The following is a 57,091-nucleotide window of genomic DNA, read 5'->3' as shown; positions in this document are numbered from 1 at the left end:
GCCGGAGCCGACGACAGCGCCGGCACCGGCTCCGGCACCGGCGCTCAGCGCTTCCGCGCGCAGGGCCGCCGCCCGGCGCAGGGCCGCCACCGTCGGGTCGGCGGGGTCGCCGCTCTCGCCGCGCGCCGCCGCCAGCACCTCCTCGACGGTGGCCAGCCCGCCCAGCTCGGCGCGGGCCGCGCGGCCCAGCGCGGTGACCTCGCCGGCCGCGCGGGAACGCTGCCGGCAGTGGAAGGCCAGTTCGCAGGCGGACAGGCACTCGGGCGCGTAGGCGGCGGGGACGGCGTCCACGGCCGCCGTGAGCTGCTCCGCCGGCAGGTCCGGGGCGAAACAGGTGCCCTCGGGCAGGGCGTCGGCGATCTCCTGGATGCGGGTGAGCCGGGTCAGCTGGCGGGCGGTGACCGCGCGCTGCTTGCGGACGTCCACGGCGGCGGCGGTGGGCAGGTTGGCGAAGTCCTTGGGGCAGACGAGGAGCACGTCGTGGCGGACCCGCGGGGGCGGGGTGAGCCGGGCCGCGACCTGCTCCAGGGCCAGCACGTACACCGCGGCCTGCCGGGCGGCCGCGCCCACCTTCGCCGGGTCGGCGGAGCCGTCCAGCATCGGGAAGGACTTGATCTCCACCACCGTCCAGCTGCCGTCCGGGTGCACGACCACCGCGTCCGGCTCCAGGAACGCGGGCGAGCCGGCCACCTCAAGGGCCAGCATGGGATGGTCGAACAGCGCCCAGCCGCCCGCCTCGACGGCCTCGCGCAGCGCCAGCGCCGTACGGGCCGTACGCCCCTCGGGCCCGCTCGCGGACAGGTCGGGCACGGCGGCCCGCTCGGCCGGCTCGGCGCCCGGGTCGAGGTGGGCGCGGACCAGGCGCAGCAGCTCGGCCCCGCCGTCGCCCTTCACCTTCGCCTCGAAGGCGTTGCCCCGGGTCAGCGCGAACTGCGACTGGCCGAACGCGGACGGCGAGCCGAGGGCGCCCGCCAGCGCGGTCTTGTCCACCCCGGCGCCGTCCAGGATCGCCCGCCGCCTGCACCCCGGGTTGGCGGCGAGCGCCGCGAGGGCGCGCGCGTCCAGGGCCTTGGCCGGGACGGCGGGGCCGCGCAGCTCAGCGAGCCGGTGCCGGAGCGCCGTCCCCCGCGTCTGTGGGGGAAGCGTCCGGTTCGGCTGCGGGGGCGAGCCGGGGCTCGCGCTGCGCTGGAATTCGCTCACCCGCCGAAGTCTGGCATCCGGCACTGACAATCGGGGAACCTGCGCCGCCCGAGCGCGCTGCGACCAGGGAGCCGCCCGGGGTGATCCGCGCCCTGACGAGATCCGCGACCCGCAGCACCTGCGGCGCCAGCAGGTAGCCCACGCCCATCACGAACACGCCCGCGACGGCGTCCAGGAAGTAGTGGTTGGCGGTGCCCATCACGACGATCGCGGTCAGCAGCGGGTAGGCCACGCCGACCACCTTGGTCAGGCGGTTGCCGCCGTGGCGCCACAGCATCACCCCGCACCACAGGGCCCAGCCGCAGTGCAGGCTCGGCATCGCCGCGTACTGGTTGGTCATCCCGCCGAGGCCGCGCGGGGCGCTGGCGTCGCCGCCCCACCAGCCGTACGAGCTGTACTGGGCCATCGTGTCGACGAACCCGTACTTCACGTCCAGCAGCCGGGGCGGGCAGGTGGGCAGCAGGGTGAAGCCGATCAGGCCGATGAACGTGGACGTCATCAGCCAGGTGCGGGCTCGCCGGTACGCCTCGGCGCGCTTGCGGAACAGGAAGACCAGGATGGCCGGGGTGACCAGGTAGTGCAGCGAGGCGTACCAGAAGTCGGCCGGTATGCCGAGCCAGGGCTCGCGCGTGAACAGGCGGTTGAGCGGGTGCTCGGCGTTGAGACGCAGGTCCTTCTCGATGCGCAGGATCGCCAGTCCGTGGTCCACGGCGGCGGAGGTGTTCCCGCGCGCGAGCAGGCGGCCGGCCGTGTAGCAGCCGTACACCAGCAGGATCAGCGGCAGCTCGGTCCACCAGCGCAGCCGGGTTCGTGCAGCCACCTCGGCGCCTGGTTTCTCGGTCTGCGGCATCCGACTGCCTCCCCCTTCTCGTCCCCGTCCGCGCGGCACCCGGCGGGCCGACCGTGACACTTTACGTTGCGCGCTCTCCCGCCCATGCGGGGCGCTCAGCACTCAAAGACGCGGAGAGCGCGCGCCGGGTTGCCCGCCTCCCGCCCCGTTCCCGGCGCCTTCCCAGCCTGGGTGATGATGGAGGTGTCCCGCTTCCGAATTTCTCCCGAAAGGTTCTCCTTCGATGGCACCGCGCATCCTGCTGGCCCGGCACGGACAGACGGAGTGGTCACTGTCCGGCAAGCACACCGGCAGGACCGACGTGCCGCTGCTGGAGGAGGGCCGGCGGGGGGCCAAGCTGCTCGGCGAGCGCCTGCACCGGCCGCCGTTCGACGGCCTCGCGGACGCGGAGGTGCGCACCAGCCCGCTGGCACGCGCACGTGAGACCTGCGAACTCGCCGGTTTCGGCGACCGTGCCGCCTCGTGGGACACGCTGATGGAGTGGGACTACGGGGCGTACGAGGGGCTGACCCCGGCGCAGATCCAGGCGTTCCGGCCGGGGTGGCTGATCTGGCGGGACGGGGTGCCCGGGGGCGAGTCCCTGGCGGAGGTGACCGCGCGGGCCGACGAGGTCGTCGCCTGGGCGCGTGCCGCCGACCGCGATGTGCTGGTCTTCGCCCACGGGCACGTTCTGCGGTCGATCGGGGCGCGGTGGCTGGGCCTCCCGCTGGACTTCGCGGCGCGGATCCGACTGAACCCGACGTCGCTGTCGGTACTGGGCTGGGCCTACGGCGAGCCCGCGATCGAGAGCTGGAACGACCTGGGTCACCTGGCCGGCTGACGGGGGCAGGATCCCCAGCGCCGACCCGTGCCGCCCTGGGGGGATCCCCAGGCCCTTGAGGCACTGGGGGAGGCACGACTGACCGCAGCCAGGACGTGCGCCGTCAGGGGCGCTGGGGGCACCCCCGGCCGAAGGCTGGGGGAGGAACTGCGCGGCCAGCCCCCACCCACCCGCAGCCGGACGACTACCGGTGCCGCCCCTGTCGGCCCTACACGCCCCTCGGCGTGGACGCGTGGCGGTCCAGGAACTCCTGGACCCCGCTCGCGCGGCGGTGCGGGAGGAGGACCCGGGCCGTGCCTGCCAGCATGCCCTGGATCCGGGACGACTGGACCTGGTCCAGCAGGTCCAGGACCCGCATGCCCGCCGTCGCCGCCTCGTCCGGCCGCCCCCCGCGCGCGAGGTCGTCCGCGAGCTCCGCCGTGTACAGCGCGATGTTCCGCGTGAAGTGCGGATCCTGCAGCTCGGCGGCCCGGTGCGCGTGGCGGGCGGCCCGACGCCAGTCGCCCAGCATGGACCAGCACTGCGCCTCCAGGCCCTCCAGCTCGGCCTCCCCGTAGAAGCTCATCCACTCGGGATCGGCGTCCGAGTGGCCCCGCTCGAAGAGGGCCTGGGCGCGGGCCAGCGCCTGTTCCGCGCCGGTGCGGTCGGCGAGCCCCGCCCAGCCGCCCGCCTCCCGCAGGGCCAGCAGGGACATCAGACGGGCCGAGCCGAGCGGCCGGCCCACCCGCTGCGCGGCCTGTGCCGCGCGGACCGCCTCCCGGGGGCGCCCGGCGTCGCGGGCGAGGAACGCCGTGTTGCAGAAGGCGTGCGCCTCCAGCCCCGGGTCCCCGGTCATCCGGGCCGTCGCCAGCGCCTCCGCGTAGTGCGAGCGGGCGTCGTCGAAGCGGCCGGAGTCATGGGCCAGCCAGCCCACCGAGATGGCCAGTTCACCGGCGCCCGCGTGCAACCGCTCGACGGTCGTCTGCCGGGTCGCGCCCGCGTCCAGGAGCGCGTACGCCGCGCGCAGCGGAGCCGCCGCGCGCCGGTACAGGCCGTCCGCGCCGTGCCGGTCGTCCAGCAGCCGGATCCGGCGTACGGCCTCCTCCAGGGCGGCCGCGTGCGCGGACCCGGCGCGGCGCACCGGCCGGTCCGCCGCCACGGCGTCGATGGTGAACCCCAGGGGGCCCAGCGTGGCGGCGGCCACGGTGGCGCCCCCGCCGGTCATGAATAGGCGACGCAGCACGTCGCTCTCCTCGTAGTTGTCGTGCGTCTCGTACGGGTCCTGCGGGTTCCGCGTCTCGTGCGGGTCATGCGAGAGGTACGCGTCCTCCGGGTCATACGGCTCGATGGCCACCGGCGTCTCACTTCCGGTGAGGGCCGAGGGCCCGTCCTCCGGCGGCCGCGCCGCGCGTCCGCGGACGGACGAGCGGGGCGCGAAGCCGAGGTCGGTGAGCGTGCGACCGGGGAACATGTGCAGGAACACCCGTTCGTACGCGTAGTTCGGGCAGCGGATCTCACCCGCCTCGACCCGGCCGATGTAGCGCGCGTCACAGCTCACCCGCTCGCCGATCTCGCGGGCGGCACGCCGTACCAGCGCGGCGAACTCGGCCGGCGAGTGCCGGCCGCGCACCTGCCGGAAGGCGAGGTTCGGCCGTACCGGCCGATCGGGCTGCGGTGAGCCCGTGGTTGACGACGCCATGGCCGGGTCCTCTCGTGCGAACCGTCGAACCATGCCGGACTCATGGTGACTTGTCCGAGTGGACCCTTGATTCCGGCGGGCAAGAACGTACCTGCTGTGTCGGACCCGTGACGCTGTGTTTGGCTACAAACCGGATATCTCATGCACGATCTGCCATGAACTGCCATCCTTTGCGGCTGACTTCCGCCGTAGCCGTTGACGCGCTGACGCGTTGGACGTCATGGACGGCAAAAGGGCTGCGTGGTGGAGGCCGGGATGGAGACCAGCCAGAGAAACGATCCGGACGGCGCGGGATGCGACCTGGTGACGGTGCCGGCCCGGCAGGGCCTGGAGGCCGTCGACATCCTGCGCCGGGGGACCGGGGACGCGGTGGGGCCCGTGCTCCACGACGACGGGGGCTGCACCCTCGGCTTCGTGGTGCCGGCCGGTACCGCGGCGGGCTGGGACGTCCCCGGCTCCACCTGCACCGGGACCGACGGGCACGGGCTGCGGCTCAGCCCCGCGCCACCGGTCGAGGGCTCCGACTGGCTGCTGCCGCCCGGCGAGGCCGACCTCGCCACCGACCCGGCGGTGCTGCGCCGGGCGCTCGGAGAGGCGGCCCGGACGATCGCGGCGGCGGACAGCTGCAGCTGAATTCCCCCGGACGGCCGCCGCCTGCGAAGATGGCGGAATGGGCAGGTCCAGAATCTCGCGGCGTGGGTCGGCTGCCGCCGAGGCGGTGGTCGAGGCCGTCGACGGCGGGCTGGCCCAGCTCATCCCCGACCCCGACCGCGGCCGGGCCTGGACGCTGCTCCTCGACGGCGCGCCGCAGTCGCACGTCGACCTGGACGACCCGGCGTACCTCTCCTTCGAGTACCAGCGCCGGCTCGGCCACGTGATCGATCTGGTCGCACCGCCGGGCAGGCCCGTGCAGGTCGTGCACCTGGGGGGCGGGGCCTGCACGCTGGCACGGTACGTCGCCGCGACCCGGCCCCGTTCCACGCAGCAGGTGGTCGAGCGGGACGCGGCCCTGGTCCGACTGGTGCGGCGGGAGCTGCCGTTGGACCCCGGCGCGCGGATACGGGTGCGCTCCGTGGACGCCCGGGAGGGGCTGGGCAAGGTCCCGGAGGCGTGGGCGGACCTGGTCATAGCGGACGTGTTCAGCGGGGCGCGCACTCCGGCGCACCTGACGTCCACGGAGTTCCTGGACGAGGTGCGCAGGGTGCTGCGGCCAGGGGGGTTCTACGCGGCGAACCTCGCGGACGGGCCGCCGCTGGCCCACCTGAAGGGGCAGATCGCCACGGTGGGGGCGCGGTTCGCGGAGCTCGCGGTGGTGGCCGACCCTGCGGTCTGGCGGGGCAAACGGTTCGGCAACGCGGTGCTGGTGGCGGCCGACGTCCAGCTGCCGGTGCCCGAGCTGACCCGGCGCTGCGCATCCGACCCGCACCCCGGGCGGGTCGAACACGGGCGCGCGCTACGGGACTTCACCGGCGGTGCGACCGCCGTGACCGACGCGGTGGCCGTGGCTTCCCCTTCCCCGCCGCCTTCGGTGTTCCGGTGAGCCCGCGGCGTGCCTCAAGGGCCTGGGAGGTGCCCCCCGGGGCGGCACGGGTGGGCGCGGGCGGTGACCGGTGAGCGCCGGGAGCGTGCGCACCCCCGGGTCGGCTGTCAGTACGTCTCCACCTGGACCTGCGGTGGGCCGTCGTGCCACGTGCAGAAGACCGTCACCCGGTCCGTGCTCCTGCTGAACTCGACGCGGATCCAGGTCTCCGTCTTCCACACCTGCATCGACCAGCCCGTCCCCGGCGTCGCCGACACCAGGGTCGCGCTGGTGTCCCCCAGGTCGAAGACCGCTCGCCCGCCGTTCGTGTCGTACGCCTTGACCTGGCCCGAAGCGGATGCGGAGGCGGAGGTGGAGGTGGCGCTCGGGGCCGGGGTGGTGACCGGAGTGCGGGAGGGCGTCGGGGCGGGAGCCGCCGACGGGCGGGCGGCCGTGCGGGACGGACTCGGGGCGCGGGACGCCGGCGACGCCTTCGCCGTGGCGCCCTGCGCCGCCGGTGCGTCGTCCGCCGCCGTGACGGGCAGCGCACGGGGCGGGTCGTAGGCCGTGGCCGCCACCACCGTGTGGACACCCCACCAGGACAGGGTGACCGCCGCGCCCGTCGCGAGCAGCCAGGCCATCACGTGTACGAGTCCTCTGCGCATCGCGGGCCATACTGCCTCAGGGGGACCGCCGTGCGCACCCGGCCGGAGTTGTCCACAGGCCCCGGCCGACGCCCGCCGCATGGCGTACGGTGCGGCGCATGGCAAGTGTGCTCGTGGTCGAGGACGACCAGTTCGTACGCTCGGCGCTCATCCGGCAGTTGACCGACGCCTCGCACACCGTGCGCAGCGTCGGCACGGCACTGGAGGCGCTGCGCGAGGTCGCCCATTTCCGCTTCGACGTGGTGGTGCTGGACCTCGGACTGCCGGACCTGGACGGCTCCGAGGCGCTGAAGATGCTGCGCGGCATCACCGACGTGCCGGTCATCATCGCCACCGCCCGGGACGACGAGACGGAGATCGTCCGGCTGCTCAACGCGGGCGCGGACGACTATCTGACCAAGCCGTTCTCCGTCGAGCACCTGTCGGCGCGGATGGCCGCCGTGCTGCGCCGGGCGCGGTCCGGCGGGGGTGAGCCGGCCCCGTCCAGCGTGCTCCGGGTCGGCGGCCTGGCGGTGGATCCGCTGCGCCGTCAGGCGGAGTTGGACGGGGTCCGGCTCGACCTCACCCGCCGCGAGTTCGATCTGCTGGCCTTCCTCGCCGGCCGGCCCGGGGTCGTCGTCCCGCGCAAGGAACTGCTGGCGGAGGTGTGGCAGCAGGCGTACGGGGACGACCAGACCATCGACGTGCACCTGTCGTGGCTGCGCCGGAAGCTGGGGGAGACGGCGGCCCGGCCGCGCTATCTGCACACGCTGCGCGGGGTCGGCGTGAAGCTGGAGCCGCCCGGCGGGGAAGCGAGGCCGGTCGGATGAGATGGGCTCTGGTCAAGGTCTGCCTGGCGGTCACCGCGATGGTCGTGGTCGCCTTCGCCGTCCCGCTCGGCCTGGTCGTCAAGGAACTGGCCCGCGACCGCGCGTTCTCCAACGCCGAGCGGCAGGCCGCCGCCGTCGCCCCGGCGCTGTCCATCACCACCGACCGGGACAAGCTGGAGCGGGTGGTGGCCTCGGCCGGCGCGGACCGGGGCATGGCCGTGCACATACCGGCGGCCGGTGGCCAAGCCGCCGTCGACATCGGCCGGCAGCGCGCCGCCGACCGGGACATCGCGGCCGTCCGGAAGCTGGGGCGGGCCTCCACGACCGGCGTCGACGGCGGGTCGACCCTGCTGCAACCGGTCGCGCTCGGCTCCGGCGCCATCGCGGTCGTCGAGGTGTACGTGCCCGAGTCCGAGGTGACCAACGGGGTCGGCACGGCCTGGGCGGTGCTGGCCGGCGTCGGCCTGGCGCTGATCGTCGGCTCGGTCGCGGTCGCCGACCGGCTGGGCGTACGGATGGTGCGGCCCGCCCAGCGGCTGGTGGAGGGAGCGCACGAACTGGGGGAGGGCAAGCTGGGGGCGCGGGTGCCGGAGGAGGGTCCGAACGAACTGCGGCTGGCGGCGGTCGCGTTCAACTCGATGGCCGACCAGGTCGTGCAACTGCTCGCGAACGAGCGTGAGCTGGCCGCCGATCTGTCGCACCGGCTGCGTACCCCGCTCACCGTGCTGCGGCTGAACGCGGCCTCGCTGGGCGACGGGGCCGCCGCCGAGCAGACCCGGGCCGCGGTCGCCCAGTTGGAGCGCGAGGTCGACACCATCATCCGGACCGCCCGGGAGGCCAAGCCGCAGACGGCGGCCGCCGGGCCGGGCGCCGGGTGTGACGCGGCCGAGGTGGTGCGGGAGCGGATGGGGTTCTGGTCGGCGCTCGCGGAGGACGAGGGCCGCAAGTGGCGGGTGGCCGGTGTGGACCGGCCGGTGCGCATACCCGTGGCCCGCGCCGACCTGGCCGCCGCGCTCGACGCGCTGCTCGGCAACGTCTTCCGGCACACCACCGAGGGCACCGCCTTCGCGGTCGACGTGCACCACGCGGAGGACGCGGTGATCGTGCTGGTCTCGGACGCGGGACACGGCATCCGGGACCCCGAGGCGGCGATGGCCCGCGGACGGGGTTCCGGGGCGGCCGGGTCGACCGGGCTCGGCCTGGACATCGTGCGCAGGCTCGCCGAGTCCACCGGCGGTGACGTGCGGATCGGGTCGTCGGTGCTGGGTGGGACCGAGGTGCGGATCTGGATCCAGCTGGACGGCGGGAAGCCGGAGCGCAGGGGGCACCGGGAAGCGGTGCGCCGACGTCGTTCGCGCAGGCGGCCGGGGGACGCCGGCCGGAGGGGAACCGGCAGAATTGGTCTCGACCTTTAATCCGTCCCGATGACTTCCTTAAGCGCGCCCTAAGATCCCCAACGGCCGTCCACATCAAGCCGTTTGTCCGATTCCCGGTCGCTAGCGTGCTGCCGCACCCCACCCCGTTCGGCAGGCGAAGGCAGGCACGGCATGAGCACGCACCGGCGCAGAATCAGCAGCAGGAACAAGGTCATCGGCGGTCTGGTCGCCGCGGCCGTGGTCGGAGGCGGGGCCGTCGCGTTCACCGGGATCGCGCAGGCGGCCGGGGTCGGCGCCGCGTACACGAAGACCAGCGACTGGTCGACCGGGTACACCGCCCAGTACGTCGTCACGAACAACAGCGGTGCCAGGGAGCACGACTGGACGCTGGAGTTCGACCTGCCGGCCGGCGCGAAGCTCAGCTCGCTGTGGAACGCCGAGTACACCGTGAGCGGGCAGCACGTCACCGTGAAGCCGCCGAAGTGGGACACGGACGGCCTCGCCGCCGGCGAGTCGGACACCGTCGGCTTCGTGGTCAACGGCACCGCGGACCCGACCGGCTGCCGCATCGACGGCGCGAGCTGCTCGGCGGACGGCACGGCGACCCCGGAGCCCAGCGGCCGCCCGACACAGCCCACCACCCCGACCGCGACCCCGACAGCCACCACCCCCGCCGCCCCCACCCCCACCGCGACGGCCACCCCCACCGCGTCCCCCACCCAGACCACCGGCTCGGGCACCACCACGTCCGCCGGCTTCGCCCCGTACGTCGACACCTCCCTCTACCCGGCGTTCGACCTGCTCGCCGCGGTGAACGCGACCGGCGTGAAGACCTACAACCTCGCCTTCGTCACCGACGGCGGCGGCTGCACGCCCAAGTGGGGCGGGGTGACGGACCTGGCGAGCGACGGCGTGGCCTCCCAGATCGGTGCCCTGCGGGCCAAGGGCGGCGACGTCCGGGTCTCCTTCGGCGGCGCCTCCGGCTCCGAACTCGCCACCACCTGCTCCTCGGCGGACGCGCTGGCGACGGCGTACGGCAAGGTCGTGGACGCGTACAGACTGACCAAGGTCGACTTCGACGTGGAGGGCGGGGCGCTGCCCGACACCACGGCGAACACCAACCGCGCCAGGGCCATCGCCAAGCTCCAGGCGAGCCACCCCGGCCTGGACGTCTCCTTCACCCTCCCGGTGATGCCCGAGGGCCTCACCCAGGACGGCGTCAACCTGCTCTCCGACGCCAAGGCGAACGGCGTGAAGATCAGCACGGTCAACATCATGGCGATGGACTACGGCGCCTCCTACAACGGCGACATGGGCACCTACGCCATCCAGGCCGCCACCGCCACCCAGGCCCAGATCAAGAGCGTCCTCGGCCTCTCCGACTCCGCCGCCTGGAAGTCGGTGGCCGTCACTCCGATGATCGGTGTCAACGACGTCTCCTCCGAGGTCTTCAAGGTGGACGACGCCACCCAGCTCGTCGACTTCGCCAAGTCCAAGGGCCTCGGCGGACTCTCCATGTGGTCCGCCACGCGCGACCAGCAGTGCCCCGGCGGCCCCAAGCCCACCGCCGACGCCACCTGCAGCTCGATCACCCAGTCCGCGTTCGCCTTCGCCAAGGCGTTCGCAACGATCGGCTGACCGCACGGAAGCGCACCAAAGGGGCGCGGGGAACTGCGCGACCGGCCACGACGGCGCGGCAGCCGGACGACGTCGTCAGACGGCTGCCCCCGTCGCCGGCAACGTGCCCGTGCGGGCCGCCTCCCCGTACCAGCGGGCGCTCGACTTCGGCGTCCGGGTGAGCGTCGCGTAGTCGACGTACACCGCGCCGAACCGCTTCCCGTACCCGTACGCCCACTCGAAGTTGTCCATGAGGGACCACAGGTAGTAGCCGCGCACGTCCGCGCCGTCGGCGATCGCGCGCCGCACAGCCGACAGGTGGCCGTGCAGGTAGGCGATGCGCTCCGGGTCGTGGACCGTGCCGTCCGGCTCGGGCTTGTCGTCGTAGGCCGCGCCGTTCTCGGTGACGTAGAGCGGCAGGCCCGGCGCCTCACGGGTGTAGCGCATGATCAGCTCGTGCAGGCCCGTCGGGTCGATCGTCCAGCCCATCTCCGTGCGCTCGCCCGGCGGCTGGTGGAAGGCCACGTCGTCGGCGCCGGGCCACGGGGAGTGGCTGCTCGTGCCGTGGCCGTCCGCACGCGGACCGCTCGCCCCGCCGGACGCCGCGGACACCAGCGCGGGTGTGTAGTAGTTCAGCCCGAGGGCGTCCAGCGGCTGGTTGATCGCGGCCAGGTCGCCGTCGAGGACGTACGACCAGTCCGTCACCGACGCCGTCGCCTCGAACAGCGAGGGCGGATAGGAGCCGTGCAGGATCGGGCCGTGGAAGACGCCGTTGGCCAGGTCGTCGATCGTCCGGACCGCCGCCAGATCGGCCGGGTCCGGCGACAGCGGCCGTACCACCGAGGAGTTGAGGCTGATCGCGACCTGGTTGGCGGCCGGCATCACCGCGCGCAGCGCCGACGTGCCCAGGCCGTGCGCGAGGTTGAGGTGGTGCGCGGCGCGCAGCGCGGCCGCCGGGTCGGTACGGCCGGGGGCGTGCACGCCGGAGCCGTAGCCCAGGAAGGCGCTGCACCAGGGCTCGTTGAGGGTGATCCACTGCTCGACCCGGTCGCCGAGCGCCTCGCCGACGATCCGCGCGAACTCGGCGAACCGGTACGCCGTCTCCCGCTCAGGCCAGCCGCCCGCGTCCTCCAGCTCCTGGGGCAGGTCCCAGTGGTAGAGGGTGAGCGCGGGCCTGATGCCCTTCGCCAGCAGTTCGTCGACCAGCCGGCGGTAGAAGTCCAGGCCCGCCTGGGCCGCCGGGCCGCGGCCGGTCGGCTGGACGCGCGGCCAGGAGACCGAGAACCGGTAGGCGTTCAGACCGAGGTCCGCCAGCAGCGCCACGTCGTCGCGGTAGCGGTGGTAGTGGTCGACAGCGAGGTCACCGGTGTCGCCGCCGGCCGTCCTGCCCGGCGTGTGGCTGAAGGTGTCCCAGATGGAGGGGGTGCGGCCGTCCTCCCGTACCGCCCCCTCGATCTGGTAGGCGGAGGTCGCGGCGCCCCAGAGGAAGGCGGGAGGGAAGCTCTCGGTCGGCGAATCGGGCATGGAAGCGCTCCCATGGTCGGCTTGGGCGCCATTATGCATGGGAGCGCTCCCATGGCCAAGAGGGGTGGCCGGGCTCCCGTGGTCGCGGCGGGGGTGCGGTGCGTCCCGATCCCCCAAGGTGCCCCAGGGGGCCCATCGTTCACCTCTCGGCGGCCCCTCCGCGCGTGCCGCGTCCCGGCCCCGAAAAGCCCGAGCGGGCGGCGGTGCGCGGCGCAACTCCCGGGACGTCGACCGTCGTCGCGTCTGTGACCTGCGTGATTCCTGGATGAGGCGGGCTGATGTCGGGCCGGTGAAACCCCCCTGCGCGACACGTTCCCGTGACGTCCGGAACACGCTTAGGCAACAACGCCGTTTTCAAGTCTTGACAGTCGGCCCGACAGGAACCAGTCTTCCGGCATGCCGCGTGGGAGCGGTTCCACGGGTAGCCGGGGGACTTCTCCCGAGTGGCCCGAACCACCCCATGGCCTTTCCCTCTGTCGTCACCGCACCTCGTTGACCAGCACCGTTTCACCGCACGTCGAGTGCTGTGGGCTGGCCGCTGCTCGCACCGAGAGGGCAGGTCCGGATCGCCGGTCCCCGGCGGTCTGTTTCCTGAGATCCCGTTCCCCACTGGAACAAGGAGTAGTGGAATGCGCATCACCCGTACCGGTCGTCGCGGCCGCAGAGCGGCGGCCCTGACCACGACGGTCCTGACCGCCTCGGCGCTGCTGCTGACCGGCTGCAGCAGCGACAGCGACTCGGACGCCTCGGACTCCAACGGGAACATCACTCTCACGGTCGCGGACTTCGGGCAGTTCGGCTACAAGGAGGCCGACCTGTTCGCGAAGTACCACAAGCTGCACCCGAAGATCACGGTGAAGGAAGAGACCACCGCCAACGAGCAGGACTACTACCCCAAGCTCCTTCAGCAGCTGAACACGGGCAGCGGCCTGGCGGACGTCACCGGCATCGAGGTGGGCCGCATCAAGGAGGTCGTCGACACCCAGGCGGCCAAGTTCACCGACCTGAGCAAGACGATCAACGTGAGCGACTGGGTCTCCTGGAAGGAGAAGCAGGCCACCGCCTCGGACGGCACGGTCATCGGCGCGGGCACCGACATCGGCCCGATGTCCCTGTGCTACCGCCGGGACCTCTTCCAGAAGGCGGGCCTGCCCACCGACCGCGACGCCGTCGCCAAGGCCGTCGCCGGCGGCTGGGAGGACTACCTCAAGCTCGGCGAGCAGTACAAGAAGAAGGCGCCGTCCGGCACCTACTTCATGGACTCCGCGAGCGCCATGTACAACGCGGTCGTCAGCTCCTCGGCGCAGCAGTACTACGACGCCTCCGGCAAGCCGATCTACAAGGACAGCCCCTCCGTGCAGCAGGGCTGGAACCTGGCCGCCGAGGCCGCGTCGAAGAAGCTGACCCAGGGTCTGCCGCAGTTCACCGACGCCTGGACGGCGGCGCTGCGCAAGGGCAGCGTGGCGACCGTGGCCTGCCCCGCCTGGATGGCCGGCCAGATCTCCACCAACTCCGGTGACGCCTTCAAGGGCAAGTGGGACATCGCCAAGGCCCCCGGCACGACCGCGGCCAACTGGGGCGGCTCCTTCCTCGCCGTGCCCAAGAGCGGCAAGCACACCAAGGAGGCCGCCGAGCTCGTCAAGTGGCTGACCGCCCCGGAGCAGCAGGCCGAGGTGTTCAAGGCGATCGGCGTCTTCCCGTCGAACAAGGGCGCCTACGACCTGCCCGGCGTGAAGAACGCGACGCTCCCGTACTTCAACAACGCGCCGATCGGCCAGATCTACGCCGACGAGGCCAAGACCATCCCCGAGGCGGTGCTCGGCCCGAAGGACGCGACGATCAAGGACACCATCTCCACGCAGATCAACAACATGGAGCAGCGGGGCACCAAGCCCGCCGACGCCTGGAAGGCCGCGACCGACGCGATCGACAAGGTGATCGGCTGACGACCCGCGGTGCGGGCGGCCCCGCCGGCCGCCCGCACCGCGCGCTGTGCCGTACGAGGTTCCGGTGCCCGGCGCGTGGGTAGGGCGCGCCGGACACCGGCGCGCCGCGTCCCCCGGCCGGGCCCGGTGCGATGGGCGACCCCGACGTCGCCGTCCCGTCCCGCCCCGTCCCGCCCCCGGCCGAATCCCCCAGGAAGGAAATCCCCCGTGGCAACGACGACACCCACACGGGGTGCCCCCACCCCGCCCGCCGGCGGCTCAGATGCCGTGCCGAACGGACGCGGCACCTGGCGCAGCCGGCTGTGGCGCCTCGACGACCTCGCGTCCCCGTACGCGTACATCGCTCCGTTCTTCCTCATCTTCGGTGCCTTCGGGCTCTACCCGCTGCTCTACACGGGCTGGATCGCCCTGCACCGGGTGGAGATGACGAGCCTCAGCACCTCGGAGTGGGTCGGCTTCGACAACTTCACCAAGATCCTCCAGGACTCGGAGTTCTGGACGGCCGTCACCAACACCTTCCTGATCGGCGTCATCTCGACCGTCCCGCAGCTGCTCGTGGCCCTCGGCCTCGCCCACCTGCTCAACTACAAGCTGCGCGCCAGCACGTTCTGGCGGACGGTCGTGCTCACCCCCTACGCCACCTCGGTGGCGACCGCGGCCCTGGTCTTCGCCCTGGTCTTCCGGGCCGACGGCGGCATCCTCAACTGGGTGCTGCACTTCGTCGGCATCGGCAACACCGACTGGGGCAACGGGGAATGGACCTCGAAGATCGCCATCTCGGTGATCGTGATCTGGCGCTGGACCGGCTACAACGCGCTGATCTACCTGGCGGCCATGCAGGCCGTGCCGACCGACCTGTACGAGGCCGCCTCCATCGACGGGGCGACCCGCTGGCAGCAGTTCCGCAAGGTGACCATCCCCTCGCTGCGGCCGACGATCCTGTTCACCATCGTCATCTCGACGATCGGTTCCATGCAGCTGTTCGGTGAGCCGCTGCTGCTCCAGGGCGGCACGCTCGGCTCCACCGGCGGCAGCGAGCACCAGTACGAAACCCTCAGCATCTACCTCTACAACTACGGCTGGAAGCTGGGGCATCTCGGTCCGGCCGCGGCAGTCGCCTGGGCCATGCTCGCCCTGCTGCTGCTCATCGCCCTGATCAACCTGATCGTCGGCCGGTTCCTGCGCAAGAGCGCGGCCTGACGGGAGCGATATCGATGACCACGACCAGCCCCACCAACACCGCGCCGGGTCTCGACCCGGTGCCGCCGGTCGCCTCCCCGGCCAGGAACCGCGTCCGTCTCAAGCTCGGCGCCGGGCAGCAGCTCAAGGGCGGCCCGCTCACCTACCTCGCCCTGGTCGTCGTCGGCCTGGGCTCGGTCTTCCCGCTGTACTGGACGCTGGTGGCCGCCTCGCACGACCAGCAGCGCGTCCTCGACAGCCCGCCGCCGCTGCTGCCGGGCGGCAGGCTGTGGAGCAACCTCCAGACCGCCTGGGACCAGGCCCACCTCGGCAAGGCCATCGTCAACAGCGTGATCGTGTCGGGCTGCATCACCGCGGCCACCCTGTTCTTCTGCACGCTGGCCGGCTACGCCTTCGCCAAGATGCGGTTCCGCGGCCGGGGCGCCCTGATGACCGCGGTCATCGCCACCCTCACGATCCCGCCGCAGCTCAGCGTGGTCCCGCTGTTCATGATGATGGCGGACATCGGCTGGGGCGGGAAGCTGGAGTCGGTGATCTTCCCGACCCTGGTCGGCGCCTTCGGCGTCTTCTTCATGCGCCAGTACCTGCTGGAGGCCCTGCCCTACGAACTCATCGAGGCGGCCAAGGTGGACGGCGCGACCAACATCCGCATCGTGTGGAACGTGGTCCTGCCCGCGGCCCGGCCCGCGATGATGGTGCTCGGCATGCTCACCTTCGTCCAGGCGTGGAACGACTTCTTCTGGCCCTTCCTCGCCCTGAACCAGGACAACCCCACCCTCCAGGTGGCGCTCGGCCAGCTCAGCGCCTCCTACACCCCCGACCAGAGCATCGTGATGGCCGGCGCGCTGATCAGCACCCTGCCGCTGCTGCTCGTCTTCGTGATCTTCGGTAAGCAGATCGTCGGAGGCATCATGGCGGGCGCCGTGAAGGGCTGACGCCGGGCGGTCCGCCCGGCCTGTCCTGCCGACTCGTCTCCGGCAGGCCGTCCGTCCGGATCCGGGTCCGTCCCGCCGCTTCCGGGGTGGGGTCCGTCCCCGCCGCGTTCCGGCGGTCCGCCCCGGACCTGGGGCGTCCCGCACAGCCCGCCGCCGGTTCGGGGCCGGCGCCGGTACGGTCCGCCTCCGGCGCGGGCCCGGCCCGGTCGGTGCCCGTGTGCGGCCCGGCCGCCCCCGCGGCAGGGCCGTGCCCGACCTCCTCTCCGCTTCTCCCCCTTCTCCTTTCCGCTTCTCCGCCTCTCCGCCTCTCCACTTCCCCCCTTCTCCACGCCACTTCGGGAGCGCTCTCAGATGACCGCCGTACGAACCGAGACCACTGCCCAGTCGGCCTCCGTCACCACTTTCCCGCCCGGCTTCGTCTGGGGGGCCGCGACCGCCGCGTACCAGGTGGAGGGCGCCGCCGCCGAGGACGGTCGTACGCCGTCGATCTGGGACACCTTCAGCCACACCCCCGGGAGGGTCCGCAACGGCGACACCGGTGACATCGCCGCCGACCACTACCACCGGTACAAGGACGACGTGGCGCTGATGAAGGACCTCGGCCTGAAGGCCTACCGGTTCTCCGTCTCCTGGTCCCGGGTGCAGCCCACCGGGCGGGGGCCCGCCGTCGAGCGCGGCCTCGACTTCTACCGGCGGCTCACCGACGAACTCCTCGAAGCGGGCATCACCCCGGTCGCCACCCTCTACCACTGGGACCTGCCGCAGGAGCTGGAGGACGCGGGCGGCTGGCCGCAGCGGGACACCGCGCGCCGCTTCGCCGACTACGCCGAGATCATGGCCCGCGCCCTGGGGGACCGCGTCGGGGTGTGGACCACCCTCAACGAGCCCTGGTGCAGCGCCTTCCTGGGCTACGGCTCCGGCGTGCACGCCCCGGGGCGCACCGAGCCGGCCGCCACTCTGCGCGCCGCGCACCACCTCAACCTGGCCCACGGGCTGGCGGTCGGGGCGCTGCGGGAGAACCTGCCGTCGACCGCGCAGACCTCCCTCACCCTCAACCTGCACCAGGTGCGCCCGCTGACCGACAGCGCCGCGGACGCCGAGGCGGCCCGGCGTATCGACGCGGTCGGCAACCGGATCTTCACCGGTCCGGTCCTGGACGGCGCCTACCCCGAGGACCTGCTCGCCGACACCGCGCACCTCGTGGACTGGGCGGAGCTGGTGCACGACGGCGACCTGGCCGAGATCTCCCGCCCGATCGACCTGCTGGGCGTCAACTACTACTCGCCGACCGTGGTCTCCGCGGCCGTCGACGGTGCCGCCAGCACCCGTGACGACGGCCACGGCGCGAGTGCCCACTCGCCGTGGACGGGCGCCGACCACGTCGCCTTCCACCTGGCCAACAACGATGTCACGGCCATGAACTGGGCCATCGACGCGAGCGGACTGCACACCCTGCTGACCGGGCTCGCCGCCTCGCACCCGGGGCTGCCGCTGATGGTCACCGAGAACGGCGCCGCCTTCGACGACTACGTCTCGCCCGAGGGCCGGGTGAACGACCCGCAGCGGATCGCCTACCTTCACTCCCACCTGGACGCCGTCCGGCAGGCCGTCGCCGACGGAGCGGACGTGCGCGGCTACTTCCTGTGGTCCCTGCTGGACAACTTCGAGTGGTCCTACGGCTACTCCAAGCGCTTCGGAGCGGTCTACGTCGACTACGGCACCCAGCGCCGCATCCCCAAGGCGAGCGCACACTGGTACGCGGAGGTGATCCGCCGGAACGCGCTGCCGAGCGCCGGTGAGCAGGGCTGACCCGGTACGGCCCCGGGGGCGTGACGGGGCCCGGGGCGCCCGGGTCCCGGCTGTTACATTTCCTGGCCTGAGGGCTGCGAACGGAAGGCGGCGACCATGACGGTCAAGGGTGAGCGGGGCCGGGGCACTCGGCGGCCGACCCTGGAGGAGGTCGCCGCTCGGGCCGGCGTGGGCCGCGGCACGGTGTCGCGGGTGATCAACGGCTCGCCCCGGGTCAGCGACGCTACCCGCGCGGCGGTGGAGGCGGCCGTCAACGAACTCGGCTATGTGCCCAACACCGCCGCCCGCGCGCTGGCCGCCAACCGCACGGACGCGATCGCGCTGGTCGTCCCCGAGCCGGAGACCCGGTTCTTCGCGGAGCCGTACTTCTCCGACATGCTCAGCGGTGTCGGTGCCGAACTCTCGGACACCGAGATGCAGTTGCTGCTGATCTTCGCGGGCAGCGACCGCGAGCGTCGGCGGCTCGCCCAGTACCTGGCCGCACACCGGGTGGACGGGGTGCTGCTGGTGTCCGTGCACGCCGACGACCCGCTGCCCGACCTGCTCGCCCAGCTGGAGATCCCGGCCGTGATCAGCGGCCCGCGCTCGGCGGAGGAGACGCTGACCTCGGTGGACTCCGACAACTACGGCGGCGCCCGGTCGGCCGTGGAGCACCTGCTGTCCCGCGGCCGCCGCACGATCGCCCACATCACCGGGCGGCTCGACGTGTACGGAGCCCAGCGCCGCGTCGACGGCTACCGCGACGCCCTGCGCGACGCGGGCCGCCGGCCGGACGAACTCCTCATCGAGCCCGGCGACTTCACCGAGGAGGGCGGTCGGCGGGCGATGGCCCGGCTGCTGGAGCGCGAGCCCGGCCTCGACGCCGTGTTCGCCGGATCCGACGTGATGGCGGCGGGCGCCCGCCAGGTGCTGCGGGTGGCGGGCCGCCGTATCCCCGAGGACGTGGCGCTGGTCGGGTACGACGACTCGGCCATCGCGCGGCACATGGAACCGCCGCTCACCAGTGTCCGGCAGCCGATCGAGGAGATGGGCCGGGCGATGATCGACCTGCTGCTGGCCGAGATCGCCGACCGGCGTCCGGCCGCCGCCCGGGGGCTGGAGCGCCGGCACGCGGTACTGCCGACGGCGCTGGTGGCCCGCGCGTCGTCCTGAGCGGTCGGTCCGGGGGCCAGGGGCTCAGGAGCTCAGGGGCTCAGAGCGTCTTGATCTGGCCGCCGTCGACGACGGTCTCCGTTCCGGTGATGTTGGCGGCCAGCGGGGAGGCCAGGAACAGGGTGAGGTCGGCGATCTCGCCCGGCTCGCTGATCCGTCCGGACGTGATCCCCATGCTCTGCGGCACGAGGACGTCCAGCGCCTCCTGCGCGGTGGTTCCGGCGGCCGCGGCGGTGGCGTCGGCGAAGCCGCCCGGCGCGGTCCAGAACGGCGTGCGCACCGGGCCGGGGGCGATGGAGTTGACGCGCACGCCCTGCGGCGCGAACTCCTCGGACAGGGACTTGTTCAGGTTGGTCAGGGCGGCCTTGGCCGCCGAGTAGTCGACCACCATGGGGAAGGGCAGCCGGGCGTTGATCGAGCTGATGTTCACGATGGCCGCGTCGCCCGCCGCGATCAGGTGGGGGAGGGCGGCGCGGCTGGCGCGGACGGCGCTGAAGAAGGTCAGGTCGAAGATCCGCTGCCAGTCGTCGTCGGTCACCTTGAGGAACGACTCACGGGGTTCGGCGGCGCCGAGGTTGTTGACCAGGATGTCCAGGCGCCCGTGGAGCTCCACGGCCCGCTGGACCAGGGTCTGGGCGCCCGCGGTGGTGGACAGGTCGCCCGCCACGAACGTGACGTCGTGACCGGCCGCCAGGGCGTCCAGTTCGGGGGTGGAGGTGCGGCTGCCGGCCACGACCTTGACCCCCTCGCGGGCCAGCCTCTCGACCACGGCCAGACCGATGCCCTTGCTGGCTCCGGTGACGACGGCGACCTTGTCCTTGAGGTGCAGTTCCATGACAGTCTCTTTCTGGATTGATCAATACATAATTACGGTATGACTTCCCGCGGGTGCGGGTGCGGGTGCGGGTGCGACGGGGTGCTCGGGACGGTCAGTCCAGTGCGCGCATCGCGACGGACAGGGCGTCCTCCGCGAACTCCCGCCCCGTGCGCGCCTGGCCGACGACGCGGATCCCCTGGATGAAGGTGGTGAGGAACCGGGCCAGCTCCCTCGGGTCCTTGTCCGCCGACAGCTCGCCCCTCGCCTGGGCCTGCTCCAGGGCCCCGGCGAGGAAGGACTCGACCTGCCGGACGGCCGCGGTGACGCGCTCCGCCGCCGACGGCTGCTCGCCGCACTGCGTGGAGGCGCTGACCACGAAGCAGCCGCGCGTGGGGTCGGCCAGGTCCGCCTCGATCATCGCGGTGAGCACCGCGCGGATCGCGGGCCGGATCCCGGTCGTCCCGTCCAGGACCTTCGCCAGGTCGCCGCCCTGGAGGGAGGTGTAGCGCTCCAGGCAGCGGACGTAGAGCTGCTCCTTCGAGCCGAAGGCCGCGTAGAAGCTGCCGCTGCCTATGGACAGCTCCCGCAGCAGGTCCTGCAACGACGTCTCGGCGTAGCCGCGGCGCCAGAACAGGTCCGTGGCGCGGTCTATCGCCTGGTCGACATCGAATTCCCTGGTGCGAGCCATGCCGCAACAGTAGCCTGTTTTTTGGAACAGTCAATCCACAATGAGTGCCGGGACCGCTCCCGGCCCAGGCCGTGCCGGGCAGCTCACCTGCGCCAGCTGCTCGCGAGGTCCCCGCGCGTACGGACCCCGAGCTTCCGGTAGATCTTCCCCAGGTGGTATTCCACTGCCTTCGTGCTGATCAGCAGCTTCTCCGCGACCTGGCGGTTGGTCAGGCCGGACGCGACCAGCCCGGCCACGGTCGCCTCACGGTCCGTCAGGGCGACGTCGGGGCGTGGCGACGCTCCCCGGGTGGCGGCCTCCTGGTCCTGGACGCAGTTCCGGAGGAACGCGCGGGCACCGAGCGCGGCGAAGGTGTCCTGGGCCCGCTGGAGCCGCCCCAGGCCGGTCGCCGTGCGCCCGAGGGTGCACAGGAACCGGCCGTACGCGTGGTCCAGTTGCGCGCGGTGCAGGGGCGGCACCTGGGCGCGGGCCGCCACGGCCAGCAGGCCCGCCTCGTACTCGTCCGCGGCCGTGGCCGGGTCGCCCCGGAGCTCGGCCGCCCGCCCCGCCAGCCGCCGGCAGGTGACCTCCAGGTACGGGCTGTGCCGCGCGTGGTCGCGCAGTTGGGCCAGGCCCGCCTCGGACGCGGTGCTCGCCGCGGTCTCGATCGCCGCTTCCGCGTACACCGGCAGCCACAGCGGGGCGAACTTGGCCGGTGCGTCCGCCAGTCCGGCGGAGTCGGAGGTCAGCCAGGTGATCGCGGCCAGGATGTCCGCGTGGCGACCGTGCGCCAGCAGGGCGACGGCGTCCGCGCACGCGGCGAGGGTGAGGCGGTCGGGTTCCGCCGAGCCGGTCCGCCTTCCGATCGCCGCAGCCGGTGATCCGAGCCGCGGTGCCGCGCCCGCCGTCCGGACGGCCGAGAGCATGGCTCGCAGCGCCGGACCCGCCGTGTCGGCGGCCGCCTCGCCGATGCCGTCCAGTGCGGAATCGGCCTCCTGCCAGCTGCCCAGCAGGAAGTGCGCGACCGCGAGGCGTTCCAGCGCGCGCAGCCGGTCCGGATGCCCGGGAGACGCGTCGTGCCGTCGGGCAACGGCGTCCAGATCGCGGGCGCCCGCTTCCGGATCGCCGGCCAGCATGCGGCACTCGCCGCGCAGCAGCAGGAGTCCGGGGTCCCGGATCTCCGGTGCGGGGGTCCGGTGCGCCGGCGCCGCCGCGCCTTCGCCGAGGGCGCGCAGCACCGCGTGCGGGCCGTCGGCAAAGGACCGGCCCACCAGGAGCAGACGCCGAGCCGTGCGGACCTGGACGGCGTCACCGCTCGCGACGTCCAGCGCCCTGGTCGCCGCGGCGACGGCGGTCCCACCCCGCGCCGCACGGCACGCCACGGCGGCCTCCATGGTCCCGAGCACAGCGGTCTCCACGGTCTGGAACCCCCCGACGGCCGCCAGGCCGCCCTCGCCGCGCCGCCGCTCGGACGGCACGGGGCCGCCGCCCGCGTCCGTGCCGCCGCCCGCGCCCGTGCCGCCGCCCGGGTCCGTGTCGGCGCCCGCGTCCGTGTCGGCGTCGAGGGCTGTGCCTGTGCTCGTGTGCGCACGGGCGCGCTCGGTGTCGAGGGTGCGGGACGCCGCGCGGAGGTGGTCGGTGGCGGCGCCGAGGCGGTGTTCGAGCAAGGCGCGGCCCGCCAGGGCGCAGTACCGCAGCGGCGACGGAGGCAGGGCCTCGACCCGCTCCCACAGCCCGTCGTCGCCGGGCTCCTCGCCGTACACCTCGTGCATCGCGGCCAGGAGCACCCGGCTCTCCCGCTCGCCCCGGTCCGCGGTGAGGTCCGCCGCCCACAGCAGCAGTTGCCGACTCGGCACGCCGACCTCGTCCGCCGTCGCGCCTCCGTCGAAGGCGGCCCCCTCCAGCGCGGCGGCCAGCGCCGGGTCGGGGCGGTCGGCCGCGCGGGCACGGTGCGCCAACGCCGCTCGGGTGTCGAGCACCTCCGCGGCGGCGCGGTGCAGCGCCCGCCATCTCGTCGGGGTGAGCCGCGCGCGTACCGCACGGTGGTCGCTCTCCCGCGCGAACGCGATCCGGCCCGGGTGCTGCGGGTCGTCGACCGACACGACGAGTCCGAGGCCGAGCAGCACGTCGAGGATCCGCGCGGCCGCCGGAACCGCGGCGACACGGGCCACCGTGGCCGGCGGGAACTCCCCGGCCAGCACGCACAGCGCCTCCAGGAACGCGGTGCTGCCCTGGCCCAGACGCTCCGCGGCCAGCAGGCGTCGTTCGGTCTCCTCGGCGGACGCGGCCTGCTCGTCCGGTGCCCGGAACTCACCGGCTGCCCGGTACATGTCGGGTGCGAACCTGCCTCTCGGACCGACCCCGGGGAACCGGGTCGCATGGTGTCAGAGCCCCGCGCGGGACGCTGACCGGCCCGGTCGCCGGCCGGCGGAAGGGACCGGTCATCGCCCGTGCGCGTCGTGTTGCATCATCGCGCACCGGAACCTGCTCCGTTGCCCGCTCTCGCGCGCACGTGGACCGGAGCCGGCGGACCGAATACTGATCGTCGTCGGCTGAGTGATCATCTGGCGGACCGTTCGCGGTGTCCTCGGCCCGCATCCGGCATCCAGGTGTCCGTCCGACATCTCCGTGTTCGTTCCCGGCGGTTCTGAAAGAGGGGCAGAGGGGCAGTGCCTACCTACCATTCCCCTGGCGTCTACGTGGAGGAGGTCTCCTCGGGCTCGCGGCCCATCGAGGGCGTGGGCTCCGCGTTGTGCGCCTTCGTGGGGTTCACCGAGCGCGGGGTCCTCAACCAGCCGACGCTCGTGACCAACTGGACGCAGTACACCAAGGCCTTCGGCGGCTTCGTCGACGGCGCGCACCTTCCCCAGTCGGTCTACGGGTACTTCCTGAACGGCGGCGGGGCCGCGTACGTCGTGCGCATCGGTGCCGCCGACCCGCACCACGAGGAGCAGGCGTCCCCGGACGGCCGGGCGGACGACGGCGCGGGGGCGCTCGTTTCCGCCGCACGGGGCGAGGTGCCCGCGGCCGGAAACGGCGGGCGCCCGGCCCTCCAGGCCAGGGCGCTGGCCCCCGGAGCGGCGGGCAACGAACTGAGCGTGGAGATCGCCGAGGCGAGCGAACCCGGCGAGGACCTGTTCAAGCTGGTCGTCCGCCAGGAGGACCGCGAGGCGGAGGTCTTCGACAACCTCTCCCTGCGGCGCGGACCGCGGAACGCCGCCACGGTCGTCAAGGAGTCCTCGCGCCTCATCGCCCTGGACGAGGTCAAGGGTGCGTCGGCCCTGGTGCCGGCGAAGGGCGCGCGGGTCGCGCTGAGCGGGGGCGCGTCCTCGGCCACGGCCGTCGTACCGCAGGGGCCGGTGCCGGCCCGGATCACCGCGGCCGACTACGTGGGCACCACCGCCGACCGCACCGGGTTCGCCGGGCTCGAGGCGATCGAGGACGTCACCATGCTCTGCGTCCCCGACCTGATGGCCGCCTACCAGCACGGCGCGGTGGACCTCGACGGGGTCAAGGCCGTGCAGCTCGCCATGATCGCGCACTGCGAGCTGATGGCGGACCGGGTGGCGATCCTCGACCCGCCGCCGGGGCTCGGCGCCCAGCAGGTCAGGGACTGGCGGATGGACACCGCCGGATACGACTCCAAGTACGCGGCCCTGTACTGGCCCTGGCTCAAGGTCATGGACCCGGTCAAGGGCAGTCCGGCGCTCGTCCCGCCCAGCGGCTACATCGCCGGGGTGTGGGCGCGCAGCGACGAGAACCGCGGCGTGCACAAGGCCCCGGCGAACGAGGTGGTCCGCGGCGTGATCGACCTGGAGACCAACATCACCAGGGGTGAGCACGACCAGCTCAACCCGGTGGCCGTCAACTGCGTGCGGTCCTTCCCCGGCCAGGGCATCCGGGTGTGGGGCGCGCGGACGCTCTCCAGCGATCCCGAGTGGCGCTACCTGAACGTGCGGCGGCTGTTCAACTTCGTGGAGAAGTCCATCCTCGACGGCACCAACTGGGTCGTGTTCGAGCCCAACGACCGCTTCCTGTGGGGTTCGGTACGCCGCACCATCACGATGTTCCTGCGCCGGGTCTGGCGCAGCGGGGCGCTGTTCGGCCGCACCCCGGAGGAGGCGTTCTTCGTCAAGTGCGACGAGGAGAACAACCCCCCGGAGGACCGCGACGCCGGGATCCTCACCGTCGACATCGGGATCGCCCCGGTCAAGCCGGCCGAGTTCATCGTCTTCCGGGTCTCGCAGTACGCCCAGGGCGCGGCCCTGGAGGAGTGAGTGAGAGCCCGCCCGCGCAGAAAGGAGACCGCACACCGTGGCGCAGAGCCTCCCGTCCGCAGCGACCCCGCGACCGTTCGCCACTGTCGCCTCCGCACCGATCTTCGTGGTCTCCTCGAACATCCAGATCACCGGTGGGCACCAGCTGCAGAACATCGCGTTCCAGGAACTCGCCGGCATCAGCAGCGAGATCGGCATCGAGCAGTACATCTCGGTGGACACGGCCGGATTCCTCAACCACACCAAGCAGTTCGGCCTGACCAGACCGCCGACGGTCACGCTCAAGCGCGGCCTGGACAACAGCCTGGTGCTCTGGAAGTGGCACCAGATGGCCCTCACCGGCGATCCCGCGGCCCGCGCCGACTACCTGAGCCTGGACATCTTCGGCGGCGGGCTCCCCGGCAGGAAGGACCAGGAGCCGTTGATGAGCTACACGCTCGTCAACGCCTGGTGCGCGAAGATCAACATTTCCTCGGCCAGGGCCGGGGAGGGCGTCGTCACCGAGGACGTCACCATCGCCTGCGACATGATCACGCAGGGCGACGGCGGGTGAGCCGCCCGGCGCGGCGCGGACCAGCACGACAGTGAATTCCGAGTGGAAGGGGGGACGGTCACATGGCGATCGCCAGCGGCAACCCGTCGGTGATGAGCGCGTCGACCTTCGTGATCCAGGTGGACGGGATCAAGGTCGCCACGTTCAGTGAACTGTCCGGCATCAACACCGAGGTCGAATCGGTCGAGTACATATCCAGCGGCCCCGAGGGAGTCCTGCACACCAAGCAGTACGGCAAGACCAAGCCGCCGACGGTCACGCTCAAGCGCGGCCTCGACCCGGAGACGTACATGTGGCTGTGGCACCAGGCGGTGCTGCAGGGCGATCCGCTGGCCCGCAAGACCTGCTCGCTGCAGTTGTTCGCGGCGGCCTCGTCCCCGAAGTCGGGTCAGCCGATCATCACCTACCTCCTGGAGAACGCCTGGCCGTCCAAGCTGGAGATCGGCGGGATGAGGGCCGGCGCGACCGAGATCGTGACCGAGACCGTGGTGCTGCACTGCGACCAGATCCTGATGCAGCCGGCCGGATGACCGAGGAGAGGTCATGCTGACGCAACCGACCGCCGTCGGCGCCCAGGGCGCACCGCCCGACCCGGCCGGCGGACTGATGACCCGTTACCCCTTCGTGCTGCCCCGGGGCTACGTGGACGAGCAGGGCACACTGCACCGGGACGGCGTGATGCGCCTGGCCACGGCACGCGACGAGATAGCGAGCCAGAGCGATCCACGGGTCAGGCAGAACCCCGCCTACCTCAGCGTGCTGCTGCTCGCCCGCACGGTGACCGCGCTCGGCTCGGTCCCCGGGGTGGACACCCTGGTGATCGAGAACCTGTTCGCCTCCGATCTCGCCTTCCTCCAGAACCTCTACCGGCGGATCAACCAGGAGGGGCACACCGAGGCCGACGTCGACTGCCCCGCCTGCGGGCACGGATTCGCGGTGGACATCGCCGGTGATGTCCCGGGGGAATCCTGATGTACACGGCCGACCGGCTCTGGGAGGAGGCCGTGTACCTCGCTTACCACCTGCACTGGCCGCTGCGGGAGATTCTCGATCTCGAACACCCGGCGAGGGCCCGGGTGATCGAGGAGATCGGCCGGATCCACGGCCGCCTCGACAGCGGCGCGGCGGGACCTGCCCAGACCTTCTAGCCCTGGTCCCGGCCGCGGTGCACGGAGAGGAAACGAGATGCGTTGGCTGCCCCGACCGTGGCGCCGCGAGACCCGTGAGACACACGAGACCCGTGAGACACACGAGACCCGTGAGACATACGAGACCCGTGAGACCCGCGATGCGCGGTCCGGTCCCGGTCTGCCGCCCGGCCACACCCACTGGCGGCGGCTGCCCCCTCTCGTCCCGACCGTCCGACGGCCGCCGCTGACCGCGGCCGCCTCGATGGGCGTGGTCGCGACCGACCGGACCCGGCCTCTGATCCCCGGGTCGGGGGGAGGCAGCCGCCCGGCGAGCCGTGCGGGCGCGGACTCCTCGGGGCACCCGGCGCCCGCCGACCTGGGTGTGCTTCCCGCCGTGGAGCCGGTCGCCGGACGCGTGACGGGACTGGTCGCCGTCCGAGCCGAAGCGCCGCCCGAGCGGGAGCCGGCCGCGCCGTCCCCGGCACGTGGCCGGCGCCGGGCGCCCGTACCGGAAAGCGCCCCCGTCCCGCCGACGCCGCCCGCGGTGCCGCGGTCCGCCCCGCGGGTCCTCGCCTCCGCCGGGCCCCGGCCGAACCTGGTCGAGGCCGCGGACGCATACGTGGGCGACCCCATGTCCGGCGGGACACCCGACGGCGCCGCGGCTGCCGCGCAGGTCGACGTGCCCGACGCCCCGTCGGACTGGCTGCGCATGCTCGAGTCCTACCGTCCGCCGTGGTCGAGCGAGGCCCGAGCCGCCGCGGCTCCGCCGCAGGGCGCCGTGCCGGCCGCGCCCGGGGGCGGCACCTCGTGGGCGGCCGGGGCCGGAGCCGCCTCTGCTCCGCCGCCGCTCCCCGAGGACGGCTCCTCGTGGTCGAGCGAGGTGACGACGCCTCCGCCCCGGCCGCCGCGCAAGCCGCGTACCGGGGTGCCTGAGGCGGCGGCGCGCCGCGCCTCCCTCGCCGAGAGCCGACGGCTCGGCCTCGGCAAACCGCTTCGGCGGCCGGTTCCCCCGGACGAGCGGATGCCCGCCGACTCCGTCGAGGCTCCCGCGTTCGAGGTCCAGGACGAGCATCGTGGGACCACCGGGACGAGCGGGACAACCGGGACCGGCGGGCTTGGTGGTGCGGCGACCGGGACCGACGGGCCTCGGGGTGCGGCGACCGGGACCGGTGGGACCGGTGCGTCGCCCGCGCCGGACACCGATGCCGGCGCCGAGGCTTATGCGGGCGTGGACGCCGATGCGGGCGCCGACATCGATGCGGGCGCCCTCGCCAACGCGGGCGCCCTCGCCAACGCGGGCGCCCTCGCCAACGCGGGCGTGAACCCTGATGCGGGCGCCGCCACCGACACCGACGCCAATGCCGACGCGGGCCTGTCGGCACCGGGCGTGGATGCCGGTGCGGAGGCCCGCCCCACGTCGGACGTGCCCGCGGAGGTGAGCCACGGTACCGCCGGTCCGGAGGCACCCGTGTTCGGCCTCGCAGCCCCGGTCGGCACACCGCGGCGGCCTGCCCACGGCGCATCGCCCACGGCCCGGCCGCCGCGCACGCAGCGGACCTCCGAAAGCAGCGAGACGGAGGTTCAGGGCAGGGTCGTCGGCGAGCAGGACGTCCGCACGGCGACCCCGCTCCCGGCCCGTCCGGTCTACCGCTTCGTCCCCGGCGAGCGCCCGACTCCACCGGCCGCCGGGGCACCCCGCCCGACCGGCGCCGCACCGACGACCCCGACCACTCCGCCGAGCACCCCCGCGACCACGTCCACGACCCCTGTGGCGACCGCATCCACGACCACTCCCGTGACCACGTCGACGGGCAGGCCCTTGGTCCGTCCGCGTGCCCGGCGTCGGCCGGACGGTGACCGCCCCGAGCCTGAGCCGCGACCGTCCGCCCCCTCACCGCCGCCCGTGCAGACGGTCCCGGGCGAACTCGTCCACGCCCTGCGTCGGGCGCACGGCGTGGACGTCTCCGGCGTGCCGGTGCACCGCGGTCCCGAGGCGGCGGCCGAGGCGCGGGCCCTCGGCGCCCGTGCCTTCACCCGCGACGGCGAGGTGTACCTGCCCGCGGCCGAGGGGTCGTTCGACCAGCCGGTCGCGCGCGGACTGCTCGCGCACGAACTCACCCACGCCGCCCAGCAGCGCACCCTCGGTTCGGCCCTTCCTCCTGAGGACTCCGACAGCGGCAGAGCCCTGGAGGCAGAGGCCGTGGCGAGCGAGCGCTGGGCGCGCGGCCTGGGCCCGCAGCCGCCGGAGGCCGGCACGGCACCCGCTGCACCGGCGGCATCGTGGACCGCGCCGTGGCACACGGCGCCCACGAGCGGGATCCAGCGGCAGCCCGGCGACGTGATGACCCAGGCCGAGCCGGGCACGGCGGGGCCCCCGCGGCCGCCGACGGCGTCGGCCGCGCCCGCGGACGGGACCCCGTACGGGCTCCAGGCGCACCAGGGGCACCAGGCGCACCATGTGCTCCAGGAACCCCAGACGTCCCGGGTACTGGTAACCGAGGACCCGACGGCCCGGACACCGGCGGCCGTCGACGAGGAACTGCTCTCGGTCAGGGACCGGCTCATCGAGCTCAGCGGCCGGCGCCCGCTCGACCTCGACGACCCGAGCGACATCGAGGAAGTGGCCGTCCAGGTCTACGAAAAGATCCACCGACGGCTCCGGCGAGAGCTCCTGGTCGACCGCGAACGCGCGGGCCGGCTCGGTGAGACCGGGCCGTTCGGCTGGGCGAGGTAGCCGAAAGTCCCCGACGAGACGCACGAGACGCACGAGACCACGAGACGCACGAGGCAGACGACACGGATGAGACGGACGGGAGCCAGGGAGCCATGAGCATGATGGGGTCGCTGCGCGGCGCGGCCGAGCGGGCCGGGAACATCGCCGGTCCGCCGACGGTCGGCATGAACCACCGGTACTCGGTGCTGATCGACAACGTCGCCTACCACTTCGGCGACTGGTCGAGGGTGACGGGTCTGTCGGTGACCTGGCAACAGGTCGAGCACCGGGTCGGGGACAGCGGCAACCAGGTCTGGCTCTTCCCCGGCGCCACCCGGTACGAGCCGATCACGCTCAGCCGGGCGGCCGGGCCCTACTCGCGGGTCGTGCAGCACTGGCTGACGCAGACCTCGAAGAAGCCGCAGCCGCAGAGCGGCACCATCCAACTCGTCGATTTCGCCGGGATCCCGATGGTCCAGTGGCGTCTGAGCGAGTTCTTCCCGATCGCCTGGTCCGTCGACTCCTTCGACGCGGCCGGTGCCAGACCCGCGGTCGAGACGCTCCGGCTCGCCCACACCGGCTTCCTCGAGGACGACCTGAACTCCTCGGCGCTGTCCCCGACCTCGCCGATGATCTCGCCGTTCTGAGGCCGGCACCCACGTACACGAAAGGCATCCCGTCAGTGAGCATCGCGTCCTTCGCCGCTGCCGCCGGGCAGCGCGGCGCCACGACCGCGTCCACCGCCGTCTCGGCGGCGCGCCACGCGGCCGCCGACAGCGCGTTCCGGTACTACGGCCTGTCCATGCGCTTCACCGTCGCCTTCTCCAACGGTGACGGCATCGACCGGCTCGGCGAATGGTCCGCGTGCCGGGGCCTGAAGGTCGACTTCCGGACCGAGACGATCAAGGTCGGCGGCGACTACGCGGGCGAGGTGAAGCTGCCCGCCCAGGTGTCCTACTCCCCGGTGGTCCTGGAGCGGGCGATGGAGTGGCAGCCGTCCCAGGCGTTGCAGCGCTGGCTCGGCAAGCTGGTCACGACCTGGATGAACGGCGACGAGAAGAGCGGCAGGGCGCCGAAGGGGACCGTGGACATCGCGCTCCAGGACGTGCACCAGAAGGTCGTCGCCTCCTGGAGCCTGCGCAACGCGTACCCGGTGTCGTGGAGCGGCCCCGTCCTGGACGCGAAGCAGAACGCGGTCGCGATCGAGACGCTGACCCTCGAACACGAGGGCTTCCTGCCGACCTCCGCCGCCCACGGATAGGAGCCGGGACCCATGAGCGTCACCCCCGAGATGCTGCAGCAGCAGCGCGCGGCCATGGCCGCACGGCGCGTCCCGCGGGCCCCGGCACCCCCGCTGGCCCCGGACGGCAACGCGAAACTCGGCCCGGCGAAGTCCACCGCCGCAGCCGACTACATCGAGTTCGACTTCAACCCGGCGGCCATCGTGATCTCGCACTCGGCGCCGGTGGCACCGACCGCCGGTCTGCAGCAGAGGGGCGACAGGCGCGCCGGTGTCGCCGACCCGAAGGCCAAGGTCGAACTGTCCGCCATATCCGTCGAAGAGGTAGAGAAGGCCAAGGGCACCACGAGAATCAACCTGCGCTCGCTGACCTTCGACGGGACCAGGGTGGCGCAGACCTGCCTGCGCCTGCTCAAGTGGTCCCACTTCACAGAGGTCGAGGACAGGACGTCCACGCGGCGCAGCGAGCTGCCCCGGCTGAAGTTCATCTGGGGCCCCCAGGTCTACCTGGTCCATCTCAACCAGGTGACGGCCACGTACACCAGGTTCAGCCCGTCCGGGACGCCCGTACGGGCCACCGTCGACCTGACGCTCCACTCGATCCCGGACATCCCGGGGCCGACCAACCCGACCTCGGGCGGCCTCGCGGGGCGCCGCACCCACCTGCTCTCCGGTGCCGAGACCCTGCCCGAACTGGCCACGCGGTGCTACGGCGGGCCGGAGCACTGGCGGGAGATCGCCGCCGCCAACCGGGTCGCCGATCCGCTGCGCGTGCGGCCCGGGACCAGCGTGTACCTGCCGAGCACCCAGGAGGGCGAGGAATGACCGTGCCGTCGCACCTCGGCGCCACCGTGTGGCCGACGGTACTGGTCGGCTCCGGCTCCGGCCGGGAGCTGTCCGGCGCCGCCGCGAGCTGCCTGGTGCGCACCGAGGTCAGCACGCAGCTGCTGCTGCCGACGATGTTCGCGCTCAGCTTCGCGGACCTCACCGGTGCCGCGCTGGACCAGGCGGGCCTGCGGATCGGGACGCGCGTCCAGGTGCGGGTCGGGTCCGGGCCGGGCAGCCGGCTGGTGGCCGGCGAGGTCACCGCCATCGAGGGGTACTACCAGGGCACGGTCGGGCGGACCGTGGTCCGCGGTTACGACCTGTGCCACCGGCTGCAACGGGCGCGCCGTACCAGGGCGTTCGAGGACGCGACCGACTCGGACGTCGCGCGGCGGATCGCCAAGGAGGCGGGACTGCCGATCGGTAAAATCTCCGAGACGCGGACCGTCCACCAGCACCTGCTGCAGTGCAACCAGAGCGACTGGGAGTTCCTGGCGCAGCGGGCACGCGAGACCGGCTTCGAGTTCGGCATCTCCGACGGCGGCTTCTACTTCCGGAAGGCCGCCACGCTCGCCGACTCCCAGCAGAATCTGCCGGAGCTGGCCATGCCGGGCCCGCTGCTGCGCTTCGAGCCGCGGCTCACGGCGGGGAACCTGGCCCCCGGGGTCGAGGTGCGGGTCTGGGACCCGCTGCGGGCGACGCTGTCCGCCGCACCCACGGCGCCGGTCCCGGCCGCGGGCGCCCCCACCGAGCGCCCGCAGGGCCCGACCGCGGTCGCGGCGCTCTTCAGCGCGGCCGCCGACGGTCCGCTGGGTTCCGGCGCGGCGGACGCGCCGGCCCCGCGGCCGGGGGAGGGCCTCGGCCCGCCACCGAGCCCGACCGCCCATGTCGTGGGCACCCTGCCGGTCGCGGACGCCGAGGACGCGGCGGCGGCTCTGGCCGCGTCCGTCGGCGGGACCTTCGCCGAGGCCGAGGGGGACGCGACGGGCGACCCCGCGATCCGCGCCGGCGCCTCCGTCAAGGTCTCCGGAATTCCGGGGCACTTCCCCGCCGTCTGGCTGGTGACCCGCGCCCGGCATGTGTTCGACCTGACGGAGAACGGCTACCACACCGAGTTCGCCGCGGGCGGCGCGCACGACCGCTCCCTGCTCGGCCTGACCACGGCCGGCGGCACCGAACCGGTGCGGATCCCCGGTCTGGTCTGCGCGGTGGTCGACGACATCGGCGGCGACCACGCCCGGGTGCGGCTGACCCTGCCGTGGCTGTCCCCGGACGTGCGCACCGACTGGGCCCCGGTCGTGCAGTTCGGCGCCGGCCGGCGCAGCGGCGCGATGTTCCTGCCCGAGGTCGGCGACGAGGTCCTGGTCGGCTTCGAGTTCGGCGATCCGCGCCGCCCGTACGTGCTCGGCGGCCTCGTCACCGAGCACAGCGCCTACAGCCTCGGCGGCGGCGCCGTCCGGCAGGGACCGGGCGGCGCGGACTCGTCGGTCGCGCGCCGCGGGTTCGTCTCGGCCTCGGGCAACCGGCTCGTGTTCCACGACGAGATGGGCGAGGGACCGAAGCCCGAGCAGTCGCGGATCGCGCTGGGCACCGGCGACGGCGGGCTGGGGCTCGACGTCGACGTGGTCGGCGGGACGGTGGAACTCGCCTGCGCACCCACCGACCCGGCGGGGCAGCTCACCATCAGGTGCGGCCGGGCCGGGACGGTCAACATCGTGACCGGCGAGGGCGGCACGGTGACCATCGACGGCGGGAAGGCGCTGACCCTGAAGTCCGCCGGCTCGCTCACCATCCAGAGCCAGGGCACCGTCTCCCTGTCCGGCGCGTCCGTCTCGCTGGGCGGGTGAGGCACGGCCATGACCGACTTCACCGGCACCGGCTGGTCGTTCCCGTTCACCTTCGAACCCACCGGCGCGCCGACCATGGCCTCCGGGACCGCCAAACTGGAGCAGTCGATGCGGCTGATCCTGGAGACCTACCCCGGTGAGCGCCCGATGCGGCCGCGGTTCGGCAGCACCCTGCGGGACTACGTCTTCGACGGGGCGGGCGTCCACAAGGCCGCCGAGATAGCCGACGTGGTCAAGAACGCGATCGAGCAGTGGGAGCCACGCGTCGACGTGGCCGAGGTGGACGTGTACCCCGACGAGGAGCAGCCAGGCCTGCTCTACATCGACATCCGCTACGTGGTGCCCGGCACCAACAGCCCGCGCAACCTCGTCTTCCCCTTCTACACCATCCCCGAGCACGAGGAAGGCGCGTACTGATGCCCCTGCCGGCCCCCGATCTCGACGACCGCCGGTTCCAGGACCTGGTCTACGAGGCCAAGCGCCTGGTGATGCAGCGCTGTCCGGAGTGGACCGACCACAACGTCTCCGACCCGGGCATCACCCTGATCGAGACCTTCGCCCACATGACCGACCACCTGCTCTTCCGGCTCAACCAGGTGCCCGACCGGCTGTACGTCACCTTCCTGAACCTGATCGGCCTGCGCGTCCTGCCGCCCACTCCGGCGCGCGCACCCGTCACCTTCTGGCTCTCCAGCCCCGCCCGCACGCGGCTGACGATCGCCGCGGGCACCCGCGTGGGGACCCTGCGCACGGCCACCGCCGAGTCGGTCGTCTTCACCACCGGCGAGGACCTGGCCGTCGTGCCCTGTTCGCTCGCCAGGATCAGGACCGCGGTCGAACCGGAGTCCGACGGCGGACCGGCCGGCGAGGCCGTCGAGGCCGTCGAGGCCACGGACGCCGGCCGGCCGGCCGAGACCGCGGACCGCTCCCGGCTGCTGTCGGACGGCAGGCCGTTCCCCGCGTTCCGCCGGCGGCCCGGGATCGGGGACGCGCTGCTGATCGGTCTCACCGACCCGGTGCCAGGGTGCGCGATCCGGCTGGGCTTCCGCGGCCGGGTCGAGGGGGTGGGAGTCAACCCGAAACACGCCCCGCTGGTCTGGGAGGCCTGGACCGGCGACGGCTGGACGGAGTGCGAGGTGGGGCTCGACGAGACCGGGGGTCTGAACACCTCGGGCGCGATCGTCCTGCACGTGCCGACCGCGCACCGCGCGAGCGTGGTCGACGGCGACCGTGCCGGGTGGCTCAGGGCCCGGGTCACCGAGCCCGAGGAGGGGCAACCCCCGTACACGGACTCGCCCGTGGTCGACGGGCTGACCGTCTGCACGATCGGCGGCACGGTCGAGGCGGTGCACGCCGAGCCGGTCGCGCTCGAGAGGCTGGGCCGGGCGGAGGGCGTGCCCGGCCAGCAGTTCCCGCTCCGGCACAGTCCCGTGCTGGCCGGTTACGGCCCGCCGGTCGTCGAGACCAGTTCACCCGAGGGCTGGCTGGAGTGGACCGAGGTCGAGCACTTCGCCGACAGCGGGCCCGAGGACCGGCACTTCGCCCTGGACGCGGTCTCCGGACTCGTCCTGTTCGGCCCGGCGGTGCGCGAGCCCGACGGGAGCCTGCGCCGGTACGGCGCCGTGCCCGAGAAGGACGCCGAGGTGCGCATCCGCGGATACGCGACCGGCGGCGGCGCCCGGGGGAACGTCGCGGCCGGATCGCTCTGCCGGCTGAAGTCGTCGGTCCCGGCCGTCTCCGCCGTGGAGAACCGGCGCCCGGCCCACGGCGGGGTGGACGGCGAGACCCTCGACGAGGCGAAGGACCGCGGGCCGCTGCTGGTCCGCACCCGCAGCCGCGCGGTGACGGCGGAGGACTACGAGATCCTGACCCGCGAGGCGGCGCCGGAGATCGCCCGGGTGCGCTGCGTGCCGACCGGCGAGGACCCCGCCGAGGCCGGGGGAGTCCGGGTGCTGGTCGTCCCGGCCGCGGCCGTGCGGGACGGCCGGATCCTGTTCGAGGACCTCGTCCCGCCGGAGCCCACGCTGCGCCGGATCGCCGAACGGCTCGACCGCGCACGGGTCGTGGGCACCCGCGTCATGCTCGAACCGCCGCTCTACCGCGGCGTCACCGTGGTCGCCCGGCTGGTGGCCCGGCCACGGGTGAACGTCGAGCGGGTGCGCGAGGACTCGCTCGAAGCCCTCCACCGCTATCTCAATCCGCTGCCCGGCGGCGGCCCCGAGGGCACCGGCTGGCCGTTCGGCCGTCCGGTGCAGGCCGGCGAGATCTTCGGCCGCCTGCAACAGGTCCCCGGAGTCGAACTGGTCGAGGACGTACGGCTGTTCTCCGCCGACCCGGTCACCGGCGCGCGCGGCAGGGAGGTCCGCCGGATCGACCTCGACCCCAACAGCCTCGTGTTCTCGTACGAGCACCAGGTCAGAGTGGAGGCGCACTGATGCGCGCGGCCGTGACGGGGCTGGACACGCCGTATCCGATCGGCACTCTGCTGCCCGCGGTCTTCCAGGAGGACCCGGTGGCGATGCGGTGGACCGCGGCCCTGGACGAGGTGCTCGCCCCGGCCGTCTCGACCCTGGACTGCCTGGCGGCCTACACCGACCCGATGCTCGCGCCCGCCGACTTCGTGCGGTGGCTCGCCGGCTGGCTGGGCACGGTCCTGGACGAGAACTGGCCCCTGGACCGGCAGCGGGCGGCGGTGGCGCACTCCGTCCCGCTCCACCGGCTGCGCGGCACCGTCGACGGCCTGCGCACCCTGGTCGAGCTGGTCACCGGCGGGGAAGTGGAGCTCACCGAGAGCGGCGGGGTCCATTGGTCGGTGGTCCCGAACACCCCGCTGCCGGGCGAGGCGGTGCCCCGGCTGTCCGTCCGGGTGACGCTGCCGAGCGGCGCGGCGGTGGACGTCACCGCTCTGGAGGAACTGATCGTCGCCGAGAAACCCGCGCATGTCCCGCACCGGTTGGAGGTCGTGGAGAGATGATCGTCTGTCGCAAGTGCGGGTTCCGCAACGGGGAGGACGACGCCTTCTGCGGCTCCTGCGGCGGCTTCCTCGAATGGACGGGGGAGAAGCAGACCTCGCAGGTCGCGCAGGAGGTGGTCCAGGAGGTCGAGCAGGAACAGGCGGCGGCCGAACCGCGGGCCGGGCTGCTCCGGCGCGTGATCCAGGGGACGAACACCTTCATCGCCGGGCCCAGGCCGGAGGCCTCCGGGACCGCCGGGGCGCAGCAGCAGGCACCGTCGACGGGAGCTCGCTCCGGCGCGCCCGCGGCGCCGCGGCCCGGAGCCGCCGCGCCCCCACCTCCGCCTCCCCCGCCGCCGAGGCCGCGGTCGGGCGCGACCCCGCCCCCTCCGCCCGCCCCACGGCCACCGGCCAGAAAGACCCCGGCCGCCCCACCCCCACCTCCCCCACCACCCCGAAAATCCACACCCCCGCCTCCTCCGCCCGCGCCGTCCACGGCCCAGCGAGGCGCGCCTGCGCCTCCTCCGCCCCCGCCCTCGGCGGCCCGGAAGAGCGCGGCTGTGCCCCCGCCCCCGCCCCCGCCGACGACGACTCGACCGGGCACGGCTGTGCCGCCGCCCCCTCCGTCGATGGCTCGGCCAGGCACGGCCCCGCCTCCTCCGCCCGCGCCGTCCGTGGCACGGAAGAGTGCGGTTGTGCCCCCGCCTCCTCCGTCGACGGCTCGGCCAGGGGCTGCTCCGTCTCCTCCGCCCCCGCCCTCGGCGGCCCGGCGAGGCGCGCCTGCGCCCCCTCCGGCTCCGCCTTCGGCGCCCCGGAAGAGCGCGGCCGCTGTTCCGGCATCGCCGCCGGCAGCCCGGCCGCCGGCGCCCGCGGCCCGGCGGGGCGACGCCGCGGCCCTGGTCGCGCCCGTCGAGCACCCCGAGTCCGCGGCCGTCCCCGAGGCGGACGCGCCGGACGCGCGGTCCTCCGGCCCGGCGTCCAGCGGGGGCGACACCGCTCCGGTGCGGTCGCCCGGCGAGATCCGGGAACAGGCGCCGCAGATCGCGCGGGCCAGGGCGGTCGCGGTGACCAGGACGGCGCCGACCCGTCGGCTGCAACCCGGCGACCTGGTGTGCGGGACGTGCGGCGAGGGCAATCCGAGCTCGCGCAGCTTCTGCAGCCGGTGCGGTGCCTCGTTGGTCGAGGCGGTGCTGGTCAAGCAGCCGTGGTGGCGAAAGTTCGTGCCCAGGCGCGGACCGCGCGTCGTCCGGCTCGCGCCGGCCGAGGGTCCCGGCCGGGCGGACGGCAGGTCCGCCGCGCACCTCGCGCAGCCCGGCTTCGACCCGAAGTCGGCGCTCCGGCAGGTCTACCGCAAGGGCCGCGTCGTCGTCGCGGTGGCGCTGCTCTGCGGCGGCACGCTCTACGGCACGTACCCGCCGTTCCGCCACACGGTCGACAGCAGGGCGCGGAGCCTGAAGGCCAGGGTCACCGGCGCGGTCGCCCACGACCTCTCGCCGATCCACGCCGTCAGCGTGACGGCGAACGCCTCGGAGCACGGGCATCCCGCGCTGAACGCCGCCGACGAACTGCTCGACACCTACTGGCTGGCGCCCTGGTCGACCTCGGCCGAACCGGCCCTCACCCTCAAGTTCGCCCACCGCGTGACGCTGATGAAGATCATCCTGCACTCGGGTGCGAGCAACGCCTACATCCGGGACGGCAGGCCCAGCCAGATACGGCTGACGTACTCCAACGGCGAGTCCTTCACCATCGTCCCGAAGGACACCTCGCAGGAGCAGGATTTCTCCGTCAGCCACGCGGCTCTCGTCACCAGCGTGCGGATCCAGGTCGGCGCGGTGTATCCGGGCAGCAGCGGGTCCACCGCGGCCGTCTCCGAGATCGAGCTGTTCGGCTTCACCACCTGACAGGGCACCACACGGCACAGGAGGACGCGTGGCGGATTTCGTCATCAGAACCGGGGACCTGCTCGAAGTGACCATCCCGGGGCCCGCGGTGATACCGGCGCTGGCGGCGCCGCTGCCACTGACCGGTTCGAGCACGAACGTGACCGTCGGCGGAACGCCCGTCTGCCTCCAGGGCGACGAACTGCCGGCGGTGCTGCGCGCGCCGCTGGTGTACACGGCACCGCCCTGCACGGTTCCCGGCACGGGCACCCTGGTCCTCACCCTGTCGCCGCAGAACCTGACGGAGAGGACCACCAACGGCGGCAAGCCGATCCTGATCCGGGGCGGCACGTTCACGGCCGTGTTCACGGTGCAGACGCCCGCCACCCAGCCGCCCCCGACCGCCCTGCCCGACCCGCTGCCGGCGAAGCAGGGCACCGCGCGGTTCCTCACCACCAACACCTCGGTGACCGCGGGCTGAGGCGCGGGCGGCACGCGGACCAGTGAGGGGGGCCGGGCATACGCCCCGCCCCCCTCGGCTACGCCTCGTTCCCGGACCCGGACTCGTTCCCGGACCCGGATTCGTTCCCGGACTCGGACTCGTTCCCGGACCCGGCCCGGCGGGACTCGGTGATCGTGCGCCGTTCCCAGCGCCGCACGGTCCCCGCGGCCCTGGTCGGCGCTGGACCGGTCGGGACCGGGCCGGTCGGTGCCGGGCCGGTCGTCGCGGCGGTCTCGCCCGGCGCGCCGGGGGCGGGCAACCGGGCCGCGCCGAGCACGATCCCGCGGGCCGGCGGCGCGAGGTCGGTCACCATCGGCGGCACCACCGGGGCCACCAGTTCCAGCACCAGATGCGCGCGCGGGGCGATCCCGAGGCCCGGCCACACGTCCTGCGCCGAGCGCCCCGGCTCATCGCCCCCGCAGCGCACGAAGGACGGGAGCCCCGCCTCGGCCAGGGCCCCGGTCAGATGGTCGTCGGCGAGGGCGTCCGTGGCCGTACAGGCGTCGATCAGCAGACCGAGCAGATCGTGCTCCTCGACCGTCCGCCGGGACGCCTCCTCGGACGTCTCCGGCCCGGTCCCCGCCGGGCCGGCCCACGCCGTGACCGTGTACGAGATCCGGTAGTGGCGCACCGCGGGCTGCCTGCCCACCAGCCGCCCGTCGGCGTCGCGGACCTCCGACCATCCGGAGGGCGGCAGTTCCTGACCGCCCCTGCGCACGTCACGGAGGAACAGACTGACGAACGGGGCGCCGGGCACCGCTCGCTCCCAGTCGGCGCGCGGCGCGTCGAACCTGACGCCGGTGCCCGGCGGCAGCACGCCCTCCAGCCAGTGGGCGAGCGAGAGGTCAGCGTCCCGCAGCGTGCTCATCGGTCTCCTCGTGTACCTGGTCTTCGCATCGGGCGGGCAGGCTCAGGCCCGGAAGAGTGATGGCGTGCCAGGCGCCGCGCAACTCGGTGCCGTTCTCACGACGGACAGGGTCCTTCCCCACGCGATCTCGCTCCGGTCGGCGCTCTGCGCCTCCTCCTCCGGGACGGTCCGCGCGGGGGCCAGGAGCGTCCTGAGACCGCCCGTGCGAGGCCGAGCCGTCATGCCGTCAGTTCCGTGGTCCGCAGGACCTCGGCCGTACCGAGGAAGTTCGCCGTCCAGGGGCGTCCGCCGAGCACGTAGCCGAGCGTCGCGGCGTGCATCGCCTCGACGGGTGCGATCGTGGCGGCGGCGGTGACGGCCGGTCCGACGCCCGCCAGGCTGCCGGCGGCGGCCGTGTGGGTCTGCGCCGCCTGGTACTCCAGCCCCTGCACCGCGGACACGATCTCGTCCACGCTCGACGCCGTCCCGATCCTGTCCAGCACGCGTGCGTGGCCCGCGAGCGGGACCCCGGTGACGACCGGCTTGCGGGCCTCGCGCAGGATCGCGTTCCAGGTCGCGGCGTGCTGGGTGTGGTGGGCCGCCGCGGTCCGCACGAACGCGGCGAGCGCGGGGACCGCCGGGCCGAACCTCCCGCCGCGCAGCACCGCGTCGACCGCCCGGTAGGCACTCACCGCCTGGTTCTCCAGCGCGGCGGCCAGGGCAACGGTCCGCAGGTCGCCGGAGTACGGCGACGCCGCGTGCCGGCCACTGCCGCCGCCGCCCCGCACCGCGAGGGCCGCTCCGACCCCTACCGCCCCCAGGACGGCACCCCCGGCCCCCAGGAGCAGCATCCGACGCGACGGCATTTTCTTCCCGTCCACCGCGTCTTCCGAGCCGACCGCCCCTTCCTCCGCGACCGGTGTCTCGTCCTCCGGTGCCGGTGCCTCTCCCTCCCCCTCCCGGTCGGGGGGAGGCGCGCCGTGTGCGTCGGGTGCGTGGTCGGTGTCGGTCATCGCACCGCTCCTTCGTTGATCGCGGACGCGGACGCGGTGGGGTAGACGGCGTGCGGTACGCCGGCCGTGGCGGCCGCCGCCGGGACCGCTCGCGCGGTGGCCCCCCGCGGGTGCGCCGCCGTGGCGCCGTCGTCCGGAAGCGTCCGCAGGATCAGCAGCTCCGCACCGTGCTGCGCCTCGACCGAGGCGACGTTCACGAACAGCGAGCGCAGGCCGCCGTGCTCGGCCAGGCTCGCGTACCGGGTACAGGTCCCCGCGTTGTTGCCTTCGAGCTCGGTGAGCAGGCTCACCAGCGAGTCCGGGTCGGTCATGGCGGCCAGCCGACTGCTCACCGTCGCGGCGTACAGGGGGTCCGCCGCATGCTGCGGCGCCCCGCCCGCCCTGACCACGGCCTGGTTGAACGCCTGCGCATGCGCGAGGTGGTGAGCCCGGTTGCGGGCCACCAGGGCCCGCAACCGAGCGTTCCCCCGCACCACGAAGGGCAGGCCCGCCGCGGTCGTGTACGACTGGACGGCGAGGTTCTCCAGGGACGCGGCGGTCTGCAGCACCAGCACGGCCAGCGGGGGCTGCGACCCGCGCGACGCCCCGGTCACTGGGAGCCCCCACCGGTCGCTCCGCCGCCGGCAGGCGGCGGCGGTGGGGCGGCCTGGGTCCTGATTGACTCCGTGTAGGTGGCCGTGACCGTGTTGTCGCTGTCGCGGGGATCGGTGGAGGTGACCCTCACGGTGAAGGTCGCCGTCCCGTCGGTGAGATCGTCGATCTCACCGCTCATCGTCCCGGTGGCGGGATCGACGTGGTCGCAGTCGGAGCCGGATGCGCCGCACACCGCGGGGCTGACCTCGTACGTGTACGTGCCGGCGCCGTAGCCGCCGGCCGGGCCGGTGACGGTCACGCCGAAGGCGGTCAGCGGGGTACCGCCGGTCTGGGTGTGCGCGCTCCTGTCGAACTGCACGGTGAGCGCGGGCACGGCGGCCTTCACGTGCACCGTCGTGGTCACGGACTCGCCCAGGGCGTCCTTGACCGTCACCTGCCCGGTGTAGTCGTTCGCGTCACAGGTGACCGTGACGGTCCCGGTGGGCGGCCCGTCCGTGGAGGTGGGGTTCGCGCACGTCCCGTCCGGGGTTCCGGTGACCTCGCCCGTGGACGGGTCGATCGACATCCAGCCCGATCCCGGGCCGGGGGTCAGGGTGAACCTGTAGGGCGCCAGACCGGCGGCCGGCTGCACCGTCCGGCCCTGGAAACGCGTCCCTACCGTACCGGTCCACGGGTCCGGGCTCTGCACGGTCAGGGGGTTGACGACGGTGAGCGAGATGCTGGTCTTCGCGGTCACCGTGTAGTCCGTGGTGTCGCTCACCGTGACCGTGAACTGGTACGTCCCGGCGCTCGCCGGCGGCCGCACGGTGCCGCTGACCGCTCCGGTGGCGGGGTCGAGCGCGAGGCCGTCCGGCAGCGCCCCCTCGGTCACCGACCAGCTCTGCTTGCCGGAGCCGCCGACCACGTTGGTCGGCGCGAATCCCTTGTACGGGAATCCCAGGGCGGCCTGCGGAATCGTCGAGGGCTCCTGGAAGCCCAGCGGCAGCACGACCGTCAGCGACAGACCCGTCCTGGTGTCCGTCTGCGGCGTGGGACCCGAGTCGGTCACGGTGACGTCGAGCGTGACGCCGCCGGTCGACTCCGGGGTGCCGCTGATGACCCCGGTGACGGGGTCCAGGCTCAGGCCGTCGGGGAGCGGAGTGTCCTTGGACAGGGCCCAGGTGTACGGGGCCGTGCCGCCGACCGCCTTGAGGGTCTGCGAGTACGGCTTCCCGGTCAGCGCGTGGGGCAGCGGTGAGGTCGTGACGATGCCCAGCGAGGCCACCACCGTCAGCGTCAGGGTCTTGGTGGTGGTCAGCGGGGGCTTGCTCGAATCCGTCGCCTGCACGCTGAACGGGAAGCTGCCCGTCGCCTGCGGCCGCCCGGTGATCGAGCCGTCCGAGCCGAGCTTGAGGTCGTCCGGCAGCGTGCCCATCAGCGTCCACACGTACGGCCCGGTACCGCCCGCCGCGGTCAGCTGCGCCTTGTAGTCCTTGCCGAACGTCCCCTGGGGCAGGCTGGACGTCGTGGCGGCGAACCCGGTCACCACCTCCAGGGTGAACGTCTGCGCCTTGGTGTGGGCGGGCATCGCCGAGTCGGTGACGTACACGGTGAAGGTCGAGGAGCCGGCCGCCTGCGGCGTTCCGCCGAGCACCCCGGTCTTCGGGTTGAGCGTCAGCCCGTCGGGCAGCGAACGGGGCGGACGGGACAGCGACCACCGGTACGGTTCGACGCCGCCGGAGGCGCTCAGCGGCTGCGCGTACGACGTCTTGGTGACCCCGTCGGGCAGGGACAGGGTGCTGATTCCCAACGGGTTGGAGACCGTCAGGGACAGCTGCTGGGTGGCCGACTGGCTCGGCGCGGCCGCATCCGTGACCTGGACGGTGATGTCGAAGACCCCGGCCGTGGTCGGGGTGCCGGTGATCGCGCCGGAGGCCGCGTCGAGGCGCAGCCCGCCGGGGAGCGCCCCCTTGCCCGGGGCGAGCGACCACCGGTAGGGGGCGGTGCCGCCGATCGCCTCCAGTGTCTGCGAGTACGCGCTGCCCGTGGTCCCTCCGGGCAGCGTGGAGCTGTTCACGGCCAGCGAGTTGCGGACCGTCACCTTGAACTTTCTGGTGGCGGACTGGGCGGGCGGCCCGGCATCCGTCACCCGCAGGGTGAACTCGCTCGTCCCGGCCCCGGCCGGGGTGCCGCTGACCGCCCCCGTCTGGGGCGAGAGCGTGAGCCCCGCCGGGAGCGTCCCGGACGCGACCGACCAGGTGTACGAGCCGGTGCCGCCGGTGGCGCCGACGGACTCGGAGTAGGCCTTGCCGCGCGCCGCCTGGGACAGCGAGGTCGTGGTGACCGACACCGGGCCCACCACGTTGACCGTCACCGAACCGGTCAGGACCGCCGGGGCCGCGGGGCTCGGACTCGACCCGTCCGCCGTCGCGGCGGGCGTCGCACCGGCGGCGGACGGGGACGCCGTGGTGCCGGGAGCGCCGGGGGAGGGGGTACCGGAGGCGGGGGACGCCGTGCCGGTGGCGCCGGTCGCGGTGATGATCGCCGTACCCGGGTGGTGCGCGGTCACCACCCCGCTCTGCGAGACCGTGGCGACATGCGGGGCCGAGGAGGTCCACACGAGCTTGGGGTGCGTGCCGGTGCCGCCGGAGAAGCTGCCGGTCGCCGGGACGGTCGCCCCCGTGACCACGGTCGGCGAGGCCAGCTTGACGGTCAGTCCGGTCGGCGGCGCGGGTGCGGCGGCCTTGCTGGGCTTGGCGGGCTTGGCGCTCGCCATGGCCTTGGCCGCGGCCGACTTCGCGGCGCCGGCCGCGTCCTGCGCGTCCGCTGCCGCCGACGCGGCGGAGTGCGCGACGGGCTGGAGCACGGTCAGCCACAGCGCCAGCAGCAGGCCGCACGCCACCACCGTGATCCCGAGCACCGGCAGCAGCCATTCGGGCAGCGTCTGCTTCTCCAGCATCACGCCCTCGGCCCGCGCGGCCTCGCCCCGCTCCGGCAACGCGGCGACCTCGAACGGCAGCGTGCGGTTGGGCCCCTTGAGGAACGTCTTGCGCGGCACGCTCTTCAGGCGGACGAAGGTCGCCGTGCCCGGCGCGGCGACGAACAGGGCGGGCTTCGTCCGGAAGCCCAGCCTGGCCTCCGGGTCGACCGCCTCGACCCGTACCTGCTCGGGCCGGTTGCCGCGGTTCTCGACGACGAGCCGGAACCGCGCCGAACGCCGCCCCGTGGCGCTCTTGGGCACCAACCGCACGCCCAGGTCGCCGAATTCACCGACCCTGACGGTGCCCTCTTCGATGCACGAGCCCGCGGAGTCCTCGGTCGACATCGCGCGCAGCCCGAACCGGACCTCGCCCGGTGCCTGGGAGGCCGTGCGCGGCGGGCGGAAGCGGACGCGGACCTGTTCGACCCCGCCCGGCAGGAGGTTGGCCTGCGCGGGTTCGACATCGGCCCACTCGGCGGCCTCGCCGAGCACGTCGAGCAGGATCCGGTCGACCACCATCCCCGTGTTCTCCACGCGCAGGACGCACACGGCCTCCTCACCCGGTACGACCTCGACCGCGTCGTTGCCGTCCTCGAAGACGACGGAAACTCCCATCGGCCCGGTCCCCCTCTCCTCGTTCCTCGTCACACGGTCCTCGGAAATCGCGCTGCCGACCGTTTCCTCGACCCCGGGCCGTTCGGAGGAGCGCGCGCGTCAGCACGGCACGCGGCGCGAAGGCGCGAAGGCGCGCTGCGTCCCGGCGTGCCGGAACAGCCTGGCAGCGGGCAGGGCCCGGCGCCTGCGCGAACGTGCAGCAAAAAGCGCAGCCGGGGCGGGGGCGGCCCCTGCTCGCGGGAGTGCCGTCCTGCCGCTCTCCGCGCCACCGGGTGCGCGATTAGGCACCGCCTAGGAGCTTCCCTAGTCGACACCCGCAGGCGGGGTGTGGTCATTTTGTGAAGAGGCCGCACACGTAGCGCGCACTTCACGGCGACCCAGGTTCCGGGAGTGGCACCAGACCCGGCCGCACCGGCCGGCGTATCCGCCTCGGCCGGCCATCGGACCCTGGGAGGTCGTTTTGGAACGTCGGATACCGGTGTCGATCCACGCGGACGACCCCATCACGCGGGCCGGGCTGACGACCGAGCTGCGCCAGCGCGTCGAGGTGGAGCTCGTCGACCTGTTACCCGCGGGCGGACCGGCCCGGGTGGTGGTGTTCGCGCTCGACGTGCTGACGGCGTCGGCCCTCGAAGCGATCAGGGCGGCGCGCTCGCGCGACGGGGCGCAGGTCGTGCTGGTCCTCTCCACCCTGTCGGACGACGACCTGCTGAAGGTCGTCGAGTCGGGGGTCCACGCCGTGCTGTGGCGGTGGGAGGCCACCGCCACCTCGCTCACCGAGGCGGTGATCAGGGCCGCTTCGGGCACCGCGGCCCTGCCCGCCGATCTGCTGACCCGGCTGCTCAAGCAGGTGGGGCGGCTGCAGCAGCACGTGCTGCGCCCACAGGGCCTGAGCCTGACCGGGCTCTCCGACCGCGAACGCCGGGTGCTGCGGCTGGCGGCCGACGGCTTCGGCACCGACGAGATCGCGGGCGAGCTCGCCTACTCGAAACGCACCGTGGCCAGCGTGCTGCATGACGTCACGGTCCGCTACCAGCTCCGCAACCGCACCCACGCGGTCGCGTTCGCCATCCGCGAGGGCCTGATCTGAGCAGCTGCCCGGCGACCGCGCCCGGGGCCCTCGCCGCGTTCAGTGCCGCGGTCGAGCGGTCGGCCCCGCGGCCCGGCCCGCGTCCCGCCCCGGCTCGTGCCCCCTCTCGGTGCCGTCGTCGGTCAGCGCGGCGAGTTCGGCGCGGAGTTGGCGGCGTGAGCCGATGCCCAGCTTGGCGAAGACGTTGCCCAGGTGGTACTCGATCGTCTTGGCGCTCACGAACAGGGCGCGTGCGATCTGCTGGTTCGTCAGGCCCTGTGCGGCGAGCTGTGCGATGCGGCGCTCCTGCTGCGTCAATGAGACGGGCCGGCGGCCGACCGCTTCGGCGCCCCCCTCCACGCCGTCGGTTCCGGCCCCGGGGATGTGCGCACCGGTCTCCCGCAGCTGCCCGAGGCACCGTTCCGCGAACGGGCGCGCACCGAGACGGACGTAGCGTCCGTGCGCGGAGAGCAGCCACTTGATGGCAGACCTCCGCCGGCGTGCGCCCAGCAGCAGCCTGCCGTAGTCGTGTTCGAGCTGGGCGAGGCCGAACGGGGAGTCCTCGGCCACCGGCTGCTCGACCGCGGCGGCCAGCCGGTCGGTCGCGGCGGCCAGGTCGCCCTCGGCGGCGGCGAGCTTGGCCTCGAGCCTCGCGGTGACCGCCGTCGGGCGGGCGCCGTGCTCGACGGCGGTGCGCAACGGGGCGAGGGCGGTGCGCGCCGTGGCGAGCCGGCCGGTGTCGATCAGCGCCTCCACGTACATGGGGCGCCATAACACCTGCTCGGTCGAGAACAGCCCCGGCTGGGCCGTCACGGGGGCCAGCGCCGCCAGCACGCGGCCGGGCTCCCCGCGTACCTGGGCCAGCGTCGCCGCGGCCACCGCCGGGAAGACCCCGTAGCGGGCCGGACCCAGGATGCGCTGGTCCCGCACCAGGGAGTCCACCAGCTCGGCGGCCACCTCCCAGTCGCCGCGCAGCGCACTGATACTCGCCGTGAGCGCGGCGGCCGGGACGGCGTAGCGCCGGTCGTGGCGGGCTTCGGCCACCCGCACGCCCTCCTGCGCGTCGCGCAACGCCGCCTCCCAGTCGCCGAGTTGGAACTGGGCGAAGCCGAGCAGGGCGTACGACAGCGGAAGCACCGGCCCGACCGGGCCGTCGTGCGAGCGCAGCACCCACTGCAGGTCCGCCATGGCCTGGCCGGGCCTGCCGCTCTGCAGCAGCCACATGCCGCGCGCCCACCGCAGGACTCCGTGTCCTGGCCGCTCGGCGTCCGGCGCGCCGAGCTCGGGTGCGAGCGACTCCAGCCGGTGCAGCGAAGCGTCGGCCGAGCGGTGGATCCGGCCGTGCGCGTCCGCCGCGAACCACACCGCCCATTCCCTGGCCTCCTCCGGGAGGCCGTCCTGCGCCAGCAGGGACAGCGCGACCCGCTGCTCGGCCTCGTGGTCCCCGGCGTCCGCGTGCAGGGTCGCGGCCGCGAGTTCCACGGCCGCGCGCTCCGCGAGGGAGCGGTCCTCGACGAGCCTCCTGGCCTGGTCGAACAGCGACTGCGCGGCCTCGAACCGCGCCTCGCGCCCGGCGAGATGACCGAGGAACAGGTTGCGCTCCACGCTGGGTTCCAGGAGGGCGAGCCGTTGCCCGAGGGCCGCCGCCCATCCGGCGGTCTGCGTCTGCAGGCCCCAGAGGGCCGCGATGAGCAGTCTTCGTTCCTGCTCGTCCCTGTCCACCGAGACGTCGGCGGACCACAGGAGGAGGGTGCCGGCCCGTTCCGTGTCCCCGGCCTGGTGGTAGCGCGTCGCCTCGTCCTCAAGCCGCGCGGCGAGTTCGGGATCGCTGCGGCCGGCGCCGAGCATGGCGTGCTGGAGTCCGTGGACGCCGCTGACCTGCTCGGCCGAGGCGAGGTGCATCGCCCGGCGCAGGGAGGCGGGCAGGTTCCAGTACACGGCGGCGCACAAGGACGGCGAGCTGATGCCGACCGGTTGGGCGAGGCCGCGCGGGAACCAGGTGACGAACCCGGCCTCGATCAGGTCGTCCAGCGCGGCGCTGGGGTCGGCCACGTCCGCGATGACGGCGAGGATCGGCAGCGGGGTCTCCTGGTCCACCACGGCCATCGCCGCCAGCAGGCGCAGACTCGGCTCGGGCAGCGCGTCGAGCAGGCGCGCGATGTCGTGGTGAAGCGCCTCGGCTTCGAGCGCGGGTTCCGGCGCCGCGCCGAGACCGTCCGCCGTTGCCGTTGCCGTTGCCGTGGCCGTGGGCTGCGGTGTGGGGGAGAGTGCACTCATGCGATGGCCGGCTTTCCGGTGCCCATCAGCAGAACGTGCATGACGACATCGTCCTTTCGTGCGTGCTCATGACAACACGGAATCTTGTCATGGCCGCGCCCCCGTCGGGTGGGGTCGAGTGACGCGGGCTGGGAAAGGCTAACTCCGGCGTCGTAAGGGACAGATCAACAGGACGCCCCGCCCGTCCGGCGCCCGCCGCCGCACCGAAAGGGCTGAGTGACGGGACTCGAACCGGTTCCGTATCCGAGGTCGCAACCGTGAGCGCCGTCGCGTCGTCGCGCCGGGTGTTTGGTCTCGGTGTCCCGCGGTCAAGGCGTTTGCCCCGACCTGAGTCGGCCATAACGTGATAGCGGGGCGCGAATCCAGGGGGCATGTGGTGGATCCGGTATCGATAGGCCTGTTGGCGGCGTTGGCGGGCGGGGCGGGCGGGGAGATCGGCAGGCAGTCGTGGGCGGGGCTCAGCGCGCTCGTACGCCGGCCCTTGCGCCACCAGGACAACGGGCAAGACGGCGCGGTCAGTTCCGGAGAAACGGAGTTGGCGGGGCTGGCGCGGGCACCTGGTGACGCGGCCCGCGCCCAGGCGCTGAGCACAGCGCTCGCGGTGAGGGCAGCGCTGGATCCGGACTTCAGGACCGACCTGCGGAGGTGGCACGAGGAGGCGCAGCGGGTGCACACCGGGGGCGAGGTCCACAACGAGATCAGCGGTGGCACCTTCCACGGTCCCGTCCAGCAGGGCAGGGATTTCTCCGGCCTCGCCCTCACCTCGCCCCCACCCGCGCCGGGGCCGCGCACGCCGGGGCCGCGGAGCTGATCGGAATGCCCGACGGATCCGGACGGCGCGGGGCAGAGCAAGCGGTGCACAACGAGATCGGCGGCGGAGTCTTCTTCCATGAGGTGATCCAGGGCCAGGTCGTCAACGTCCACCTCCCGGAGAGGGTCGTTCCTGCACTGTCCGGGATGCCGCCTGCCTCATCCACCTTCACCGGCCGAGAGGACGAGGTCGCCGACCTTCTTCAGGTCTTGGACCCCGGCGCCCGCCGGCAGCGGGTACTCGTCACCGCGGTGGTCGGCCTGGCGGGCATCGGCAAGACGGAACTCGTCGTGCAGGCTGCCACGCGGGCGGTGCGGGCCGACGGGTGGTTTCCCGGCGGGGTGCTGTTCGTCGACATGTTCGGGTACGACCCGGAACGCCGGCTCCCGCCCGAGCGAGCCCTCGACGGACTGTTACGGGCCTTGGGGATCCCGAGCGAGCACATTCCCCCGGACCTGCAGGACCGCTCTCGCCTCTACCGCAGCGCGCTCGCCGCTTTCGCAGCGGCGGGACGCCGGGTCCTGACGGTCATCGACAATGTGTCCACCGCCGAGCAGGTCCGCCCCCTGTTGCCCTCCGACGGCATCACCGCATGCCTGATCACGTCCCGCCACACCCTCGACCTCGATGCACGCCTCCATGACCTCGGCGTCCTCGACGAGCACGCCTCTGTCGAACTACTCGGCCAGGCCCTCCAGCACGCGCGCGGTGCCGACGACACCCGTGTGCAGGACGCGCCCGAGGATGCCGCCGCGGTCGCCGCGTTGTGCGCCGGTCTGCCGCTGGCCCTGCGCATCGCCACCGCGCTGCTCGCGGACAGCCCCGCCCGGCCCGTCTCCTCCCTTCGCCAGGCCCTGGAGGCAGCCCACACGCGCCTGCAACGCCTGCGGCACGAGGACCGTGCCGTACGCGCCGCATTCGACCTGTCCTACCAACGCCTCGACCGTGACCACGCCCTTCTCCTGCGTCTGCTGCCGCTCAACCCGGGGCCCGACATCTCCACAGAGGCCACAGCCCAACTGGCGCGGGCTGACCACGTCACGACGGAGGAGCTCCTCCAGCACCTCGCCCGCGCCCATCTGATCGAACCCGGAAACACGTGGGGTCGCTGGCGCCTGCACGACCTGGTCCGGCTCTACGCCGACGAACTCGGGCGCGCCGATGGCGACGACGCCCGGGACGCGGCGGTGACCCGCCTCCGCGGCCACTACCAGAACACGGCGGCGGCCGCCGACTCGCACCTGGACACCGATGGCCGCGGCTCGCCGCGTTTCACCGACTCGACCCAGGCACTGGCCTGGTTGGACGCCGAACACCGCAACCTTGTCGCCATTGCCACCGACGCCCGCAGCGCCGACGATCCACTCCTCGCCATCGGACTTGCGCTCAGCCTCGCCCGCTTCCTCGACCGGCGCCGCTACTTCGACGACTGGATCGGTGTCACGTGCTCTGCGCTGAAGCACGTGACACGGATCCAGCAGTTCATCGAGAACCGTGCCCGCAGCGCCGATCAGACGTCCGGTCACGAAGCCGGTGCCATGCGTCCCGACGGTTTCGAGCACGCCCGGTCAGTTGTGGAGCTCAACCGGGCAATGCTGCTCGGCAACCTGGCCAACGCGCTGAGTGGAGCCCGACGGTTCGAAGAGGCCATCGAAACCTGCGGGCAGTGCCGGGCCGCTGCCAGACAACTCGGGGACCTGCGGCGTGAAGGCATGGCACTGGACATCCTCGGTACGGCGCTCACGCAGACAGGCCGGTTCGACGAGGCCGTCGACGCCCACACCCGCGCGCTCGAATGCTTCGAGCAAGTGGGCGCACCAGCAGGCCGCATACTCGCCTCCCTGGGAGCGGCACTTGCTCACGCAGGCAGGGCCGAGGAGGCGCTCAACACCCTCCTCCGCGCCGGCGCGGCACTCCAGCAGGCCGGTGACCGCCAAGGCGAAGCCACGGCCCTCGGCCACGTGGGCGGGCTGTTCTCGGATCTAGGGCTGTACGAGCAGGCAGCAGAAGCTCAGCAAGCGGACCTTCAGATCTGCCAGGAAATCGGTGACCGGTACGGCGAGTGCCAGGCCCTCGGCAACCTCGGTCGGTCCCTGACCCTGCTCGGCAGGCCCGAACAGGCAATAGACGCGCATCGGAGAGAGCTGGCCCTCTCGCAGGAGGTCGGCACCCCCTATGACGAAGGGCAAGCCCTCTTCGGCCTCGGGGTCGCGCTGCTGGAGGCCGGCCAGTTCAGCGAAGCCGCGGACATCTACCGAACATGCGTCCCCTTGCTCGAAGAGCACGGCAGCCGCGGCCAGGTGGGCGAGGCACTCAACAACCTTGGTGGAGCCTTGCAGAGCCTGAACAGCTTCGAGCCGGCCATCGACGCACACACCCGGGCCGCCGAGATGCTGCGCGAGGCCGGCAACCAGCGCGAGGAGGGACGGGCTCTGTACAACCTTGCTCGCGCGCTGGCCTGCGCAGGAAGGCAACAGCAGGCCCTCGACGTCTACAGCAGAGCTGCTGCACTCCTGCCCGACGCGGTCTGAGGCGCACGCCCATCCAGCCATCCCCGGGAGGTGTTGGGTTTCCTGCTGAGCACCGAGTACGGCTGGCCTTCCAGCTCCTGGTGGTACGGGCGCAGCGGGGCGGTGGGGCCTTCGGGCTTCGTCGTCTGCCGCCCGTCGGCGTCTCGGGCTGCCTGAGGCCGGCGGGGCGGGCGGCTGGCCGGGAGGCCGAGGGAGCAGAGGGATCGTGCCCGGTGTGAGGGTCAGATTTTGATCACGCGGATGCCTTCGCCGCCGCACAGCAAGTGGAGGTCCTCAGGGTCTGACGTCAGGACGGTCACGGGGGAGGGTGAGGCCAGTGCAGTGGCAGCGACAAGGGCGTCGAGGGCGTACTTGTGGCCGTGGAGGCCGGCCGAGGCGAGGAGTTCGCTGGCGTGGCGGGCGATGGCTTCGGTGGGCGGGACGATGTTCACGCGTGAGACGGCGTAGTCGAAGCGCGCCTGGTTGGTCTTGGGGTCGCGGGCTTCGACGAGGGTGACGGAGCTGGTGGCGACACGGATGTCCTCGGCCTCGGCGGCGGCGAGCCATTCGGTGAGTTCGGGTGTGCGGCGTACGAGTTTGGACAGGCCTTCGCAGTCCAGGACGAGGGTGCCGCTCATGCGGCATCTGCCGGGCTCGCGGTGTCACCGCGCAGGACGGCCCGCTTGGCCTCGACCGCGGCCTGGTCAACGGGGCCGTGTTCGGCTTCTGCGTCTTCGATGAGTTCGCGGAGGCGGTCGCGTTCGAGTTGGCGTTGGATGAGGGCTTCGACGTAGGCGGACATGCCGCGTTTGCCGGTGCGTGCCTTGAGTGCGGCGATGGTGCCTTCGTGGAGCGACACGGAGACCGGGTGTATGGGCCGTCGTTCGGCCATGGCCAGACGACAGAAAGGCCCCGGACCCGCGTTTCCGCAGGCCAGGGGCCTCTCATTCAAGGGTGAGTGACGGGACTCGAACCCGCGACATCCTGGACCACAACCAGGTGCTCTACCAGCTGAGCTACACCCACCACGACCGGCGGTGATTCTGTGGTTTCTCCGACCGGCCGAGAAAAAGTGTACAGGGTCCGAAGGGGTGCTCGCGCACGGCTTTCCGGGAGCGGCCCGCGGGGCTTCCCGGGCGGCTATTCCGCAGGCAGGACGTGCTTGGCCGCGATCGTCCGCGCGGTGTCCGAGTCCGGGCCGGGCTGTGGTACGAAGATGGCCTCGCGGTAGTAGCGCAGTTCGGCGATCGACTCGCGGATGTCGGCGAGGGCGCGGTGGTTGCCGTTCTTCTCGGGGCTGTTGAAGTACGCCCGTGGGTACCAGCGCCGGGCCAGCTCCTTGACGCTGGAGACGTCGACGATCCGGTAGTGCAGGTATCCCTCCAGGGCCGCCATGTCCCGGGCCAGGAAGCCGCGGTCGGTGCCGACGGAGTTGCCGCACAGCGGGGCCTTGCCGGGTTCCTTGACGTGTTCCCGCACGTAGGCCAGGACCTGCTCCTCGGCCTCGGCGAGCGTCGTGCCGCCGGCCAGCTCGTCGAGCAGGCCGGAGGTGGTGTGCATCTGCCGCACCACCTCCGGCATCGTCTCCAGTGCCTTGGCCGGCGGACGGATGACGATGTCCACGCCCTCGCCGAGCACGTTCAGCTCGGAGTCGGTGACCAGTGCGGCCACCTCGATGAGCGCGTCGTCGGACAGCGAGAGGCCGGTCATCTCGCAGTCGATCCACACCATGCGATCGTTCATGCGACCACCCTAAAGCTGAGGTCGGCGTTTGGGTGCCCCTGGTACCCAGCCGACGCCCGCAGGGGCTGTCGCCCCCGCACCCCCCCATCATCGGCCTACGGCCTCGTCCTCAAACGCCGGACGGGCTGAGTGGGGGCTGGGCCGCGTCGTCCTCAAGCGCCGGACGGGCTGAGTGGTGGAGAGAGGCCTCGTCCTCAGGTGCTGGACGGGCTGGGTAGCGGGTGAGGGGCGTCGTCCTCCGACGGTGGGCGGGCTGGGTGGGGTGCCTCAGCCCGCGTCGTCCTCAAGCGCCGGACGAAGTGGGTGGGGGGCTTTGGGCTCGCTTCCCTGTCCGCGTGGGTCGGGTGGTGGGTGGGCGAGGGGTGTGGGCGGCGTACCCGGCGTGGACGCGATGTACGCGGCCCACCCGACGTGGTCGGGTGGGCCGGGGTGGTGATCAGCTGCCGGTGCGGGGCCCCGGGAGGCTGGCCGAGAGGCCTACCGTGGCCGTCCTGCGGGTCTGCATCGGGAGCACGCCCTCGGGGTACGGGACCGCGAGCGCGCCCGTCTGCTGCAGCGGGGCCGGTTCCGGGGTGTCAGGGCGGTCGGACTGCGGACGGCGTGCCCGGTAGGCCGCCCGGTACGCCGCCGGGGACGAACCCAGCTGGCGCCGGAAGTGGCCGCGCAGGGCGACGGGGGAGCGGAAGCCGCAGCGGCCCGCCACCTCGTCCACCGAGTAGTCCGACGTCTCCAGGAGGCGCTGCGCCTGGAGGACCCGTTGCGTGATCAGCCACTGGAGCGGGGCCGACCCGGTCAGGGAGCGGAAGCGTCGGTCGAAGGTCCGCCGCGACATGTACGCGCGCGCGGCCAGCGTCTCCACGTCGAACTGCTCGTGGAGGTGCTCCAGCGCCCAGGCGACGACCTCGGCGAGCGGGTCGGCGCCGATCTCCTCTGGTAAAGACCGATCGAGGTAGCGCTCCTGACCGCCCGAGCGGCGCGGCGGGACCACCAGGCGGCGGGCGAGCGCGCCGGCCGCCTCGTTGCCGTGGTCCGTCCGCACGATGTGGAGACAGAGGTCGATTCCGGCCGCTGTCCCGGCGGAGGTGAGGACGTCGCCGTCGTCCACGAACAGCTCTCGTGGATCGACGTGCACCGACGGATAGCGCTTGGCCAGCGTCGGCGCGTACATCCAGTGGGTGGTGGCCGGGCGGCCGTCCAGCAGGCCTGCGGCGGCCAGCACGAACGCGCCCGTGCACAGCCCCACGATGCGGGCACCCTCTTCATGGGCGCGGCGCAGCGCGTCCAGCGCCTCCTCCGGTGGCGGCGCGGTGATCGAGCGCCAGGCCGGTACGACGACCGTGCCCGCGCGTGAGATCGCCTCCAGGCCATGCGGCGCGGTGAGTTCCAGGCCCCCTGTGGTCCGCAGCGGGCCTTCCTCGCCTCCGCACACCAGCAGTCGGTAGCGCGGTACGCCGGCGTCCTGGCGGTCTATCCCGAACACCGACAGCGGTATGGAACTCTCGAAGATGGGGCCGCCGCTGAACAGCAGCACCGCGACGATCTCCTTGCGGCGTCGCCCGGAGAGTTTCCGGGCCGCGGCTTCCGGCGCGGCAGTGGAGTCGTGGCTCATCCTGCTAAGCCCCCCTTGGTGGTCGCGGCTCCTCGGTTGTGTCGCTCCTGCACGTTTCCCCTTGGTCCTGCACGAGTCCCCCGCCGTAAGACGTCAAGATCGAATCTACTGGGTTCCGCGGTCCCGCGGTGACCAGTTCGACACGCCGCCGATTGTCGACATGACAACTTGGCGTGAAGCATTCGATCACGAAGGGTTGCACTCACGGGCCGTGCAGGGAAGTGCGCCTCGTCGCAGTGGCCAAACCGCGTAGGGTGCGGAGGGTCTCGCAGACCCTTTCCGTGCAGGTCGAACGGGGGTTGGGGGGTGGTCGGCACCCCTCTTGGCCAGGTCCCGGAAGTTGGCTGAAAAGAAGCGTTCCCGTGCGCGGAAACCGGTCAGTCGACCGGTGTACTGCCGCGAGTGTGACGTCCGCCTCCCCGGGGCGCCGCCGGGTGCTTCGCGGCGTGCTCCGAGCGGCGCAGCAGGAAGCGGCAGGCGGCGGTGACGGCGGTGAGGCCGAGGGCGGTGCCGACCGCGTCGGCCGCCGGGGTGCCGGAGCAGAGGAGCACCACGGGGACGAGGACACAGGAGAACGCGGCCCAGCGGACCACGTCGTCGGCGGTAGTGGCAGTGGCAGCGGTGGTGGTGGTGGCAGTGGCAGTGGCAGTGGCGGTGGCAGTGGCAGTGGCAGTGGCGGTGGTTGCCGCGGCCGTGGCGGTGGTAAGGGGGTCTGGGGCGCGGGGGGTGGGGTGCGGACCGGGAAGCCGGTGCGGGCCGGCGGTCTGGTGGGGTGCGGAGGTGGTGGGGTGCGGTCGGGACATGGTCGTCCTCCCTCGTCGTGCTCGCCGTCCCGGGCTCAACGCGTGTTCGAGCGGTCGGTCACCGTGCGTTGAGCTTTCGGTGCTGTCCGAATCGTGTGCAAACCGCCTGTACGGGGCAGCAACCATTGCGTTACGGGCGCGGCTCGTGCATGCTCCCTGGAACCCCTAACCGACTCCGGGGAAGGTCCCCTACGGAGAGTGCGCGGGATCTGGGCTGAGGAGGCGTGCCGCCGTACCCTTGGGGGTATGGGGTTGGGAAGATGTTTCCCGGACACAGCTCCGCCGCACACTGTCGTCCCTCCGACACAAGGATCACAACGCCGAGACAGCCATGGCCGGTCACGAATTCTTCGATCCAGCGGACCGCAAGCGGCCGGTCGCCGATCCTACGGCGGCCGATGCGCTGGCGGCGGAAGAGCCACGCCCTTCCTGCGATCCCGCCTTCAAACACGGGGTGGTCGTCGGCTTCGACGGCTCCACCTCCAGTGAGCGCGCCCTCGCCTACGCGATCGGGATGGCCCATCGCTCCCGTGCGGGGCTGATCATCGTCCATGTCGCCAACCGGCTGCCGACCACCGTGTGGGCCGGCTGCGAACCGCCGGTCTTCGTCGACGTGCCGGACCACCGGACCGAGGTGCTCGGGCTCGAACTCGCCTGCGCGGAGTACCTCGCCGAAGTGCCCTGGATCCTCGTCGAGCGCGGCGGCGACATCTGCCACGAACTCGAAGAGGTGGGCCGGGAGTACGAGGCGGACGCGATCGTCGTGGGGTCGACCCACGGGATCGTCGGCCGGATCTTCGGCTCCGTCGCGGGCCGGCTCGCCAAGCGGGCCAAGCGCCCTGTCGTTGTCATTCCGTAACTCCCCGTTCGCCCAGGTGAGATGCGCCCTGGGAACGGTCCGGCTCTCTTCGTGCGGTGCCTGAAATTCCTGGCACGCGGAGGTGTTTGTGCCCTTGTGAAGGGCATATATCGGTCACCGCGCACAACTGCACAAGGCATGAAGGGAGCCCGCCGTGGACAATGACGTCTCCGCGGGAAGCGGAACCACCACCGTGGCCGGTCGACTCGCCCTGGGAATCACCCTGTTGGCGTTCGGACTCGGCACCACCGGTGTCATCGACAACGTCACCACCTCTGACGCCGTGTCAATCGCCCACTACGTGGGCGGAGTCGCCCTCTTCCTGGTCGGCCTGCTGGCCTTCCGCGACCGTGACGCCGTGAACGGCACGGGCTATGTGACCCTCGGCGCGCTCTGGTTCACCTGGGCCGTGTCGTCCGGCGGCCAGTCCTCGGCCAACGGCGCCGGGCTCTTCCTGCTCCTCTTCGCCCTCGTGGCCCTGTCGTTGACCCTCGCGGGCGGCGAACAGCTCGGACAGGTCATGCACGGGCTGCTGTTCCTGGCGATGCTCGTGCTCGCCGTCGCGCAGTTCGCCGACAGCTCGTCACTGACCAAGGTCGGCGGCTGGGTCGCGGTGGCGGCGGGGGCGGTGGCCTGGTACGCCGCGACGGCCGCGCTCGCGCACTGGCCGACGGCGCTGCCGGGGCGGGCTGCCGGTCGGGGGGTGACGGCCCACGGCTGACAAGGCAGCCGACGCCGGGGAGTTGGGCGGCCCCGGCGATTGATGAGCGGACCTCTGCGTGGCCTTGGCGGCCCACGTGGGGGTCCGCTCGGTCGTCCGGCCCGTGCGGGTCGGTGGGGCTTCTCGCGCAGTTCCCCGCGCCCCTGAAAGAAGG

At 73.0% G+C, this 57,091-nt stretch carries 49 protein-coding genes and 1 tRNA gene (1 of these 50 cut by a window edge); 31 read left to right on the top strand and 19 right to left on the bottom strand.

What is annotated here, in order from left to right; all coding sequences use genetic code 11:
• A protein-coding gene (locus AB0M11_RS25345) for a hypothetical protein (protein ID WP_365709192.1) crosses the window boundary here: on the bottom strand, positions 1–1,200 show its 5' portion. The gene continues 42 nt to the left of window position 1, outside the view; only the first 1,200 of its 1,242 coding nucleotides appear in the window; the start codon lies at positions 1,198–1,200; its stop codon lies beyond the left edge, outside the window.
• A complete protein-coding gene (locus tag AB0M11_RS25340) occupies positions 1,097–2,050 on the bottom strand; it encodes a phosphatase PAP2 family protein (RefSeq protein WP_365709190.1) in 954 nt (317 codons plus the stop codon). The genes AB0M11_RS25345 and AB0M11_RS25340 overlap by 104 nt, the downstream gene beginning before the upstream one ends.
• Positions 2,051–2,273: 223 nt before the next feature.
• Between AB0M11_RS25340 and AB0M11_RS25335 the strand changes: the two genes are divergently transcribed.
• Positions 2,274–2,870: a histidine phosphatase family protein gene (locus tag AB0M11_RS25335; protein ID WP_365709188.1), complete on the top strand. Its 597-nt coding sequence runs from the start codon at positions 2,274–2,276 to the stop codon at positions 2,868–2,870.
• Positions 2,871–3,078: 208 nt separating this feature from the next.
• On the opposite strand, the gene AB0M11_RS25330 is transcribed toward AB0M11_RS25335, so the two are convergent.
• Entirely contained in the window at positions 3,079–4,548 is a 1,470-nt protein-coding gene (locus AB0M11_RS25330; RefSeq protein WP_365709186.1) for a hypothetical protein, read from the bottom strand.
• Positions 4,549–4,803: 255 nt separating this feature from the next.
• On the opposite strand from AB0M11_RS25330, the gene AB0M11_RS25325 reads away from it, so the two are divergent.
• On the top strand, positions 4,804–5,181 hold the full coding sequence (locus AB0M11_RS25325; RefSeq protein ID WP_365709184.1) for a hypothetical protein: 378 nt from the start codon (positions 4,804–4,806) through the stop codon (positions 5,179–5,181).
• 37 nt (positions 5,182–5,218) lie between these two features.
• A complete protein-coding gene (locus tag AB0M11_RS25320; RefSeq protein WP_365709183.1) occupies positions 5,219–6,088 on the top strand; it encodes a fused MFS/spermidine synthase in 870 nt (289 codons plus the stop codon).
• A 107-nt stretch (positions 6,089–6,195) separates the two neighbouring features.
• Here AB0M11_RS25320 and AB0M11_RS25315 read toward each other — a convergent pair whose 3' ends face one another.
• Positions 6,196–6,732 (bottom strand): hypothetical protein, encoded by a 537-nt coding sequence (locus AB0M11_RS25315; RefSeq protein ID WP_365709181.1) that lies wholly within the window; start codon positions 6,730–6,732, stop codon positions 6,196–6,198.
• Positions 6,733–6,830: 98 nt separating this feature from the next.
• Here AB0M11_RS25315 and AB0M11_RS25310 point away from each other — a divergent pair, with 98 nt between their 5' ends.
• From AB0M11_RS25310 to AB0M11_RS25300, 3 genes are all read left to right on the top strand, one after another.
• Positions 6,831–7,541 carry a response regulator transcription factor gene (locus AB0M11_RS25310; RefSeq protein WP_365709179.1) on the top strand — a complete coding sequence of 237 codons (711 nt, stop codon included), beginning with the start codon at positions 6,831–6,833 and terminating at the stop codon, positions 7,539–7,541.
• Positions 7,538–8,956 (top strand): HAMP domain-containing sensor histidine kinase, encoded by a 1,419-nt coding sequence (locus tag AB0M11_RS25305; protein WP_365709177.1) that lies wholly within the window; start codon positions 7,538–7,540, stop codon positions 8,954–8,956. The genes AB0M11_RS25310 and AB0M11_RS25305 overlap by 4 nt, the downstream gene beginning before the upstream one ends.
• Before the next feature lie 132 nt (positions 8,957–9,088).
• The gene (locus AB0M11_RS25300; RefSeq protein ID WP_365709175.1) at positions 9,089–10,555 is read left to right on the top strand and encodes a cellulose binding domain-containing protein; all 1,467 of its coding nucleotides are present in this window, start codon (positions 9,089–9,091) and stop codon (positions 10,553–10,555) included.
• Between the two features lie 75 nt (positions 10,556–10,630).
• Here AB0M11_RS25300 and AB0M11_RS25295 read toward each other — a convergent pair whose 3' ends face one another.
• On the bottom strand, positions 10,631–12,058 hold the full coding sequence (locus AB0M11_RS25295) for a GH1 family beta-glucosidase (protein ID WP_365709173.1): 1,428 nt from the start codon (positions 12,056–12,058) through the stop codon (positions 10,631–10,633).
• Positions 12,059–12,687: 629 nt separating this feature from the next.
• On the opposite strand from AB0M11_RS25295, the gene AB0M11_RS25290 reads away from it, so the two are divergent.
• The 5 genes from AB0M11_RS25290 (at position 12,688) to AB0M11_RS25270 (ending at position 19,100) form a co-directional block, all read left to right on the top strand.
• Positions 12,688–14,004, top strand: a complete 1,317-nt coding sequence (locus tag AB0M11_RS25290; RefSeq protein WP_365709171.1) for an extracellular solute-binding protein — start codon at positions 12,688–12,690, stop codon at positions 14,002–14,004.
• Positions 14,005–14,211: 207 nt separating this feature from the next.
• A complete protein-coding gene (locus tag AB0M11_RS25285) occupies positions 14,212–15,204 on the top strand; it encodes a sugar ABC transporter permease (RefSeq protein ID WP_365709169.1) in 993 nt (330 codons plus the stop codon).
• Between the two features lie 14 nt (positions 15,205–15,218).
• Positions 15,219–16,139 (top strand): carbohydrate ABC transporter permease, encoded by a 921-nt coding sequence (locus AB0M11_RS25280; protein WP_365709167.1) that lies wholly within the window; start codon positions 15,219–15,221, stop codon positions 16,137–16,139.
• Positions 16,140–16,490: 351 nt separating this feature from the next.
• Positions 16,491–17,948 (top strand): GH1 family beta-glucosidase, encoded by a 1,458-nt coding sequence (locus tag AB0M11_RS25275; RefSeq protein ID WP_365709166.1) that lies wholly within the window; start codon positions 16,491–16,493, stop codon positions 17,946–17,948.
• A gap of 96 nt (positions 17,949–18,044) precedes the next feature.
• Positions 18,045–19,100, top strand: a complete 1,056-nt coding sequence (locus AB0M11_RS25270) for a LacI family DNA-binding transcriptional regulator (protein ID WP_365709164.1) — start codon at positions 18,045–18,047, stop codon at positions 19,098–19,100.
• A 40-nt stretch (positions 19,101–19,140) separates the two neighbouring features.
• Here the strand turns inward: AB0M11_RS25270 and AB0M11_RS25265 are convergent, their stop codons facing one another.
• From AB0M11_RS25265 to AB0M11_RS25255, 3 genes are all read right to left on the bottom strand, one after another.
• Complete coding sequence (locus tag AB0M11_RS25265; RefSeq protein WP_365709163.1) at positions 19,141–19,935, bottom strand: oxidoreductase; 795 nt, start codon at positions 19,933–19,935, stop codon at positions 19,141–19,143.
• A gap of 94 nt (positions 19,936–20,029) precedes the next feature.
• A complete protein-coding gene (locus AB0M11_RS25260; RefSeq protein ID WP_365709162.1) occupies positions 20,030–20,605 on the bottom strand; it encodes a TetR/AcrR family transcriptional regulator in 576 nt (191 codons plus the stop codon).
• Positions 20,606–20,688: 83 nt separating this feature from the next.
• Positions 20,689–22,914, bottom strand: a complete 2,226-nt coding sequence (locus AB0M11_RS25255) for a helix-turn-helix transcriptional regulator (protein ID WP_365709160.1) — start codon at positions 22,912–22,914, stop codon at positions 20,689–20,691.
• A 339-nt stretch (positions 22,915–23,253) separates the two neighbouring features.
• Between AB0M11_RS25255 and AB0M11_RS25250 the strand changes: the two genes are divergently transcribed.
• The 15 genes from AB0M11_RS25250 (at position 23,254) to AB0M11_RS25180 (ending at position 38,486) form a co-directional block, all read left to right on the top strand.
• A complete protein-coding gene (locus tag AB0M11_RS25250; protein WP_365709158.1) occupies positions 23,254–24,861 on the top strand; it encodes a phage tail sheath subtilisin-like domain-containing protein in 1,608 nt (535 codons plus the stop codon).
• Between the two features lie 37 nt (positions 24,862–24,898).
• A complete protein-coding gene (locus tag AB0M11_RS25245; protein ID WP_365709156.1) occupies positions 24,899–25,414 on the top strand; it encodes a phage tail protein in 516 nt (171 codons plus the stop codon).
• A 62-nt stretch (positions 25,415–25,476) separates the two neighbouring features.
• Positions 25,477–25,944, top strand: a complete 468-nt coding sequence (locus AB0M11_RS25240; protein WP_365709154.1) for a phage tail protein — start codon at positions 25,477–25,479, stop codon at positions 25,942–25,944.
• A 13-nt stretch (positions 25,945–25,957) separates the two neighbouring features.
• The gene (locus tag AB0M11_RS25235) at positions 25,958–26,386 is read left to right on the top strand and encodes a hypothetical protein (protein WP_365709152.1); all 429 of its coding nucleotides are present in this window, start codon (positions 25,958–25,960) and stop codon (positions 26,384–26,386) included.
• The gene (locus AB0M11_RS25230; RefSeq protein WP_365709201.1) at positions 26,383–26,562 is read left to right on the top strand and encodes a DUF6760 family protein; all 180 of its coding nucleotides are present in this window, start codon (positions 26,383–26,385) and stop codon (positions 26,560–26,562) included. The genes AB0M11_RS25235 and AB0M11_RS25230 overlap by 4 nt, the downstream gene beginning before the upstream one ends.
• A gap of 37 nt (positions 26,563–26,599) precedes the next feature.
• Positions 26,600–29,278 (top strand): DUF4157 domain-containing protein, encoded by a 2,679-nt coding sequence (locus tag AB0M11_RS25225; RefSeq protein ID WP_365709150.1) that lies wholly within the window; start codon positions 26,600–26,602, stop codon positions 29,276–29,278.
• Between the two features lie 92 nt (positions 29,279–29,370).
• Positions 29,371–29,904, top strand: a complete 534-nt coding sequence (locus AB0M11_RS25220; RefSeq protein ID WP_365709149.1) for a phage tail protein — start codon at positions 29,371–29,373, stop codon at positions 29,902–29,904.
• 35 nt (positions 29,905–29,939) lie between these two features.
• Positions 29,940–30,518 (top strand): phage tail protein, encoded by a 579-nt coding sequence (locus AB0M11_RS25215; protein WP_365709148.1) that lies wholly within the window; start codon positions 29,940–29,942, stop codon positions 30,516–30,518.
• Between the two features lie 12 nt (positions 30,519–30,530).
• The gene (locus AB0M11_RS25210; protein ID WP_365709145.1) at positions 30,531–31,322 is read left to right on the top strand and encodes a hypothetical protein; all 792 of its coding nucleotides are present in this window, start codon (positions 30,531–30,533) and stop codon (positions 31,320–31,322) included.
• Positions 31,319–33,169 carry a phage baseplate assembly protein V gene (locus tag AB0M11_RS25205; RefSeq protein WP_365709144.1) on the top strand — a complete coding sequence of 617 codons (1,851 nt, stop codon included), beginning with the start codon at positions 31,319–31,321 and terminating at the stop codon, positions 33,167–33,169. Before AB0M11_RS25210 ends, AB0M11_RS25205 begins: the two co-directional genes overlap by 4 nt.
• A 9-nt stretch (positions 33,170–33,178) precedes the next feature.
• Positions 33,179–33,586, top strand: coding sequence for a GPW/gp25 family protein (locus AB0M11_RS25200; protein WP_365709143.1), 408 nt, complete (start codon positions 33,179–33,181; stop codon positions 33,584–33,586).
• A complete protein-coding gene (locus AB0M11_RS25195; RefSeq protein ID WP_365709142.1) occupies positions 33,586–35,604 on the top strand; it encodes a putative baseplate assembly protein in 2,019 nt (672 codons plus the stop codon). The genes AB0M11_RS25200 and AB0M11_RS25195 overlap by 1 nt, the downstream gene beginning before the upstream one ends.
• Positions 35,604–36,143, top strand: a complete 540-nt coding sequence (locus tag AB0M11_RS25190; RefSeq protein ID WP_365709141.1) for a phage tail protein — start codon at positions 35,604–35,606, stop codon at positions 36,141–36,143. Before AB0M11_RS25195 ends, AB0M11_RS25190 begins: the two co-directional genes overlap by 1 nt.
• 980 nt (positions 36,144–37,123) lie before the next feature.
• A complete protein-coding gene (locus AB0M11_RS25185) occupies positions 37,124–38,026 on the top strand; it encodes a discoidin domain-containing protein (RefSeq protein WP_365709140.1) in 903 nt (300 codons plus the stop codon).
• Between the two features lie 28 nt (positions 38,027–38,054).
• Positions 38,055–38,486 (top strand): hypothetical protein, encoded by a 432-nt coding sequence (locus AB0M11_RS25180; protein WP_365709139.1) that lies wholly within the window; start codon positions 38,055–38,057, stop codon positions 38,484–38,486.
• Positions 38,487–38,544: 58 nt separating this feature from the next.
• Here AB0M11_RS25180 and AB0M11_RS25175 read toward each other — a convergent pair whose 3' ends face one another.
• The 4 genes from AB0M11_RS25175 to AB0M11_RS25160 form a co-directional block, all read right to left on the bottom strand.
• Positions 38,545–39,375, bottom strand: a complete 831-nt coding sequence (locus AB0M11_RS25175) for a Pvc16 family protein (RefSeq protein WP_365709138.1) — start codon at positions 39,373–39,375, stop codon at positions 38,545–38,547.
• Between the two features lie 218 nt (positions 39,376–39,593).
• A complete protein-coding gene (locus AB0M11_RS25170) occupies positions 39,594–40,367 on the bottom strand; it encodes a ferritin-like domain-containing protein (protein ID WP_365709137.1) in 774 nt (257 codons plus the stop codon).
• Entirely contained in the window at positions 40,364–40,960 is a 597-nt protein-coding gene (locus AB0M11_RS25165; RefSeq protein ID WP_365709136.1) for a ferritin-like domain-containing protein, read from the bottom strand. Before AB0M11_RS25165 ends, AB0M11_RS25170 begins: the two co-directional genes overlap by 4 nt.
• Positions 40,957–44,535: a putative Ig domain-containing protein gene (locus AB0M11_RS25160; RefSeq protein WP_365709135.1), complete on the bottom strand. Its 3,579-nt coding sequence runs from the start codon at positions 44,533–44,535 to the stop codon at positions 40,957–40,959. Before AB0M11_RS25160 ends, AB0M11_RS25165 begins: the two co-directional genes overlap by 4 nt.
• A 460-nt stretch (positions 44,536–44,995) precedes the next feature.
• On the opposite strand from AB0M11_RS25160, the gene AB0M11_RS25155 reads away from it, so the two are divergent.
• Positions 44,996–45,625 (top strand): LuxR C-terminal-related transcriptional regulator, encoded by a 630-nt coding sequence (locus AB0M11_RS25155; protein ID WP_365709134.1) that lies wholly within the window; start codon positions 44,996–44,998, stop codon positions 45,623–45,625.
• A 39-nt stretch (positions 45,626–45,664) separates the two neighbouring features.
• Here AB0M11_RS25155 and AB0M11_RS25150 read toward each other — a convergent pair whose 3' ends face one another.
• Positions 45,665–47,881 carry a LuxR C-terminal-related transcriptional regulator gene (locus AB0M11_RS25150; RefSeq protein ID WP_365709133.1) on the bottom strand — a complete coding sequence of 739 codons (2,217 nt, stop codon included), beginning with the start codon at positions 47,879–47,881 and terminating at the stop codon, positions 45,665–45,667.
• A 376-nt stretch (positions 47,882–48,257) separates the two neighbouring features.
• Between AB0M11_RS25150 and AB0M11_RS25145 the strand changes: the two genes are divergently transcribed.
• Entirely contained in the window at positions 48,258–48,692 is a 435-nt protein-coding gene (locus AB0M11_RS25145; RefSeq protein WP_365709132.1) for a hypothetical protein, read from the top strand.
• Positions 48,693–48,736: 44 nt separating this feature from the next.
• On the top strand, positions 48,737–51,223 hold the full coding sequence (locus AB0M11_RS25140; RefSeq protein ID WP_365709131.1) for a tetratricopeptide repeat protein: 2,487 nt from the start codon (positions 48,737–48,739) through the stop codon (positions 51,221–51,223).
• 221 nt (positions 51,224–51,444) lie between these two features.
• Here AB0M11_RS25140 and AB0M11_RS25135 read toward each other — a convergent pair whose 3' ends face one another.
• The 6 genes from AB0M11_RS25135 to AB0M11_RS25110 form a co-directional block, all read right to left on the bottom strand.
• Complete coding sequence (locus AB0M11_RS25135; RefSeq protein ID WP_365709130.1) at positions 51,445–51,840, bottom strand: PIN domain-containing protein; 396 nt, start codon at positions 51,838–51,840, stop codon at positions 51,445–51,447.
• A complete protein-coding gene (locus AB0M11_RS25130) occupies positions 51,837–52,094 on the bottom strand; it encodes a hypothetical protein (RefSeq protein WP_365709129.1) in 258 nt (85 codons plus the stop codon). The genes AB0M11_RS25135 and AB0M11_RS25130 overlap by 4 nt, the downstream gene beginning before the upstream one ends.
• Positions 52,095–52,155: 61 nt before the next feature.
• Positions 52,156–52,228, bottom strand: a tRNA-His gene (locus AB0M11_RS25125).
• Positions 52,229–52,342: 114 nt separating this feature from the next.
• Positions 52,343–52,945: an oligoribonuclease gene (orn, locus tag AB0M11_RS25120; RefSeq protein ID WP_351497616.1), complete on the bottom strand. Its 603-nt coding sequence runs from the start codon at positions 52,943–52,945 to the stop codon at positions 52,343–52,345.
• A gap of 436 nt (positions 52,946–53,381) precedes the next feature.
• Complete coding sequence (locus AB0M11_RS25115; RefSeq protein ID WP_365709127.1) at positions 53,382–54,554, bottom strand: helix-turn-helix domain-containing protein; 1,173 nt, start codon at positions 54,552–54,554, stop codon at positions 53,382–53,384.
• A gap of 377 nt (positions 54,555–54,931) precedes the next feature.
• Positions 54,932–55,147: a hypothetical protein gene (locus AB0M11_RS25110; protein ID WP_365709199.1), complete on the bottom strand. Its 216-nt coding sequence runs from the start codon at positions 55,145–55,147 to the stop codon at positions 54,932–54,934.
• Between the two features lie 541 nt (positions 55,148–55,688).
• On the opposite strand from AB0M11_RS25110, the gene AB0M11_RS25105 reads away from it, so the two are divergent.
• Both AB0M11_RS25105 and AB0M11_RS25100 read left to right on the top strand, forming a co-directional pair.
• A complete protein-coding gene (locus AB0M11_RS25105; protein WP_362582990.1) occupies positions 55,689–56,216 on the top strand; it encodes a universal stress protein in 528 nt (175 codons plus the stop codon).
• Positions 56,217–56,370: 154 nt separating this feature from the next.
• The gene (locus tag AB0M11_RS25100) at positions 56,371–56,937 is read left to right on the top strand and encodes a GPR1/FUN34/YaaH family transporter (protein WP_365709125.1); all 567 of its coding nucleotides are present in this window, start codon (positions 56,371–56,373) and stop codon (positions 56,935–56,937) included.
• Positions 56,938–57,091 lie beyond the last annotated feature (154 nt).

Origin of the sequence: Streptomyces sp. NPDC051987 (assembly GCF_040680735.1) — a bacterium.
Classification (GTDB): Bacteria; Actinomycetota; Actinomycetes; order Streptomycetales; family Streptomycetaceae; genus Streptomyces.
This window is presented reverse-complemented; position numbering and strand designations above follow the sequence as displayed.

Excerpts from the sequence above, each read along its gene's own strand:
- AB0M11_RS25305 (WP_365709177.1), top strand. The coding sequence starts at position 7,538 with ATGAGATGGGCTCTGGTCAAGGTCTGCCTGGCGGTCACCGCGATGGTC.
- AB0M11_RS25325 (WP_365709184.1), top strand. The coding sequence starts at position 4,804 with ATGGAGACCAGCCAGAGAAACGATCCGGACGGCGCGGGATGCGACCTG.
- AB0M11_RS25295 (WP_365709173.1), bottom strand. The coding sequence starts at position 12,058 with ATGCCCGATTCGCCGACCGAGAGCTTCCCTCCCGCCTTCCTCTGGGGC.
- AB0M11_RS25320 (WP_365709183.1), top strand. The coding sequence starts at position 5,219 with ATGGGCAGGTCCAGAATCTCGCGGCGTGGGTCGGCTGCCGCCGAGGCG.
- AB0M11_RS25270 (WP_365709164.1), top strand. The coding sequence starts at position 18,045 with ATGACGGTCAAGGGTGAGCGGGGCCGGGGCACTCGGCGGCCGACCCTG.
- AB0M11_RS25310 (WP_365709179.1), top strand. The coding sequence starts at position 6,831 with ATGGCAAGTGTGCTCGTGGTCGAGGACGACCAGTTCGTACGCTCGGCG.
- AB0M11_RS25190 (WP_365709141.1), top strand. The coding sequence starts at position 35,604 with ATGCGCGCGGCCGTGACGGGGCTGGACACGCCGTATCCGATCGGCACT.
- AB0M11_RS25115 (WP_365709127.1), bottom strand. The coding sequence starts at position 54,554 with ATGAGCCACGACTCCACTGCCGCGCCGGAAGCCGCGGCCCGGAAACTC.
- AB0M11_RS25105 (WP_362582990.1), top strand. The coding sequence starts at position 55,689 with ATGGCCGGTCACGAATTCTTCGATCCAGCGGACCGCAAGCGGCCGGTC.
- AB0M11_RS25260 (WP_365709162.1), bottom strand. The coding sequence starts at position 20,605 with ATGGCTCGCACCAGGGAATTCGATGTCGACCAGGCGATAGACCGCGCC.
- AB0M11_RS25240 (WP_365709154.1), top strand. The coding sequence starts at position 25,477 with ATGGCGATCGCCAGCGGCAACCCGTCGGTGATGAGCGCGTCGACCTTC.
- AB0M11_RS25130 (WP_365709129.1), bottom strand. The coding sequence starts at position 52,094 with ATGGCCGAACGACGGCCCATACACCCGGTCTCCGTGTCGCTCCACGAA.
- AB0M11_RS25340 (WP_365709190.1), bottom strand. The coding sequence starts at position 2,050 with ATGCCGCAGACCGAGAAACCAGGCGCCGAGGTGGCTGCACGAACCCGG.
- AB0M11_RS25175 (WP_365709138.1), bottom strand. The coding sequence starts at position 39,375 with ATGAGCACGCTGCGGGACGCTGACCTCTCGCTCGCCCACTGGCTGGAG.
- AB0M11_RS25225 (WP_365709150.1), top strand. The coding sequence starts at position 26,600 with ATGCGTTGGCTGCCCCGACCGTGGCGCCGCGAGACCCGTGAGACACAC.
- AB0M11_RS25335 (WP_365709188.1), top strand. The coding sequence starts at position 2,274 with ATGGCACCGCGCATCCTGCTGGCCCGGCACGGACAGACGGAGTGGTCA.
- AB0M11_RS25200 (WP_365709143.1), top strand. The coding sequence starts at position 33,179 with ATGACCGACTTCACCGGCACCGGCTGGTCGTTCCCGTTCACCTTCGAA.
- AB0M11_RS25150 (WP_365709133.1), bottom strand. The coding sequence starts at position 47,881 with ATGAGTGCACTCTCCCCCACACCGCAGCCCACGGCCACGGCAACGGCA.
- AB0M11_RS25195 (WP_365709142.1), top strand. The coding sequence starts at position 33,586 with ATGCCCCTGCCGGCCCCCGATCTCGACGACCGCCGGTTCCAGGACCTG.
- AB0M11_RS25275 (WP_365709166.1), top strand. The coding sequence starts at position 16,491 with ATGACCGCCGTACGAACCGAGACCACTGCCCAGTCGGCCTCCGTCACC.
- AB0M11_RS25205 (WP_365709144.1), top strand. The coding sequence starts at position 31,319 with ATGACCGTGCCGTCGCACCTCGGCGCCACCGTGTGGCCGACGGTACTG.
- AB0M11_RS25255 (WP_365709160.1), bottom strand. The coding sequence starts at position 22,914 with ATGTACCGGGCAGCCGGTGAGTTCCGGGCACCGGACGAGCAGGCCGCG.
- AB0M11_RS25300 (WP_365709175.1), top strand. The coding sequence starts at position 9,089 with ATGAGCACGCACCGGCGCAGAATCAGCAGCAGGAACAAGGTCATCGGC.
- orn (WP_351497616.1), bottom strand. The coding sequence starts at position 52,945 with ATGAACGATCGCATGGTGTGGATCGACTGCGAGATGACCGGCCTCTCG.
- AB0M11_RS25170 (WP_365709137.1), bottom strand. The coding sequence starts at position 40,367 with ATGACCGACACCGACCACGCACCCGACGCACACGGCGCGCCTCCCCCC.
- AB0M11_RS25220 (WP_365709149.1), top strand. The coding sequence starts at position 29,371 with ATGAGCATGATGGGGTCGCTGCGCGGCGCGGCCGAGCGGGCCGGGAAC.
- AB0M11_RS25235 (WP_365709152.1), top strand. The coding sequence starts at position 25,958 with ATGCTGACGCAACCGACCGCCGTCGGCGCCCAGGGCGCACCGCCCGAC.
- AB0M11_RS25315 (WP_365709181.1), bottom strand. The coding sequence starts at position 6,732 with ATGCGCAGAGGACTCGTACACGTGATGGCCTGGCTGCTCGCGACGGGC.
- AB0M11_RS25160 (WP_365709135.1), bottom strand. The coding sequence starts at position 44,535 with ATGGGAGTTTCCGTCGTCTTCGAGGACGGCAACGACGCGGTCGAGGTC.
- AB0M11_RS25265 (WP_365709163.1), bottom strand. The coding sequence starts at position 19,935 with ATGGAACTGCACCTCAAGGACAAGGTCGCCGTCGTCACCGGAGCCAGC.
- AB0M11_RS25290 (WP_365709171.1), top strand. The coding sequence starts at position 12,688 with ATGCGCATCACCCGTACCGGTCGTCGCGGCCGCAGAGCGGCGGCCCTG.
- AB0M11_RS25135 (WP_365709130.1), bottom strand. The coding sequence starts at position 51,840 with ATGAGCGGCACCCTCGTCCTGGACTGCGAAGGCCTGTCCAAACTCGTA.
- AB0M11_RS25280 (WP_365709167.1), top strand. The coding sequence starts at position 15,219 with ATGACCACGACCAGCCCCACCAACACCGCGCCGGGTCTCGACCCGGTG.
- AB0M11_RS25330 (WP_365709186.1), bottom strand. The coding sequence starts at position 4,548 with ATGGCGTCGTCAACCACGGGCTCACCGCAGCCCGATCGGCCGGTACGG.
- AB0M11_RS25210 (WP_365709145.1), top strand. The coding sequence starts at position 30,531 with ATGAGCGTCACCCCCGAGATGCTGCAGCAGCAGCGCGCGGCCATGGCC.